The sequence below is a fragment of the Nitrospirota bacterium genome (assembly GCA_026387665.1).
Lineage (GTDB): Bacteria > Nitrospirota > Nitrospiria > Nitrospirales > Nitrospiraceae > Palsa-1315.
The window spans coordinates 1-57,671 of sequence record JAPLLG010000006.1; the positions used below are offsets into that span (position 1 = coordinate 1).

Sequence of the window (57,671 nt, forward strand, 5' to 3'; positions counted from 1 at the left end):
CATGACCGATGTGCCGCCAGGCACCTATAAACTCGTCATCTGGCATCCCTATATCCGTACCACGACCGAGCAAATCGTCACCATCGGCCCGAAGGGGGCCGTGCAGGCCAATATCGCAGTCCCGGCCCCAACCGGACGGCTTTACGCCAACGAGGTGATGGATCATGCGTATACCCGCTATAACGTGACCGAGGAAACGAAAAAAGAAATCGATCCGCTGGTCCACAAGCAGGACCACTGAACAGGGAATGACAAAGGTGCGACGCACCCATCACCATCTGGCTGAGACTGAGATACACAAGTATGGCGACGCTGAAACGAGATGGTGGACAGCCCTATAGCCGGTATGCCATTAACAATGATGTGCAGAACCACATCGTGCTCACCTTGATCCACCGGACGCCCTCATGCACTGTTATTATTGTTGGCGCACCTTCCTGTTCGGCTTGAACGGTGGTAAAACAGGACTCCTGAGCGGCACTGAATATGTGGTGCTGGGCGAGGATCTTTAGGGAGAGAACATGACAAAGTCAGAAACGGTCAGTCGCCGGATCGATGTGCTAGCTATCGGTTTATTTGGTCTCGCCGTTGGAGCCTTAACCGTTGGCATGGCACAAATCGGACAAATTCCAGCGGTGGATAAAGTGGGGGTGCTGGTCATTGCGCTGATATTTGGCGGTCTAGTGCAGGTGCTCGCCGGGGTTGCCGACATTCGATACAACGAACAGCTTGGAGGGACAGCCCTCACCATGTACGGTTTCTTCTGGTTCACCGTGTCGTTAGCCCAGTTGGTCAGTATGAGCACGACCTTCCATTTTGATAGCGCCCTATTTGTCCCGATCAACCTTGTGTACGTTTTCTTCTCCGCAGTCATGGTTTATTTAACCGCATACCGGTCTGTTGCCTTAAGCCTCCTCCATGCCATCATCACCCTGACATTTGTCTCCACCGTCTGCATGAGGCTGAATCTGATATCGGAGACGCTTCCGGGGTTGGCTCATCTAGCAGTCGGAATCCTCGCCTTTTATCACGCAATTGGCAGTCTCTCGCAGGCCTATACCGGCAAAGCGATTGTGCCACTTGGCCCCCCGATGCTCCACCATCGGACACTAAGAAATGCGCAGGTGGAGTTGACAGGGTCGCTAGAAGTCAATTGAACAGGGACGTGACACGTGTCCCAACAACAATTTAGTTACTTGAACTGTAACGCAAAGCAATCGCTGCTGGGCACAGATTTATGGGAATAGGATACATGTCAACCTTATGCTTGTTCTGCTAATTGGTCTGATTTTTTGCTATGGGTCCGGCATCCTGCTTCCGTTCTGTGTCCCCCGAAAGCCACAGATCCAAGGAATGCTGGGCAGTGCCTGCTCCTCTGTGGCCAGCCTCATCGGTATCGCATTGGGGCTCGGCGGGCTGGTCGCGGCTGAACCGCTGACGGCCTCCGTTGCATCGCTCATTCCCCTTCTCTCTTTTGCGGTCCGGCTCGATCCACTCTCCTCCTTCTTCGTCCTGACCATCTCCCTCGCGGGCCTCGCCACCTCCATCTATGCCATGAGTTATCTCAAAGAGTTCCACGGCCGGGTCTCCGTGGCCATGCTGGCAGCCTTGACGAACGGGTTCCTCCTCTCGATGATACTCGTCGTCATCGCCGACAACGGATTCTTCTTCCTCATGGCCTGGGAGCTGATGTCGCTCGTCTCCTACTTCCTCGTCGTCACAGAACATGAGAAAGCGGAGGTCCGCGACGCCGGCTTCTTCTACCTGGTCATGACCCACGTCGGCACCGCCTTTGTGGTCCTGACCTATTTGGTCCTCTTTCAATCGGCCGGATCCTTCTCCTTTGAATCCTTTCGTCATCCGGAGCAGGCCTTGCCAGACGGCATGAAGACCCTGGTTTTTCTCGCGGCCTTGATCGGCTTCGGAACCAAAGCCGGGATTGTGCCCTTGCATGGCTGGTTACCCCTTGCCCATCCGGCCGCACCCTCGCATATCTCCGCCCTCATGTCCGGCGTCATGATCAAGACCGCGATCTATGCCCTCATCCGGGTCTATTTCGATTTTCTCGGCGGACAGTTCCCCTGGTGGTGGGGCTTCACAGTCCTGCTCGTCGGAACCCTCTCCGCCCTGCTCGGTGTGATGTATGCGCTCATGGAGCACGACCTCAAGCGGCTCCTGGCATTTCACAGCGTGGAAAACATCGGCATCATTTTGATGGGGATCGGCGCAGGGATGATCTTTCAAACCTACGGACTCACAGAGTTCGCGGCGTTGGGATTACTGGCCGCGCTCTACCACACCATCAACCATGCCCTGTTCAAAACATTACTCTTTATGGGAGCGGGGTCACTGCTCTACGCCACCCATACGCGCAACATGGAAGAATATGGCGGACTGCTGCGGCGTATGCCCTGGACCGGTCTCTTTTTCCTCATCGGCGCCCTGTCGATCTCAGCCCTCCCTCCGACCAATGGATTCATCAGCGAATGGCTGCTGTTCCAAACGCTCTTTCTCAGCTTTCAGCTTCCGGCTCTCTTCCTCAAGCTGATGCTGCCGATTGCCGCGGCCATCTTGGCTTTGACCGGCGTCTTGGCCCTGGCCTGCTTTGCGAAAGCTTTCGGGATTTCATTTCTCGCCCTCGCAAGAAGTACCCATGCGCGCCAGGCCGAAGAAGTCCCGATCGCCATGCGGATCGCGATGGGCAGCCTCGCTCTGCTATGCGTCGGGCTAGGCTTGGCTCCCATGATTGTGGTGCCGCTCCTCGACCGGATTACCGGTCCTCTGACCGGTCTGTCAATCAGCGACAAGGTGCTGGCGCTCGATGGCTGGGCCCTGGCGCCGGTCAACATGGAATTTTCCAGTGTCTCGACGCCTATGCTGGCAGTCATGCTGCTCCTGTGCGGGCTCCTCGGCCTGGTCCTGGCCTTCCTCTTCGGTGGACAATTGGTGACTCGCTCCTACAAAACCTGGGGCTGCGGAATCACCCTCTCCCCGCGGATGGCCTACACCGCTACGGGATTTACCCAACCGATCAAGCGAGTCTTCAGCACCATCTATCAACCGACGATCAAACTTGAAACTGAATTCCTGGAAGAATCCCGCTACTTCGCCAAGCAACGAAAGTTTGAGTTTCATATCGAGCCGATTTTTGAACAGTATCTCTACGGTCCGGTGGTCCGTGTCTTTCTGGGAATCGCCGACCGGCTGCGCATTCTTCAGGGAGGCAGTCTGCACCTCTACCTGGCCTATATTTTCGTGACGCTCGTCGTTTTGTTATTGTTCGCGGTCTAGGAGAAGCGAGAAGGATGCCGTCTCTTATTCAGTCCCTGCTGCTCGTGATCGCACAGGCCATCGTCCTGCTCTCGGTCTCGCCTTTCCTCGTGGGACTCATCCGCAAGGTGAAGGCGCGGTTCCAATGCCGACAGGGCGCCAGCGTCTTTCAACCCTATGCTGATCTGGCCAAACTCTTCAGAAAGCAGCCGGTAATCTCGTCCACCGCCTCCTGGATCTTCCCTGCCACACCCTATATTCTGTTTGCCTCCACACTTTCCGCTGGCCTGCTGGTCCCCACGTTCCTCTCACAGACCCCCCTGAACTTTGCGGGGAACATCATCGCGCTCGTCTACCTTCTGGCGCTGGGAACGTTTTTCCTAATTCTCGCAGGGCTCGATACCGGATCGGCCTTCGGCGGGATGGGCAGCAGCCGGGAAGCGCTCGTCGCATCGCTGACAGAGCCGGCCATGATCCTCTCCATCTTTGCCATTGCTTTGACCGCCGGCTCCACCAATCTCAGCACCATCGTTCATAAAACGGCGCTGCTGGAAGGAATCGTGACGGACCCCTCGCCGCATCTGATGGCGCTGGCCGCGCTCTTCATTGTAGCGCTCGCGGAAACCGGACGGGTACCGGTCGACAATCCCGCGACCCATCTCGAACTCACCATGATCCATGAAGCGATGGTCCTGGAATATTCCGGCCGCTATCTGGCCCTCATCGAATGGGCGGCCGGCCTGAAATTAGCCGTGTTTCTCTCTCTGGTCGCCAACGTCTTTGCGCCCTGGGGCATTGCGACGACGCTCACGCCAAGCGCCATGGGAATCGGACTCGTGGTCTACCTCGTGAAGATCGCAGGGCTGGCGGTGCTGATCGGAACCATCGAGTGCATGTTTGCAAAACTACGGTTATTCCGTGTGACAGACCTCCTGGGCGTCGCCTTTATCCTGGCGCTGCTCGGACTGCTGTTCTTTTACATTCTTCGGAGCTGAGCCCATGCAGATCTCTCCTCACATCGGATCGCAGCTCGTGGACTTGTGTTCGGCCTTACTCCTGCTCACCTGTTTCGCCATCGTGGCGCAACGGCGGCTCTCCGCCTGCGTCGACTTGTTCGCCCTGCAGTCGGCCTTTCTCGTCCTGACGGCAGCGCTGGTGGCTTTTCTGACCGGGAACCACCATATCTACATCGCGGCAGCGCTGACCGGCGTGATCAAAGTGGTCATCATCCCGCGGGTACTCAAAAAAGTCATCGAACGGCTCAATGTCAAACGGGAACTGGTGATGAACGTCAACGTGCCGGCGGGCCTGCTGATCTGCGGCGCCCTGGTCATGCTGGCCTTCTTCATCACGCAGCCCATCATTCCGCTGGGCTTCCTGCTCACCCGCGATTCCCTGGCCATCGCCCTTGCGATCGTACTCATCGGTTTTTTCACGATGATTGCGAGGCAGAAGGCCGTGTCGCAGCTGATCGGCTTTCTCGTCATGGAAAACGGCTTGTTTCTGGGGGCGACGGCCGCTACCTACGGGATGCCCTTGATCGTCGAACTGGGAGTCTTCTTCGACGTACTCATCGCGGCCTTGATCGCGGGGATCTATACGAATCGTTTGCAAGATGCCTTCGACAGCGTGGATACCAGCCACCTCACAGTCCTGAAAGAGTAGTGAAGGGTTCCTGCCATGATTGAAGTGCTTGTCCTCTTAATCGCCCCGCTCCTCGCGGGAGGGCTGAGCTTGATCGTGCACCGGTCCGCGCTGCTCCACGCGATCAACCTCACGAGTATGAGTCTGCTCGTGGCGGCGGAAATCCTGATCACCAGGACCGTGTTGCGAGATGGCCCCTACACAGAACTGGGACAGTTGGTCTATCTCGACGCCCTGTCGGCCTTCATTCTCTTTATCATCGGGGCAGTCGGGCTGGCCTGCTCGCTCTACATGCGCTCCTACATGGACGATCAAGTGTCGCGAGGCGTAATTGCGCCCAAACGGCTCAACCTCTTCTTTTTCCTCTTTCACATGTTCTTGCTGGCGATGGTGATTGCGACAATCGCCAACAGCGTCGGGGTCCAATGGGTGGCCATCGAGGCGACGACACTGGCCACGACCTTTCTGATCGCCTTCTGGCGGAGGCGTGAATCCTTGGAAGCCGGATGGAAATACCTCATCCTTTGTTCGGTCGGCATCTCCCTCGCGCTCTTCGGCGTGGTACTCACCTATTATTCATCCTTACAAGTGCTGGGCGATGTCAGCGAAGCCTTGAACGTGACCCAGTTGCTGCCCGTGGCCGACCGGCTAAATCCGCATGTCCTGAAGTTGGCCTTCATCTTCATCCTGGTCGGCTATGGCACCAAGGTGGGTCTCGTGCCCATGCATAGCTGGCTACCGGACGCCTATACCGAAGCGCCGGCTCCGGTCGTGGCGATGCTGGCGGGTGTCCTTGAAATTGTGGCGGTCTACGCGATCCTTCGTATGAGGATGATTGTCGACCACGCGGTCTCCCCGACCTTTACCGGCGGACTACTGGCCCTGCTCGGGTTTGCCTCATTTGTGACGGCCGCGTTTTTCATCCTCATCCAACACAACTACAAACGGCTATTCGCCTACTCCAGCATCGAACATATGGGGATCGCCATGATCGGATTCGGTGTCGGGGGACCGATCGGCACATTCGGCGGACTATTTCATCTGCTGAACCATGCCTTCGCCAAGTCGATGGCATTTTTTGCCGCAGGCAACATTCATCGCCGCTTTCACACGGTGGAAATCGCGCAGGTGCAGGGATTGGCCATCGCGCAGCCCTGGACGGCCATGGCCCTGATCGTCGCAGGCCTGGCCTTGTCGGCGCTGCCTCCCTTTGCCTCATTTGTCAGTGAAGTCCAAATCGTGACGGCCCTGGCCGCGCAAGGAATTCCTGGTCAGTGGCTGACCAATAGCACCGGCATGGTGACGGTGGCCTTCTCGAATCAATTCAGCAGCCTGAGCCTCACGGGACTCTTTCTGCTCTGCTCGGTCCTTGCGTTCAGCGGCCTGCTCTACCGCATCACTGGAATGGTCTGGGGCGCCCCGCCTGAGGAAATCGTCAAGGGAGAAACCTGGACGCTCGGCCATCTGCCGATCATTGTGCTCGCTGCCGCGTTAGTGGGATTTGGGTTTTTTCTCCCTCAGCCGCTACGACAGCTCTTAGAACAGGCGACGCAGATTCTCTTGCTTCACTAGGGAACGACAGCCATGGCAGACACGCAGTCCTATGAAAACGAACTGAAAGCGGCGTTCCCCGCCATCGTGCACACTGACACGTCGCAGGAAAACTGCTCTCAGTTTCTCGTCCCCAAGGCTCTCCTCCCTGCCATCACCCATTATCTCCATACTCAACCGGGCCTGCGCGGCAGGCTGACCGCCCTATGGGCGGTCGATCATCGCCCCCTTCGCGACTGCTATAGCTTGCACTACCTCTTCACGCTGGAGCCGTCCCATCGCTGGGCGCTGCTGTCCACAGAACTCGCAGGGGCTGATCGATCATTCCCCTCCATCACGCCGCACATCCATGCAGCCAAATGGTACGAGCGAGAAATTCGCGACCTGTTCGGACTGATTCCGCTGGGGCATCCGGACTTGCGACGCCTGGTCCGCCATGAGCACTGGCCTAAAGGGACACACCCGCTGAACAAAGACTTTGCCTGGGACCAGGTGATGGGACGGCAGCAAGGAGAACATCACTTCCGCCGCATTGAAGGGGAAGGGGTCTTTGAAGTGCCGGTAGGGCCGATCCATGCCGGGATTATCGAGTCAGGCCATTTTCGATTTTCCGTGGCCGGCGAGCCCATCATGCAACTCGAACTGCATCATTTCTGGAAACATCGCGGAATCGAGAAACTGTTCGAACAGCAGGCCTTGACTGCCGCAGTTCCGTTAGCCGAACGGGTATCCGGCGATACGACAGTCGGCCATAGCCTCGCCTACTGCCAGGCGGTCGAATCCCTGCTGCAGCTGGAAGTGCCGCGCCGCGGACGCTATCTCCGGAGCCTGTTTCTTGAACTGGAACGGCTCCACAACCATCTCGGCGACATCGGCGCGATCTGCAACGATACGGCCTACGCCCTACCCCATGCCCATTGCAGCCGTATGAAAGAACAGATCATGCAGCTCAACGACCGCTTGACCGGCTCGCGATTTCTCCGCGGCGTGAACCGGGTGGGTGGAGTTGCCATCGATCTCACGGCGGTGCAACTGACCGAGATTGTCGCCAAACTGGACCGGGTTGAACAGGACTTTTCGGAGCTGGAATCGATCATTGCTCACAACGCCTCCCTGATCGACCGACTGGAGACCACCGGAATCCTAACCGAGCGCACGGCGCGTGATCATGGGGTGGTGGGAGTCGTCGGGCGAGCCTCTGGTCTCGCTCAAGACCTCCGGCGCGATCGACCCTTTGCCGCCTACGACGAACTTCCCGTTAACGTCGTGACCTACCGCTACGGCGATGTCCGAGCGCGAATGCGGGTCCGGATGGATGAGATTCATGAGTCGATACGATTAGTCAGAGAGATTCGCCTGAAGATACCGCAGGGGCCAATCTCGAAAGAAGCCAGCCGCAGCCCCCAAACAGGTGACTGGGCCCTGTCGGCCGTCGAAGGCTGGCGTGGTGAAATTCTTTACATGGTGATGGCGGGAGCAAACGGGACCATTCATCGCTGTAAGGTCCGGGACCCCTCATTCGCAAACTGGCCTGCAATCCAATGGACCGTGCTGGGAAATATCATTCCGGACTTCCCGCTCATCAATAAGAGCTTTAGCCTGTCATATGCGGGAAATGATCTGTAAATACAGGACGCCATCAGCGGTCAACTTTCAGCTGAAGGCAACGGCTGAAGACTGAAGGCCGAGGAGGAACCATGTTTCGCATTTTAAAGAAAAGCCTGAAAACGGGAGTGGTAACAGGTCAGCATCCCGCAGCCGCGCCGTTGGCGGAAACTCCGACATCGGAGGCAAAAGACAAAGCCACACCGTTCCGATCCTCTCTGGCCTTTCGCGCGGTGGATACCGGCTCATGCAATGCCTGCGAAATGGAAATGAATGCGCTCGCGAACCCGGTCTACGACATCGAACGGTTCGGCGTTCACATCGCCGCATCGCCGCGCCATGCAGATGCCTTGGTCGTGACGGGGCCCGTCACCATCAACATGGAACAGGCATTGAAAGACGTCTACCAACAAACACCTGACCCGAAAATTGTCATTGCGCTCGGCGACTGCGCCATCAACTGTGGGGTCTTCAAGGGGAGCTATGCCATCACTGGTCCCGTGGACCGCCACATTCCGGTTGATGTTCGTATTCCAGGCTGCCCGCCACGACCGGCTGAAATTCTCAATGCGCTCCAAGAATTGCGGGGAGGCACAGTCTCAAACAAGAATTGATCCGCCCAAACCTCATTTCCTTCCTCACGACTCACTCCACACCTGACTGCGCCCCTTCACCTCCGTCAGTAGAGCGACTTCGCACCCTGCCCCCTGTGCGGTATCGCTCATCCCATGCTTACTCCTTTCTTCTCATCTCCCTGGCAATCCGTCAGCCTCAAAAACCGCACGGATTATCGAGGGATTTTCGCAATTCCCACTCTGAAGGACTCGCGACAACGAGATGCTCCAGGGGGCATCAGTTGTGCACAGAACTATCAGTACCGTGGCGAAGCCACACAAAATGAGCGGACAATCCTGAACGACAGAATACGGAGATGACCATGCCGCCGTTACTGCGGACAGTCCTGGCAGAGACGACCGATTTGCTAGGCAGGACAATCAAGATGGCGATCATCGTGTCCCTCCTTACGTTCGCGCTGATACTCATCGGCTGGTTCTTCTCATCCAGCCTGCCCTACCAAGCATTATTCATACTCAATGGCCGATAGAAACCGGCCGCCTTGGAGAAACCGCATGCCGCCACAGCCCCCCCTGCCCCTCGCAATAGATAAACCCCAGAACGGAATACGAGGCCTGAAACATTGGCGCTACGACCTACTGGCCGGGCTGCAGGTAGCACTCATTGGGCTTCCCCTCTCGCTGGGTATCGCCGTGGCCTCCGGCGCACCTCCCATCACCGGTGTAATCTCGGCGATCATCGCCGGGTTGATCTTCCCCTTCCTCGGTGGCGCCTATGTGACGATCAGCGGGCCGGCCGCCGGCCTGGCTCCTGCGCTGCTGGCCGGCATGATTGCGCTCGGCCATGGAGACTTAGCTGTAGGGTATCCTCTCTTGCTGGTGGCGATTTGTCTGACCGGCGTCATCCAGGTACTGTTGAGTCTCTTTCGCGCCGGGAGATTCGCCCTCTATTTCCCCATCTCGGTGGTTGAAGGAATGTTGAGCGCCATCGGCATGCTCATCATCATCAAGCAAATTCCCCAACTTCTGGGTGACCAACTTCCACCCATTAAATCTATTCCGGCAGCCCTCATGGCGATCCCCCACGATATCGCCGAGATGAATCCGGAGATTTTTCTCGTCGGAAGTCTTTCGCTGGCCCTCCTCTTTTTTCTCTCCAGCAGAACCGAACGATGGGCCACGCTCATCCCTGCCCCCCTCCTGGTCGTCAGCCTGGGCGGCCTAGCCAGCTGGCTCCTGCAACTCCCGCAAGAATACCTGGTCCATGTGCCCCTCGATATTTTTCAACATGGCATTCACTTCCCTCACTTTGCTGAAGCCTGGCAGAGTCACGACTTGTGGATGGCGTTCCTCGTTACGATCGTCACCCTCACCCTCATCGATGGCACCGAGTCGTTGGCCACGATCGCCGCGGTCGATAAGATCGATCCCTTCCATCGAAAATCTGACCCCAACGTGACCTTGCGGGCCATGGGCATCTCCAACATCCTCTCCAGTCTGGCCGGCGGCTTGACGATTATCCCAGGCGGCGTGAAAAGCACGACCAATATCATGGCCGGGGGACGAACCCTCTGGGCCAACTTTTACTATGCCTGCTGCCTCGCACTCATCTTGTGGTTCGGCACAAAGCTCATCAATCTGATTCCCCTCACAGTCCTGGCGGCGTTGCTCATCTGGGTCGGATGGCAACTCTGCGCGCCCAGGATCTTCTGGAAGATCCTCGAAATCGGCAAGGAACAGCTGTTGATCGCGGTGGTCACCGTCGTGGTCACCTTGTACACCTCGGACCTGCTGGAAGGCATGGCGCTTGGCACGCTCACAAAGATCATTGTGCTCTGCGTTGACCTGATCCAGGCTTCAGCCCAGGAAGCCCCAACCGAAACGTCGTTCTTCACACGATTCACCAGGCGACTGTCGGCTGCGCTCGTCGAGTTATTCAGCAATCCCGTCATCCGAATCGGAGACGGCCGCGGCTCTCGCGTGCGGTACAGTGTGATGACCGTGCCGACCAGCGCGATACGGGGTACGGTCGGAGAGATGAAGAACCCCTATAAAATCTACCTCTCATCGGTCACCTGCATGAATCTGATGAAACTCGATAAGGCCCTCAACGAAACGCTCGTCGTTCCTGCACACTCCAAAGCCAACTTCTTGATCATCTTGGCGGGACAGGTGATCGACCACACGTCGATGGAGTATTTGCACCATTTCCAGGATCAATGCATCGCGGCCGGCCATACCTGCGCCATCGTGGGCATGGATCATTTTCGCTCGTTCTCTGACCATGTGTTGGCCTACCGCGTGAATCCTCCACACAGCCTTATGGCCTTTACCTAACGGCGCACAGCGTTTACGCCAGGGACAAGTAAACATACCTGGCACAGACGCTCACAAAATCTTCGATGCGGTTGCGGCTGATTCACGGAGACCCACGGGCGAAAAATAAAACGAGGTAACTGTATCCAGATGGACCGCAATTCAATAGATCCAGGTCATTAACAGGAGAACTCTCTATGCAAGCCAGTATCTTTGTCACAGATGATGAGCCCTCACTGCGCAACGCGCTGGTAAAGCGACTGTCCAAGCGCCAGCATCGAGTCAGATCCTTCCAATCCGGAGATGAATTATTGGCTGCCGTCGAGCAGGACATTCCCGACCTCATCCTCCTCGACCTCAAGATGCCGGGCATGACAGGAATCGAAACTCTGGAAGCGCTTCGCACGAAAGCGCGGGATGCGGTGGTGATCATCCTGACCGCCTATGGAACCGTCGAAGAAGCGGTCGAGTCCATGAAGCTGGGGGCCTATGATTTCCTCATCAAGACCGTGGACCTCGAAGGAGTGGAGCCAGTCGTGAACCGGGCATTAGAGGGCTTGATGCTGCGCCGCCGCGTGGCCTATGCCGTCGAGCATGAGGCGGATCAATACAAGTTAGACGGGCTCGTCGCGAACAGCGTGTCGAGGAAACAGCTCCTCACGCAGATACGAGAAGCGGCGCAAAACCCCAAGGCGACCGTCTTCCTCATGGGGGAAATTGGGGCAGGCAAAGAATTTCTGGCTCACGTCATTCACCATAATAGTGCGCGGGCAACTGGCCCATTCGTGAAGATTAATTGCACGGCCCTTGCGCCAGACCTGTTTGAGCGCGAGCTGTTCGGATATGAACGTGGGGCCTTCGAGGGAGCAGAACAACGGAAACTCGGCTTGCTCGAACAGGCAGAAACCGGCACGTTATTTATCGACGAGGTTGGCGATCTCGATATGGCCATGCAGGCGAAGCTCCTGCGGGTGCTGCAGGATCGATTCTTCCGTCGTGTCGGAGGCGCTGAAGACCTAAGCGGGGATTTCCGTATCCTTGTCGCGTCACACCGGGACCTCAAGCAGGAGGTGACGGCAGGACGCTTTCGGGATGATCTCTACTTCCGTCTCAATACCATGGCCTGTCTCGTCCCCTCGCTCCGGAACGGCGTTGAAGACATCGTGCCTCTCAGTAAACGGTTCATGGCAAAGTCCGGCCTTGAGCTCGACAAGGAACTAATTGAGATCGATCAAGCCGCCATCGCCATTCTGGAGCGCTACACCTTTCCTGGCAATGTACGAGAACTGCAGAACGTCATTGAACGGGCGATGATGTTGTGCAAAGGCAAAATTCTGACGGCTGGGGACCTACCATGGGAATTACGGGACACAACGGCCCCGGCGCCGGTCGCATAGGACCGCAATCCTCATGACGGTTTGCCCTGAGTTCCTCTTTTGACAATCCCACGTCTCGATCTTAGGATACGCTGACCACCCTGGAGCGATTATGCGGGAGTACCTGATCCGCCTCTTCAACAATCTCCCGATCGAGCGAAAACTGCTGCTGGTCTCCGTCATCCCACTAGCTGCCCTCATTCTGCTCAGCGCCGTCACATACAAGAGCGTCCAAACGGTCGAGCAAGATGAGGAGCAACTCAGCCGTTTATACCTGACGCAGAAGTCAGCCGCCCAGTACATGCGGCTGATCGTCGACCTTGAAACGAGTTTTCGCGGCTATGTCCTAACGCTTCAGAGCCCCTACCTGCGCCCATTCCGCACGGCACAAGAAGGCATTTTCTCTGTGGGAGAGGAACTCACTAGGCTCGTCTCCGATGACGCCCCCCACCGGCCCATTCTCATGGAAGTCCAGTCGCTGGTGAAACAGCTCATCATTGAGAAAGTCGATCTCATCGAAGCGGCAAAGACAGGGCACCGTGAAAAAGCGCTCCACTATATCGAAGATGGCCGCGGTCGGACGATCATGGTCCGAATTCGCACATTAATGGTGACGTTCGACCAGTCCGAACAGCAACGGGTGGTGACGAGGCTGGGGCAACTGAGTCAAGACCGAACCACCACACTCATGGTGATATTAGTCGGGGGGATTCTCACCCTGGGGCTCGTGGCCTCCATGCTCTACCTCATTGCCCGCTCGATCGCCGACCCGTTAGTCAGTTTGGCCAAAGCAGTCGGATCCTCGCCGACATGGGCTCTCTCCAGCATCCCCGCCCTTGAGCGAAAAGACGAGATCGGCTACCTAACGAGGGTGATGCACCAGATGGGGGTGCAAATTCAGAGTCATCTCGAACAGGTCGAGCGTTCGGAAGCGGCGCTCCGCGTACTCAATGATAATCTCTCCGCATCGGAATCGAAGTACCGTGGACTGGTGGACAACGCCCCCTTCGGCATTTTCACGACCAGCGGCACAAAAATCACCTTCAGCAACCGCTATAACCAAACCCTCGCGGGACTTGACCCGGATCACGTCACCGACCCGGATACGTTTCGCCAATGGATTCATCCGGAAGATCGCGAACGGGTCCTGTCCGAGTTTGCTCAAGCGGTGGAGACCGTCCTCCCCTACGAGACGGTCTTTCGCTTTCTTCATGAGAACGGCTCGGTGCGGAAGGTATTGAGTCGCCGGATTCCCATCGAGCGAGGGACGACCCACACGCCCGTTTATATCGGATTCAATATCGACATCACGGCGCTGGATCAGATGCAGACCCGCCTCAGTCGCGCCGAGCGACTAGCCACACTGGGCCAGGTGGCGGCCGGCATTGCCCATGAAATCAGGAACCCGCTGGTGGGGATCGGGGCCAACGCGTTTCTCCTCCTGGATGAATTTGACGTATCGGACCCGCGGCATGCCGATCTGGAAATGATTTTAAAAGAAACCAAACGGCTGGATCGCATCGTCAATCAAATCGTCGATTATGCCCGTCCGCGGGAACTCGCGCCGGAGCTCTGCCCGTTGAGTGATCTGCTCGACGAAGTCATCAAGTTACTCGATTCGACCCTCATCGCCAAACACCTGACAGTCGCGCGCGTGCTCCCGCCCACCCTGGCCAGGCTCCAGGCCGATCGCGACCAAATCAAACAAGTGCTCTTGAACGTCTTTCAGAATGCGATTGACGCCTCCCAGGATGGAACCGCCATTGACGTGACCGCCTTCGACCTCCCACGCGACCAGCAAGCAGGCATCGTGGTTCGGATAACGGATCATGGGGTTGGGATTCCCGGTGAAGCGCTCACGCACGTGTTTGAGCCATTTTTCACCAGAGGGAAGAGGCACGGCACGGGATTGGGACTCGCGATCTGCCGGAACATCATCGAGAGCCATGGGGGAGACATCCAGATCACCAGCGAAGTCGGGAAAGGGACGAGCGTCAGCATCTGGCTCCCGCTCCGCCAAGAATTTCAATTCGTCGAGGGATAACGTATGCAACTGACCATCTTTGTGACCGATGATGAACCAGCTATTCGCAATGCCATCATCAAACGACTGACGAGAAAGCAGCATCGGGTTGTCGGATTCGAGTCGGGCGACGCGCTGCTGGCCGCGCTGCCCCAAGAGATTCCCGATCTGATCCTTCTCGACCTCAAGATGCCGGGGCTCAGTGGCCTGGATACCCTCAGAAAGCTGCGTCCGCTGGCCCCCCACACTCTGGTCATCCTGCTCACGGCCTATGGCACGGTGCAAGACGCGGTCGATACCATGAAACTCGGCGCCTATGATTTCCTCATCAAAACCGTCGATCTGGGCGCTATCGAACCAGTACTCGATCGGGCGATCGATCTCTTAAGCCTCCGCCGCCGTCTTGCCGTAGAGACGGAACACCATGGCAGTCAATATGCGCTATCCAGCCTGGAAGCCCATAGTCCAGCCATGCAACAGATTCTGTCCCAAGTCCGAGATGTCGCCGCGAATCCGAAGTCCTCGGTGCTACTCCTGGGCGAGACAGGCACGGGAAAAGAATATCTTGCTCGTGTCCTGCATCACAATGGGGCGAGGGCGGCAGGCCCCTTTATCGGCGTGAACTGCACCGCCCTCCCGCGAGAGCTGTTCGAAAGCGAACTATTCGGCTTTGAACGAGGGGCGTTCACCGGGGCCGTCCAGCGAAAGATCGGGCTGCTCGAAAAGGCGGAAAGCGGGACTTTATTCCTCGACGAAATCGGCGACTTAGATCTGACCCTGCAAGCCAAGCTACTGCGGGTGATTCAGGAACGCACCATTCGACGGCTAGGGGGAACGAATGATATCGGCGTCGATTTTCGCCTTATCGCCGCCACCAACCGTGATCTCAAAAAATCGGTGGCTAACGGACACTTTCGGGAAGATCTCTATTTCCGTTTAAATGTCGTCTCCTTCGAACTGCCTCCGTTGCGGAAGCGCGTCGAGGATATTGCCCCCTTATGCCGAAGGGCGGTCATCCGATATGGCAGGGAGTTTGGAAAAGATGTCATCGATATCGAACCGGAGGCCATGGCGCTGTTGCGGACGTATGTCTATCCAGGAAACATTCGTGAGCTGCACAATATCATCGAACGGGCCATGATCTTCTGCCATGGCACAATGCTGACCGTAGATAACCTGCCGGCCGAACTGAGGCAGAGACAGCAGCCAGTGGTCGTGAGCGTCGTGGAAGGCGAAGAACGCTTGCTCCGGCTCGAATCGAAATTAGGGAAACAATCCCTGGCCGATATCGAGCAGGCGATCATTCAGGAGGTCCTTCGACTGTCGGACTACAACAAAACGACTGCCGCCAGGTATCTCGGCCTCACGAGATTCGCCCTGGATCGGCGCCTCAAAAAGATCATAGAAGACTAACCGTCGCTCACGAAGGATTCGGTGACACGAACACTAAGACTTTCAGCCGTTGGTCCGTATGGTTCTTCACTCCATGTTCCTCCCCGGCCAGCGCCATCGTCCCCTGCCCTGCACCCAGCACCCGCTTCTCTGCCCCGACCTGAAATGTCCCCTGCCCCTCAAGCACGAGATAGACTTTATCCTGCTCTCCGTGGATATGCCCCTTCTGCTCCTGCCCCGGCTCAAAACAATAGATGTCGCAGAAGAAGCGCGGCGTCTCAAACATATTGTTCTTCTTCATCTTCTCACTACTAAACTGCTGATAGTCCGACAGATTTACGACGTTCATGCGCCAACTCCTTCAGGCAGGTTACGGATGTGTATGGCGACGCTCCAGCGTCGCGACAATGGAATCGACCGAGATCAGATGATGCGCCAGCCCCAAGTCCTTGGCTGAAATCCCCATTGCCAAACCGAGCAACTGCGGCAGATGCAGGATCGGCAAATGAAGCTCCCGGCCAACCGCACGGCCAGCCCGCTCCTGATAAATATCCAGGCTCATGTGACAGAGAGGACAGGGCGTCACCATAAAGTCGGCCCCCTGATCCTTTGCCTCGCTCATGTGCGCCCCCGCCATCGCCACGGCAATGGCCTCCTTTTCAAGGATGATGGGAAAGCCACAGCATTTGGTTCTCCCCTCATAAGGCACCGGCTCGCCACCGACCGCCGCAATGACGCGTTCAAGGGATTGCGGATTCTCCGGATCGTCGAACCCCAGATCCCACGAAGGGCGCAGGATATAGCAGCCGTAAAATGGAGCGATGCGGAAGTCCCGCATCGGCTGGGAGACGAGGGTTCCCAGACGAGCCATCCCGATGTCCCGCACCACAATCCACAAGAGATGTTTGACCTGGATGCGCCCCTGATAGGCCAAGCCTTCCGGAGCCAGCAGCGCGTTGATACGGTCCAACGTCCCTGGCTCGGTCTTCAATCGTCGATTGGCCGAACTCATCACCCCCTGGCAGGTGCCGCAGATCGTCATGACATCCAGCCCCAGCTGTTCGGCTTGCGCAAAGGTCCTGGCGTTGATCGCCAACGCCATATCGGGATGCGCCTCCGTCACGACTCCGGCGCCACAACAGGCAGCAGCCGAAAGTTCGACCACCTCAATCCCTAATCGTCCGATGATCGCCCTGGTCGATTGATAGAGCTCAGGCGTCGCCCCTTGTGCCGCGCAACCAGGATAGAGGGCATATTTCATGGGTCTACCGTGACGGGAAATGAGAGAGGGCCCGATTGAGAGACCCTCGAAGATCGTCCATCGCCGCCGCCGCTCTAGACTTCACCTGCTCCAAAGAAGAAGCCGTGGCAGACTGAAGGGCTTCGAGTTTCTTACTCGCCAGATCTTTCTTCTTCTCTAACTCCCAGATCGACTTCTGGAGATCCACCCTGGCCTCCGCCGAAGCCAGCTCGACCTGTCCTCGCAGCCGCGTGATGTGCTGCTGCACATCATCCAGTTCCGCTTGCGCCTTTCGCTGAAACGCATCCTTGTGCTGAATCGTATAGTCCTGAGTCGCCGTCACTGCCTCCTGCGCTTCCCGCATCACACTGTCACCAGTTACCGGCCCGTTTGAGGCGCCAACCGCAACGGCAGCGGGCATAATGAGCAATCCTAGCCCCAGTATCCCCCACAACGCGCCCATATCATTCTTCATGAAAACCGCCTCCGTCCCACCGATACGCAGGTCCTTTCGAAGTATAACTTCCACCTTGCGGAAAGTCACCGTACCGGACCGCCCTTTGACCATCGCTCCAATTATCGTATACCCTCATCGCATCATGAAACCGATCAAAGGTCGTCCTCCCAGTACCCCTCAAGCCCCTATCAGCCGAACGCCGGATACAGCAGCCGTCCGCGCCTTGCTGAGCGAAGGCACCGCCCTTTTGCAAGGAGGACGACTTCAGGAAGCAGAAGGGGCCTATCGGAAGGCCCTCGACTTGGCCCCGAACCATCCGGACGCGTTGCACCATCTCGGCCTCCTACTCTATCGGTTCAACCGATTCGACGAGGCCATCGCCACGATCTCCCGCGCCATCGAACAGGCCCCTGCGTCACCGCTCTATTGGTTCAACCTCGGCGTCGTGAGCCAGAAGGCCACTCGACCAGAGGAAGCGATCCGCGCCTATCGCCAGGCCGTGGCCTTGAATCCACGGCATCTGGAAGCCTGGATCAACCTGGGCAATGGGCTCAAAGACCGCGGCGCAATCCCCGAATCCATTGAGGCCTACCAGAAAGCCCTGGCACTCAATCCATCGCATGCCGACACCCACAACAACCTGGGCGTCGCCTTGAAGGAACAGGGACAGATGGAGAGAGCCATCGCCTCCTATCGCCAAGCCCTTCAACTCAAACCAACGCATGTCGAAGCCCTCAACAACCTGGGCCTGGCCTTGATGGAAATGGAATCGCTGGATGAGGCCATTGCGTTATTCACACAGGCCCTCACGATCATGCCTGGCTATCTGAAGGCTCTCTACAATCTCGGCATTGCCTGGTCCTGGGCCGGGGAAGACGAGAAATCCGTCGACTGCCTCCAGCGCGCCGCCACAGCCAAACATGACCATGGCAAGCCAGTCACCGATGCCTTCGTCTATCGCTCGCGCATCAAACATGATCTCGAACAAATCCAATATCTCTTCGACCGGCAACTCCTGAACGAGGACCAGCGCTCCTATCTCCACTCGCTCCAACGGCTCCGCGACGAATTGGATCGCCGCCCCGATCCTGGCAATCGAATTTCCATTGCCCCCCAGGAACTCGCGCCGGTCGCTGCCTCGTTCAATCGGCTCCTCTATCGCGCCCAGGCCCCGCACCTTCCGGATGGCGCACTCCATCCTGCCTTGAATGTCGAGGCGGTGGAATCCCGCTATCTGGCCAAGCAGCCGGAAGCCACCTTTATCGACGGGCTCCTGAAAGACGAAGCGCTGGAGGGGTTGCGACGATTCTGCTGGGAATCCACGATCTGGAAGAAGGACTACGAAAATGGCTATAGCGGGGCCTTTCTCGGAGACGGATTCGCCTCGCCCCTGCTCCTCCAGATTGCCGAGGAGTTGCGACTCAAATTCCCCCGCATCTTCAAACAACACCGGCTTACCCAAGCCTGGGCCTTCAAACACGACAGTGCGCGTCGCGGCCTCAACATCCATGCCGACGCCGCGGCGGTCAATGTGAATTTCTGGATTACGCCTGACGAGGCCAACCTGAACCGGGAAACGGGCGGGCTGGTCGTCTACGACAAGGAAGCGCCACGAGCATGGAACTTTCAGGACTATAACAGCGACCAGAACAAACCGAAGATTCTGGCCTGGCTCAAGGAGGTGGGCGCGCAGACGATGAAGATCCCCTATCGAACCAATCGCGCCATCGTCTTCAACTCCGATCTCTTCCACGAAACCGACGAGATCACCTTCAAAGACGACTACCTCAGCCGCCGCATCAATATCACCCTGCTCTATGGCCACCGCCTCCGGCCATAGATCCTGCTACTTCTCTCAGCCCTGAATAGATGCGAATTAACCGGTCTTGCGCAGACGGACTGGCGGGAGTAACGAGGCGAAGGCCTCAGCCTGCATCGGCGATCCAAATAGATAGCCTTGCGCTTGATCGCAACCATGGGTAAGCAATAGCTTTCGCTGGGTCTCCTGCTCAACCCCTTCGGCCAGCACGTAGAGATTGAGGCTGTGCGCCATGGCGATGATCCCCCGCACAATAGGAGCGGGACTCGGCAGCGTGAGAATCTCCTGAATAAAGGACTGATCGATCTTCACCAGATTGATCGGGAGACGCTGCAGATAGCTAAGCGACGAATACCCGGTGCCAAAGTCGTCAATGGACAATTGCACCCCCATCGCCTTCAAGCCGGATAATATCGCAATCGACGCCTCTATGTTGCGCATCGCGACCGATTCCGTCAATTCCAAATCCAGGCAGGCCGGCGTCAATCCCGTCTGGCGAAGCGCCTCTTCCACCACGGACAACAAGGAACTGCCATGGAACAGTGAGTGGGAGACATTGACGGCCATCCGCACCGGCATCAAGCCACGCTCCTGCCAGGCCTGATTTTGACGGCAGGCGGTCCGCAGGACCCACTCATCGATCATCCTCATCAGCCCCGCGTCCATCGCAGCCGGCAGAAATTCAGCGGGAAGCAAGAGCCCTCGCTGGGGGTGCTGCCACCGCACCAACGCCTCCGCCCCGATGATCGCGCCCGTCCGCAGATCGATCTGCGGCTGGTAATGCACCACGAACTCTTCCTGCTCAATGGCATGGCGGAGCGCGCCCTCCAAGATCACCCGTTCATTGGCGGCGACATTCAGGCTGTTGGAATAGAACTGAAAATTATTCCGGCCTTTTCCCTTGGCGTGATACATCGCGCTGTCCGCACTCTTCAGCAAGGCATCGACCGTATCTCCATCGACCGGAAAGATCGCGATCCCCACACTGGCGGTGACGAAGATTTCATGCTCTTCGATCACAAACGGTTGCTCCAGCCCTGCCATTATACGGTGGGCGACTTTCTCGGCATCGTGCACATTGCACAGATTCGTGAGGAGCACGGTAAATTCATCGCCGCCCAATCGCGCAAGCGAATGGCCCTCTTCCCTGTCCACCACCCGGCTGACGGAGTCGCTGTGCCGTACACATTCAGCCAGACGGTCGGCCGCGCTTTTCAAGAGCAAGTCGCCGACATTGTGACCCAACGTATCGTTAATCGCCTTAAAGCGATCCAAGTCCAAGAAAAACAACGCCATCGTGGTGTGATACCGGCGGGCATGCGAAAGAGCCTGCGCAATGCGATCTTTGAACAAGACACGATTCGGCAGTCCCGTCAAACTGTCAAAGTAGGCCAATCGATGGATCTCCTCCTCGGACTGTTTCCGATCGGTGATGTCTTGCGCCGTCCCGACGATCGAGAAGGTCTTCTTCTGGTCATCGAACACCGCCTCGGCCTGGAGGTTCACCGTCAGATCCATGCCACTCGGCAAGACCAGACGATGGTCGATCTTGCACGGGGCTCGCCTGGTTACAATACCCTTCAGTGCCTCCTCGACACGCTCTCGGTCTTCCTCATGGACGAGATGGAGAAACGCGTCGAACGTGCCGGCAAAATCCTGAAGCCGAATGCCCATCAAGCGGCAAAGCTCAGCGGACGCCGTAAACTGATTCGTGTCCGGACGCCATTCCCAGTTGCCGATCTTGGCAATCCGCTGCGCGAGCCCCAGCCTCGCGTCGCTTCTGAGCAGCGCATCCACGGTCTGGCTCCCCCGCAACATATACCGCACACGGTGACTCAGGACCATCGGATTGAGCGGTTTGGCGATGAAATCCGTCGCGCCCTGTTCATAGGCACGGGAGATCGACTCCACATCGTCGAGCCCCGTCATGATCAAAATGGGCACGCGGCTGCCCCCCGCAGATCCGCGCAACTTCGCACAGGTGGCAAACCCGTCAAGACCAGGCATCATGACGTCTAACACCACAATATCCGGACTGGAGGCGGCAAACAGCTCCAGCGCCTGCTCCCCGCTTACCGCCTCGCAGACCTCAAGCCCGGTCAGTTCGAGCGCCTCGCGCACAACCATCCGGACGAAGCCGTCGTCATCGACAACGAGGGCCAACGGTATTGTCCGTTCTCCTTGCGGCTCCATTCAGTATCCTGTACCCATTTCTACTTCAAGGGCTCTACGGGCGATCGGCAGACAGGAACGCGCATGTGCCAGGCGACGACACCTGAAATGATTGCCGTCCAGGCGCCATACTGCACCAGCTGAAACAGGAGCAACGCTTGCAATGGGGGCTACAATCAGTCGGCGACGTTCTTCTTCGCGGCATCGAGCGGGTGCATAGCGCGTACGCCCCCTTGACAAAGAAGCAAGCCCCGCCTGCCGGATCAGGACCGCTCCGGCACAAAGCAGGACCAAGAAACAGTTCACAAGATTCTGCTGATCACTTACCGCCATGCAGACTTCGTCCAGATGTAATGCATGGACTGCTCCTCTCCGGCCACGAGGAACCGTCCTCTCCTTGCCTTACACAGCTGCCCCTCGCACCGCATCCAGCCACAGATTCGATCGTTTATTCGGCATTCCGCCCTATTTCTCTATACTCAAGGGTCAGCATACCTTGTACCAGGCCTGCCGCGATGGCAAGTAATAGTACATATGCTGCAGGGCCGGGGACCTGATGGCGCAGGGGGTAGGGGGGGACATGACTGGCCTGACGGAACGACAATGTGGAGGGAGGGCGAAGCAGAATTGCTCCACCGATTACGAACCGGCTTGCGCTTTCTGTGCGTCTTGCGCCTCTCGCTGGTAGGGCTCCATTTCGATCCGCTTGACGACTTCCTGGAGGCGAACCCATTCCTCCGGCGCCAGCGTCACAAATTCCAGTCCAAACTGAGGGGGCCGACTCCAGCGGACAACCGCCTGCCGAGCCTGGATCGGAAGCTCGTCACCATCCACCTGAATGCGAACGTCCAGCGTCGTGCCGGGCGCTACCTCCATGCCGCTCTCGATGCGGCAGCCACGAATCGACAGGTCAAGAACCGCCCCCTCACCGCTCACCAGATTGGCCGAAGAAAATGTGCTCTTAAATCGAACGGGGAAACGGGGACATTGTCGTTGATCCATCGAGGCTCCTTGAAACAGCGGTGAGTGCTAGCCCTTAATATTGCCAATCGGTCGTAACTGCGCCACCTTTTTTGTAATTCCCGCACGATCGACCGACTGCACCACTTCAGATATGTCTTTGTAGGCTACGCCTGCCTCCTCCGCGAGGCCCGACATCGACACGGCCTTGACCAGAATGCCGCGCTGCTTCATCTGTTGCTGCAGCTGCGCGCCGCGCACCGTTCGCTTCGCTTGCGCGCGGGACATCGTGCGCCCGGCCCCGTGCATCGTCGATCCGAATGTGTCGCGCACCGCTTGATCCGTCCCCACCAGCAAGTAGGAGCCGGTCTCCATCGAGCCGCCGCAGATGACCGGCTGGCCGGTCGTGCGAAACACTTCCGGCAGTTCAGGGCTCCCCGGCCCAAAAGCTCTGGTGGCTCCCTTGCGATGCACCACCAATTCCCCTTCCGGATACCGTTCGACCTTGGCGATGTTATGCGCCACGTCATACACCAATTCCATCCCCAAGGATTCGGCAGACCGGCCGAAGACCGTCGCAAAGACTTCGCGAATCTGATGGGTGATGACTTGGCGATTGGCAAAGGCCGTGTTCGCGGCGCAGTTCATGGCGGAAAAATACTCCTGTCCCTCGGGAGAGCGAAACGGCGCGCAGGCCAGCTGCTGGTCCTTCACCGTGATGCCGTAACGGCCCATGCACTTTTCAAAGACCTTGAGATAGTCGCTCGCCACCTGATGGCCGAACCCCCGCGAGCCGCAATGCACCATCACGACGATCTGCTCATGGCCGGTGATGCCAAGCGCCGCCGCCGTGACCGGATCGAAGATCCCCTCGTTCGACACCACCTGAACTTCGAGATAATGGTTGCCGGACCCCAGGGTCCCCAGCTGATTGATCCCTCGCTTGATCGCATGGTCGGTCACAAGCGACGGATCCGCCCCCTCAATACAGCCGCCTTCTTCCATGCGCACGAGATCCCGATGCCACCCGTATCCCCGCTCCACGCACCACTTGGCCCCATGGGTCATCACGCGACTGAATTCCTCCCCCGAGAGCCTGACGAACCCGCTCGCTCCGACGCCGGCCGGCACCGCCCGGAAAAGTTCCGTCATAAGCCGTTCCAGGTGAGGCTGCACATCCGCCAGCGTCAAATCCGTCCGAATCAGTCTCATGCCGCAATTGATATCGTAGCCCACGCCGCCTGGGGAAATGATGCCGTCCCGCGCATCGAAAGCCGCGACCCCTCCGATCGGAAATCCATAGCCCCAATGCCCGTCCGGCATACAGAGCGCATAGCGGCGGATACCGGGCAGGCAAGCGACATTGGTCACCTGCTCGAAGACCCCGGAATCCATCGATTGCAAAATCCCCCTGGTCGCATAGATCCTGGCCGGCACCAACATGCCGGGCTTTTCAGACGCGGGAATTTCCCAGATCTCGTCCGTAATCCGATTGACTGTCATCTTTGTATTTAGCTTCATACGTCTAGCACCACCAGCGCCTTCCAACGACCGCCCTCTAGGCCCACGCGATACAAATGCTTCGTGATCCCTTTCACATCGGCATGGAGCTCTTGCGTCTGCTGATCCACCGGCGCGCCGATCAGTTTCGCTCGCAACAACCAGAGATCTCCCTCATGCGTCAGCGTCAACGGCGCCTCCCGGAACACCACCCCCGCCGCATCTTTCCAATAAACAATCTCCGACAACCAGTCGAACAAAAGTTCCGACGGGTCCTCATCGCACCGCTCGATGGCGCGCTCCCATCCTTCACCCACCGTCGCAGGGTTCGCCATGCTCTCGATGAGAGCCTGGGTTGCGGCGCGAAAGACTTCCTCGACCGACTCCCCTTCCGCTTCGAAGGCGACATCGGCCATGGCAATCTCTTCAAGAAAACGAAAGGTCCAAGCCATAGAGTCAGACCGGCGGCAGCGCACGTTTCGCTCGTCGAATCAGGTCCTTGAGGTGGCCGAGGCCAGGGAATGCATGACCGAGAGGATTCGGCATTTTCCCCTTGAGGAACATCTTGATGCCCAGAGGCAGGATATGGAGCAAGCCCCTCGGCGCGAGCCCCACCACTTTCAGCGGCATGAGCGCTTCGTTCAAACGCCCCTGCTGCTCGACCAATGAGGCAAAGCCGAGGATATGGCGCGCGCCGCCGGTCGTGGTCATCCCTCGTTCGAGCGAGGCCCGCCGCAAACGAATGATCGCCTCCATCGGCTGCACGTCTTTCGGACAGACTTCGACGCAAAAATTACAGCGCGTGCAGTCCCAGATCCCATGCTCGCCTTGGAGCGCCGACAACCGGGCCTTCGTCGAAGCGCGAGCCTCTCGTGGATCGGAAAGAAACCGATCGGCCTTCGCCAAGGCGGCAGGACCGGCAAACCCCTTCGAGACTTCATGCACGGTGCAAGCGGCCACACAGGCGCCGCACATAATGCAAGCATCCACATTGTGAAACTGCGGATGGGAATGGACCCCGCCCTCCCTGCGTAAGGAACTGCCTGGCGAGAGCCAGGGCTGCACATCGCGGATCTTCCGCCAGAAGGGCGCCATATCCACGACTAGATCCTTGATCACGGGAAAGTTACGCAAGGGCGCGACCGTGATCTGCCCATGCCGTTCAAGTTCTTTGCGGAGGGAGGTGCGGCAGGCCAGTTTCTCGCTGCCATTGATCGTCATCGCACAGGAACCGCAAATCGCGGATCGGCAGGAATAGCGGAGGGCCAGGCTCCCATCGCACTCCTGTTTGATACGGATGAGGGCATCGAGGACGGTCATCCCGCGCCCAACGTCGAGACGGATCTCTTGGGGATGGGACGTGGGATCGACTTCGGGGTTGAATCGTTGGATGGTGAAGGTCAGGCGCATAGGCTAGTGCTGGGTCATAAGTGCTGAGGACTGAGTCTCACTGAACGGATTGCTAAGAACTCAGCACTCAGATCTCAGCACTTCGGTCAGCCCAGTTCGAAGACCTTGGGGAAGTTCGTCAGATTGCGGCAGCCGTCTTTCGTCACGAGCACCATGTCCTCGATGCGGACGGCCCCTAGACCTGGATAGTAGAGGCCAGGCTCGACGGTCACGACATGACCTTCTTGAAGGAGTGATCCGGTGCGGCTGATACGAGGCGCTTCGTGAATATCGAGGCCGACCCCGTGGCCGGTGCCGTGGAAATAGCCCTGCATCCGTCCATCGACAAGGCCGGTCTTGTACCCGGCTTTTTCAAACCTGGTGCAAATCCCTTGATGAATGCGTTTCCCGTCAGCCCCGTCTTTGATTTTCGTAATGGCCTCTTCCTGCGCATCCAGGACCGTCTGATAGAGCCGCTTCAGTTCGGGACTCGGAGTCCCTCGCACCACGGTTCTGGACATGTCGGCGAAATACCGGTTAGAAGCCGAACGGGGGAACACATCGAAAATCACGCTACGGTGAGCAGGTAAGGGCCCGCTCCCTTCGTTGTGCGGATCGCAGGCCTGCTCTCCACCGGCGACGATGGTATGCTGGGCCACACAGTCGCTCTCCATCAAAGCCACATTAATGAACTTCTTCACTCGCTCCGCTGTCAGCGGCGCCCCCTCGAACCAGAGCTGCTCCTTGTTGATCGAAGCCTGGCGCAGCAGATCGTGCGCCGCCGCGACCGCTTGCTCGGTCGCGCGCTGGGCCGCTTCGATATGGCGCACTTCTTCGGCGGTCTTCACCACCCGCTGCTCATAGAAGGGATCTCGCTTGGGATGGAGCTGATACCCCAAGGACTGAAACTTGACGGCATGCCCGAAGGGAAAGTTGGCCGGGACCAGAATCTGCGTGATGCCGGCTTCCCGCAAGAGAATATGGACCACCTCCACCGTGCCAGGCTCGGCGATGCCCTGCGTCTTCGCGCGGCTTTCGACCTCCGAGTAGGACAGCACCCGATCGACGGACGATTGGCTCTTCGCCCGGTCCATTTCGAGATCGCTCATCACCAGAATCCGCTCCCCTTTGATCTCCAGATAGATAAAGGGGTCTGGCGCGATAAACTTCGTCGCGTAATAGAGATTGGCGTCGCTCTCGCTGGCAGCGATAAAGACCGTGGCGCGTTGGGACTGAGAATTAGATGAGGTCATAATAGGTGTGCTCGGAATCTAGCACGGGGGTGGAGGTCGGTCAAGGCGCGGCTGGCGCCGGTTCCGGCGCAGGAATCACGTCTTTACTGGCGCCCTTGCCCTCGCCCGGCGTAATGAGATCGATCGGCAACATCACGGTGTTCTTCAAGACGTCAAACGCGAGTTGCGCCAGCCCCGTCACGCCGCTCGCAAACGACTGCATCGGCAGGTACGTCACCTCCGGGTCCTCGATGGACCCTTTGACGGAGAACAGGGCCGTGGCCAGGCCCTTGCGCTCGCCGGCAAAAATCCGTCCGAAGAGCGGAATCGTGTTGATGAACTCCGAATAGGACCCGAACGGACTGACGGCCCAGACCATGTCGATTTGATCCGTCGACACATCGTAACTGCCTGCGGCGGTCATCTTGACGATCGGACTATCGATGATCAGGTTCTCCGTCTCGAACAGGCCATTCCTCGCCACCATCGTCGCCGTGATCTTGTTGTAGGGCAGCCCGTCTTTCTCCAAATCCACCTTCCCCTGCAACACCGCAGGCAGATTCAAAATGCTGATAATTTTCCAGAGCGCCCGCTTCTGCGATTTCAACATGCGCCCGTTCTCCAGCAGGGCTTCCACTTTACCGTTCAGCGTGGGAGCGAGCCCGTGCGGATTCCGTCCATGCCCGCTGATCGTCCCCGTCACTCGCACGTCCCCTGTCGCCAGACTCCCCTCTTTCTCGCCCAACAACTTCAGCAGATCTTCCACCCGCAAGCCCGTCGCCTGCACCGAGACCTCGGCGTCCGCCGGCTGCTTGCGCGGCAAGTGCACCACAAAGTGGCCGGCTACTTCCCCGCTGGTTGACCGGCCGGACAGACGATCCACATCCAGCACACCGTTTTGAATCGTGACCCGGGCGGAGAGATTCCCGAACTTGAGATGATGGTAATGGCCGCGCGCCATCGACACCGTGGCCTGGACCGTGCTGGTGGCTGCAAGGGTTTCGAGAAAATCTCGAATCGGCGACCGGTCGCCTTTGGGAATGAGGAGATCGATGTCCATCTGATTGGATTCGATCTTGGCCGTAATCGCCGGTTTCGCCGCCCAATTCCGGACCGTCCCTTCCATCGTAAGGTCGCTGCCAAGCAGGCGGAAGGACAACCGCTTGATCTCCGCGCCGTTCCGCACGAAGTGGACCCGCAGATACAGATCCTGGATCGGACCCTCGGCCCCCGCAGCATTCATCAAGCCATTGGTCATGGCGAGCCACCCGGTGGTCCGCCACCCATTCCAATTGAGCCCCTTCCCCTTCAAGTCCAACGACAACTCGATATTGCCCGCCTCAAAGCCGCCCTTCGCAATCCATTCCGGCACACGGGACAAAGACAGAGTCCCGGTCGACAACGAAGCATCGATGGCAAACCGTTTACCCAATTGAATCTTGCCTTTGACCGGCAGCCGGAGCGGCGGCACGACCAGCTCGATCCTGTCGAGTAAAACTCCGGCCTGCGGAACCATCCCCTCGAATTCTACGGTTGCCTGGGCGCCGACAGGCTTTTCGACCAGCCCGGCCAGCGTCACTTTCGACTCGGTCAGGACGACCTCGCCCCGCACATGCGGCGACAGGGTCGGGCCGGTCAAGACCACGGCGCCGCTCACCAACCCGTCGATCGTTTTCGCCGGAATGCTGTTCGCGGGCAGCAACCGGATCAGATGACCCGCATCACCTTTGATCCGGATCAGAAAATCCTGAAACAGGCTGGCGCTGCCACCCGTGATACCCCCGCTGACCTGCAAGGCCAGATCGCCAAAATGTCCCGTTACCTGATCGAACTTGGTCCCGCCATCCGACAGCACAAACCGCCCCTGCAAGCCGGTTAACCGCTCCGGCAACAACGCATTCGTCAGGCTGACGCCCTGCACGGCAATCTCTCCCCCGGCGAAAGTGATGCCGCCAGGCTGATTAAGCGGGCCGACCAAACGAAACGTGGGGCTGGCCATGCCTTCGACGTTGCGCGAGGAGGCTAGCGCGCGCGACAGCTGTTCCGACGTAACGGTCTTCGCGAGAAACTGCATCAAGTCTGCGGCGGCCATCGTCCCGACAATATCCATTTCCAGCCAGGGCCCCGCCTCCAGAAAGGACACAAGCGCCTTGCTCTCATTCATATGGATCGCGCCATAGAGTCCGCTCAAACTCGACACTCTGATACGGCCTGCTTCGACCGACACGACTGCGGACAAATCTTTGGCAGGGACACGACTGTCCCCGATCAACGCCTGCGCCAGACTCACACGAAACTCCCCCGTCAACGAGAGCGGAGGCCCTGCCGCCGATGACCCGGTGACCGTCGCCGACACGATCTCCACCGTCCCATCGATCTCCCGCTCCTGAATGATCGCTGGCAACTGTGGATGGACCCACTGAGCCGGCAACTGCGTAAGCAACTGGCGCAACTGGATCGGGGATGCCGCAAAGGTTACGGCAAACGTGGGCTGTGGCGTCAACAGACCGGAGAGACTCGCTTGGCCTGTGAGGGCCAGCTGTTCGAGATTCACGGAGAGATCGGACAAGAGGACATCATAGCCGGCCACGCCTGGCACGGCGCGCACGAGACTGCGCACATTCACGGCACCCTGCAACTGCTCAGGAACCGGACGAGGCCCGAAGAAGTCCGCCGCATCCCGAAGATTCACATTTGCGACGTCCAGGTTGCCGTCGAACTGGAACCGGACCTGCGAGGCGGCAGGATCGTCGGGCGCCAGGAGCTGACGCGGCGCCGTGGTAACCGTCCCGGCCAGAGATATGGCAGACGGACCCTTGTCGCTGGCATGAGCGGCAGAGATATGCAGATCCGCCTGGCCTCGCTCCGCCCTGACGACCAGTGACGCCTCCACCGACTCCAAGGCGATCGATCGAGTCCCGTCCGGACGGGCGTCATCAATAATGATCAGCTTCCCCTTGACCAGGGTGGCTTCGCGAATGCGGAAGACCCGGCTGATCGTCTGCACGGCGCCCTCATCGGCCGCGCCTCCCTGCGCCACCCCATCCAGGAAATTCCAGTGACCACTCTGATCGCGCCGGAGCGTCAAGATCGGCTCCTCGATCAGCAGCCGCTTTCCCACCACCTGTTTGCGCAGCAGAGGGAGCAAACGCAGAACCAAATCCAGCTTTTTGGCGGACAACAAGATGTCATCGGAGTTCCGATCGTGAATCGCGACCTGTGTGAGTTCCAAGCGAAGGCGGGGGAAGAGCACCAGCTTGGCGCGATGGACGTCGATCTTCCGTCCGATCCCCTCCTCCAGCTGCTGCAGAAAGAAATCTTTGAGATACTCGCCGCCGGTAAGAGAGGGCAAGACCATCAGCACGAGGATGCCGACCAGCACAATGGCACTGAGAATGATGATACGGCGAGTTCGAACCAACTCCTGCTCCCTAAGATCGGCCATGCGGGGGGAATAAACCGCATCGAGTCTGCGGGTAAGGCATCTTACCGAATCACCTGTATGAAATCTACTAAGCCTGCGTCATGACAGGGAAATCCCCGCGTCGCCCCTTTCACTTTCAATAGATGAGGAAACCGCCTGAACCAGCTATAATCCGGCACCGACATGCCCATGCTCCTACACAGACCGCACAACCCAATTCTGTGAACCACCCGACAACTCGCCCATCCCGAATACGCTGGCTCATCCTCTCGCTGCTCTTTTTCGTCAGCGTCGTCACCTATATCGACCGAGTCAACATTTCCGTCACCGCGCGGCAGATGATGCCGGCCTACGGAATTACCGACCAGCAGATGGGTTGGATCTTCTCGGCCTTCGTCATCGGCTATGCCCTCTTCCAGATTCCCGGTGGCTGGCTGGCGGATCGCTGGGGCGCGAGAGTCGTGCTCACCGGCGCGCTCCTCTGGTGGTCGATCTGTACCGCCTTCACCGCCATGGTCGCCGCCTCCTGGCTCACGGGCCTCGTCGGAACGGTCGGCGCCCTGATGCTCGTGCGGTTCTGCCTGGGGCTTGGAGAAGCCGTGGCCCTGCCGACCTTCAATCGCGCCGTCACCAATTGGTTCCCGGCTCACGCGCGCGGCTTCGGCATCGGCGTCGCAATCGGCGGCATCGGATTAGGCTCTGCCATGACCCCGCCTATTGCCGCCTGGGTCATGGTGAACTGGGGCTGGCAAACCGTCTTCTATCTGGCCAGTCTGCTCGGACTCGGGATGGGGCTCCTCTGGTGGCTCCTCTCGCGCAACCATCCCCACGAACATCCCTGGGTGAATGAAGGAGAACAGGCTCTTCTTCAACGTGAGCCATCCACCATCATCGCTGTGCCCTGGCGGACATTCAGACAGACCCCCACCGTCTGGTGGCTGGTGCTCAGCTACAGTTGCCTCGGCTATGTCGCCTACGTCTATCTGTCCTGGTTCTACTTGTATCTGGTGAATGTTCGAGGATTCGATGTGCTCCGTGGCGGAATCTATGCCTCCGCCCCCTTTCTGGCCATGTTGGTCATGTGTCCCCTGGGGGGCTGGGTGACCGATCGACTCGCAGCCAACTATGGACTCACCACAGGACGAGCCGTGGCCGGCATGACCGGCATGGTCCTGGCTGGGGTCTCGATTGCCCTGGGGGCCCTCATCGAATCTCCCTTCCTGGCGATCACCTGTCTGTCATTCGGCGCAGGCTGGCTCTACTTTGCCATCGGCGCCTACTGGGCCTCGACGACCGATCTGTCCAAGGCCCATGCCGGCACCCTGTCAGGGCTCATGAACACCGGCGCCAATATCGGCGGGACGATTTCCCCGACCCTGACTCCCTGGCTGGCCCATCACTGGGGTTGGCCTGTTTCGTTAGGGGTTGCTGCAGCCATCGCCATCCTGGGCGGCCTTCTCTGGCTCAAGATCGATCCTGGCAAAGGGCTGGCACAAGAAAAGTGCTGAGTTCTGAGTACTGAGCGCGGATTGATGGGAATCAACGGAAAACATGTTACTCACTCAGCACTCATTTCTCAGCACTCAGCACTTCCTCGGAGGCCTTGCCTCCGAAGGAAAGCCCCTGCTACATTCATCTCCCATGACTATGCAATTCCAGAAAATCGATCCTCGCGTCACCATTACGACGCCTTTCGGTGAGATCAAGATTCGCTTCTATCCGGATGACGCGCCGCGCCATGTCGAGAACTTCATCAAGCTCGTCAAAATGGGGTTCTATAATGGCACCACCTTCCATCGCGTCGTCCCAGGATTCATCATTCAGGGCGGCGATCCGCTGAGCAAGAGCCCGGACCGCTCCCTGCACGGATCCGGCAGTCCCGGCTACTGGCTGAATCCGGAGACCAGCGATCGGCCTCATAAGCGGGGCGCCCTCGCGATGGCCAAGGTGCCACGGGAGAGCAACAGTACGAGGGATTTCAACGACAGCGGATCCCAATTTTATATCAGTGTTGCGGATAATAGCGGGCTGGACCGCACTTACACGGTGTTCGGCGAGGTCTTTCGGGGCATGGATGTCGTGGACAAGATCGTCGCCGCAGTCCGGGACGACTGCGACAATCCCCTGGAGCCGATTCCTATGACCATGACGGTTAAAGAGTAGCGACGGGCAGCCTGGTCGTCCTCCTGCTCGCGGAACGCGCACACTCGGAAGGTGCTCGTTCGACGCGCGCAATCGAGGATCGACCAGGCTGCCCTTAAAAATGAAGTGGGAAATTGAGATGCGGCGTGCAGTGGGGACTACTCAGCCACTCTGCCCCGAGGAAGCGAAGCGTACACCATTTAGAAGGGTACTGTCGGCGCACTGCCTGCAGCAAAGGTGCGTGAGCGCTAGCAAGCGCTATTTTTTGATAACTTCCACGAAGCTTTCTTCCTTGTTAAGATATTTGTCGACCAACGCGACAAAGTTGCTGAATCTGTCCTGACTTGGAGCATCGAATATGAGGGCAATCACATTCCGTTGATGTTGAAGATGCCTAGCAAGCTGACCAAACAGCCGATCATATTCACTTAATTGTGGATCTTTTTTCGTTTCGATCGAGTGTTTCCCATTCACAAGCAAATCAACATTACTCTCCCCGAACTCTTCATCTACCCGATACCCGAGAGACTTTAAATGCGCCCTTAGTTCTATCTTGTATTCCCCTTCGCTATTTCTCCGCCGTCCTGGGGACCACAAACGAATATCGCGCAAGACTCTCTCAAACTCAGCATCTTTTCTTTCAGTTTTCGTCTTCGCCTTCAACTCAGCAGACGATTCGTTGATGTACCGCAATACCTCGTCATAACTAGTAACATTGTCTTCCTTGACCCATTCCTGAAATTTCGATGGGAGATCAGACCATTTCATGTAGTGAGGCTGTTTGTTCAGCCCTGTTATTGAAGGTGTCAGCCTTCGATGTATCCAGTCTGAGGAGTTAGGCAGCTCTTTCAGATCCAATGCTAAGTCGCCATATTGCCGCATTATCTTTTCTCTTGGAGTTCTTTCGCGACTCCATTTATTGGCTTGATCTCCACAGTCTTTTTGCAATTCAGTATATGCATCCCTGCCATACAAAATACCTAGTTGGCCTTTCGGAATCTTGGCAAATCTCAAGAAATCGTCTCTTAATGGGATACCTTGGTGGCTATCCTTGTACTCCATATATTTCTGCTTGCAATATTCCTTGGTTATCATCTTAGCCACCAATTCGAGATTCGAACGACATACCCAGCATGTATTTCACACAGAACGTTCTGTTCTGCTTTCGATTGCGATTGTCCTCGCAGGCTGCCGACTTGTCAACCTGCCTCCCTGCACATAATCGATTTACATATGACTCAATGCAGGCTGCTCAAACAGACTATCCAGCAAGGCCGCAGCCGAAGAACAGGCCGCAGGCGTACCCTCTGGGGTACGTTGAGGACCTGTTCGAGGCGAGAACGCAGCTGGGAGTCTGTTTCAGCAGCCGAAGCTAGAAGAACGCCATGCTGGCGTACGTGACAGTCGAGTTATATTGGTCGGTGATCCCGCGGTCATAGCGTAGGACTTGCCCGCTCTCCGCATCGATCAACCGCAACAGGGAATAGATGGGTGAGAAGCCGGAGATCCGGCGCTGGTCCTGCTCTTTTCTGATGTAGTTGGCGAACTCTTCCGGCTGTCGCTCCTCCACCGGCTTCAGCATCTCCAGGTCGAACTGCATGCAGCGGTGAAAGGAGAAGTCCGTCGGGGGCGCCTTGTCTCCGTATCTCATACCTAAATGGGCCAGCTCTCCCGCTGCGATCACGCAATAGGCCCTGCCGGATTGCGCAAGCACCTCTCGCAGACCGGTCAAGAACTGGTCGACCGATTGGCGCACGGTCGGATCCCCCAGGCTCGCAGCGGAGAAGGCACTCAAGATCGGCACGATGGTAAAGGGCTTCTTGCGCCCCACGATGTCCTGAAGAAACGGAAGTTGAAACTCCACCGCCTGCTCCGCCTGGTGGCAGAGATCCTCTTCGAAGAAGACCGGGAGCTTGGCCTTGAGCTGACTCAGGATCGGCTGGTCGGCGGACACAACCCCGAACGGCGTCTCGAAATCTTTATCCGTCACGGCAAAGACATGGTCCAGTCCGGCAGACGCAGTCCCGATGATGACGAAGAGATCCGGCTGCTCCGCTTCTTGGAGTTCTTTATAGGCCCAGGCATAGATCGGCCCTGCTTGCTTCAAATCATAGGTCGGGGCAACGAGACCCTTGATCTTTTTTCCCGCATTCTCCGACGGTTTGAAGTCCGGCCCTTCTTCTGACGTAAAGAATCCGTCGATCTGCTTCTTCAGCTTGGCACTGTCTGCTTCATAGCCCCGCCCTGCATGGGCCGCGCGACGCAGCGGGCTCTGCCGATAGGCCTCCCGAGCCAGCCGCCCTGCCTCCTCGGCACGCTGACCCTCCAGGAATAGTTTCTCATTCAAATCGACGACCAGCTGATCCATCTTGCTGGGCACGAGAAATTCACCGAATCGTTTGAGGTAGAGCGCCCCGATCTCCGCCAGCGAATGTTCGCCGTCGAAATGCTGAATGATGAAAAAGTAGTTGAGCGGCAGCACGAGCTTTTCTTTGCTCAAACCCGTCGGGTCCCACAGGACCATGAACTGCTCCTCGCCTTCTCTGATTGGCGAGAATTGCAGATTGCGAAGAGCGGGATACTGTTTGGGGTCTTTTGCGGTGCTGGTAGTAGTCATAGGGCTCCTTGATTGGAGCGCCATTGTATCGAAGGGATTACGCTCGCTGCAACCGGTGATCCGGTCTATCTGGTTGGTCTCGTTAGACCAGAAAGACCAAACAGACCGGATAGACCAAAGAGACCTACTCTTCTTCCGGCTTGTGGATACCGGAACGGCGAGCCATCACCACCAGGGTGAGGATGGTCAAACCCAGGAGCCAGAGGCTCGGCCTGCCATAGGAAGAATCGGTGAACTCGATGAGGTCGGTTAATCGCCCGATCAGGAGCGACATACGGGCCATCACGGTATAGCCAAAGGCCGCGCCGAACGCGATCATCAGAAAGAGGATGCCAGTCCTGGCCACGACCTTGCCTGGCCCCGTATGTTCGACGGAGAAGAAAAAGTAAAACAGCACGGAGCTGACCCCGATCAGGATGATGATGGCATTGAGACTGCTGGCAGGGTTGAGGAGGTTCCAGGTAAACGAGAGCCCCTCGCCCGGCACCATTATCAGGAGGGGACGCACCGTATCTTCGATCTGCTTCAGGATGTAGGAGGAAATTACCCGAGGGATGGCCAGGCCGGACCCGACGCCCACAATAAAAGCGAACGCATAGCGCGAGAGCCAGGCGGCTTTCGGCACATAGCGCGTGAGCATGAGCATCCCGATGGCGACGGGGATCAAGAGGGCCCATTCCCCGTTCTTGACGATCGGATTCCAGATGAGATGCACGATCACCGTGTCGTAGGTCTTGACGATCGTATAGCCGACCGACACGCCGACATAGAGATTCTCCGCCAGCTTGAACAGCGGATTATCCTTATAGAGGAACGAAAAGATAAAGAGGGTCAACCCCGTCGCTACCCAGGCCCCGATGATGATTTCAATCGGCATAGATCCTCACAGTCCCGAGTGGCCCTGTTGCTTAGACTGCCTACGCAGCGAAAAGTAAAACAGATTGCAAAGGATCACCAACACGATGATGGCGAGATGGGTAGCAGATTGGGCATCCATGCCGGCAATGGCCTTCCCCTTCTGGCCGATCAGGGTTTCGTATTCCGCTGCGCCGCGCAGACCGCCAATGAGTCCGTTGATCTGACCGCTCCGTAGCAGAGGATACAGGCCTGGTGCCATCACGCCGGTGCAGCCTCCGCCGAGCTCGAACTTGTACTTGTCCTTGCCGAACACATACCAGGCCTCCACGCCGGGATTGCCTGCGCCCAGACTGACGGCATAGTTCACATCGCGCAGGTTGGCGACACCCTGGAGCACTGGCAAACCCTTCGTCGGTTTGCCGTTGTAGTCTGCCGGAAAGGCCCCATAGAGGTCCTGCCCCATGTTCATGATGACGGCGGTTCCGCCTGGACTCCAGCCGAGGAACACATAATCCTTCCCATTCTCTTTGCCCATCTCGCGGGCGACCTGCGTCACGACCTGGTCCGCCATCCCGGTGCCGGAGACCCAGAGAGTCATCGCGATCACGCGGAGGTTTTTTCGAAAAGCATGACGCAGCAGGGAGATCGATTGGGGATGGAGTTCCGGCTTCGAGGCAGGATCGAAATCCAGCGAGAGCAGAAACACCGACCCCTCTGGGAGCGACTCGATATAGTCGTAGACCCCGCGCACTTCCGGCGAAATCTTGATCGGCAGCCCGACCGGATAGAGCAAGGGCAAGAGCGTGCAGAGGCCGATCACCAGAAAGATGATCCGCCGGTCGATCTTCAACATGCGCTCTGCGAAGGTCACGGGGCGACCTCGCAATGAGAAATGCAAAATGTAAAATGCAAAATAGGGTGAAACATACTGGATTCGATCAATTTTTCATTTTGCATTTTTAACTTTGCCTTACTCTTTCCCACCACCCAGATACGACCGCTCCATGCCGAAGATAATCTTGATGGAAAGGGCGACCGTGCCGAGGCTCACACCGATCAGGATCGCGCGCCGCACCGACGCATTCAGCACGTTCAAAATCCATTGGGACAGGTCGCCGCTGAGCGGGATGAGATATTCTCCAAGCGGCACGCGGCCCATCATCACGATCACCGCCGCAATGAGCAGCACCGCTGCCTCGCGGCTCCGCGCGCGGAACGACCGGTAGGCGGCCGAGGCGATGAAGAAGGCGAGGATGGCAAACATCGTCCCCTGCAAGGGAACCATCATGAAGTTATAGATCCAGCCAAAGGAGGTCATGGCACCATCGACAGCTTCCTTACCGTTCGACCAGAGGCCCACCGCAATGGTGCCCAACATGCTCACATACAGCACGAAACTGTAGCCCCAGCCTGCTTCCTTGCGCCGGATCTTGATCGCATGGACATGGAACAGGCTGCTGACGCCCAACACCAACGCGAATCCGCCGATGATCTGGAGCCACTTGGTGACGGAAGTCAGCATCTGCTCCGAAGCCGGATGCGGTACATAATACTGTGCCGCAAACACCAGGCCTGTGATGAGCGTGATCAGGAGCGGAACCTGTCGGCGAAGAAAAATCATTTCACGTCCTTAAACACATCCAGAAACAATTGCGGCCACTGCGTATCGAGCAGCACGCCCAAAGTGGCCAGAACCGTCCCAGCTACGAGGATGCAGAGGATGAGCCCCTTGCCGATATCCTGCCCGAGCAACGTCCCGACCTGCACCGGTTCCCTGGAGAGATAGGCGCTGGCCGCGTAGAGCTCCTCCCCGATCAAGGTATAGTCGCAGGTGGTGACGAAGAACGGGAGCTGGTGATCCGAGTCCGTCCCGGCGATTTGAATCGCGCCGGTGCTTGCGCCGGTTTCCGTCAACAAGAGCGCTTCGGCAAAGTAGGCTCCCATGAAGAAATTCGCCGCAGGCTTTTTACGCAGCATGATCCCGTCCACTGCCGCGGTATAGCTGAATTGATCCGACGTAATGAAGAAATTCGAATCGTCCTTATAGAGATCAGGCTTGCCCGCTTCCAGATAGGCCTGTTTCGTAATCTCCTGGCAGACGGCCATGGTCATCGGGTCGCGATGCGGCACGAGCAGCTCCGTCTCATAGGCTGCCGTGCGTTTGGCCACCCGCCCAAGAATAACTGCCGCTGCGATCGTCGAGGGATCGCTCATGTCGTGGGCTCCGGTGAGGTACAGGATCGGCTTACCTAACTCGGTCGCACGACCAATGGCCTCATCCACGGCATCCAAGCCGGGAATACGGCGCAAAAAGATCTCTCTCGTTCTGGCCCTGCTGATCGCGTAGAACACGATGCCGCCGAACAGAAGCGCCAGCACAAGATTATTGATCTGATTCCAGTTCATCCAGTTCGGTTGCGGCGTCACCAGCACAGGCTGACCGATACCACGATCATCGCTCAAGACCGCAGCCACAGCGATACTATAGGTCGTCCCGTTCTTGAGTTCGACTCCCCGCCCGTTCCTCAGCGTGAACTGGTGCTGATCTCCCGTCGCAGGCCTCGTCCACCAGGGCCACTTGGATTCACGAACATAATGTTGATTGGCAGGAAATTCCGCCACGACCTTCATCGCAGCAGGATCAGCCGCCGTGCCCTCGCTCAGGAGGATCTGATACTTGGTCGCAGCGCTATCGTAGGGAGCGGGTGCCCAAATCACGGTCACACTGCCGCCACCATCGCTGGGAGTATCGAAGGCGCGGACATCTTGCGGAGGAGAAAGGGTCTTCTTCGTCTGGTCCTCGTACTGCGCAAACACCGGCATCCATGGCTGACTCAGCATGGCCACGAGCAGGAGCACCCAAATCTTCCATGAGACAGGATGCTCAAAACGGCTGTCCAGCAAGGCCGCAGGCGAGTCAAAACCGGAGGCGTACCCTCCAGGGTACGTTGAGGATTTCGACGAGTCGAGAACGAAGCTGGCAGACGTTTTCAGCATCCTGCTAGGCCCCTTCAATCAGCTCGATATTCGTCCGCGGAATCATAACTCTACTGCCATCGGCAAAACGGACTTCCAGCACCCGCACTTCACTTTCGGTCGGAATCTTCTGGAGATCGGAGGGCAGACTGGCGACTTCGCCGATCTTGCCGAACAGAGGATCTCGGATGATCCGCACCTGGTCGCCGATCCGGATGCCTTCCCGCTGGGGCACGGCAGCAGTGCCGTGAGAGCCCGTGATGTGTTTGGGGATGATGATCTCCGGACGAATGACCCCGGCGCGAATTTGCGTCGCGCCTGAAATGGAGGCCTGTTGGCCCGCATGGGCGGAGAGGAGCGTGAATGTTTTATCGGCCATGGGGATGGTGCCGAACCCTTCGGTGAGAATCAGGGTAAAGCCGACCTGTTCCGTGCCAGTGATGGCCACGCCAAGGTCATAGCCCAGGAGTGCGCGCAAATCCTTATCATGAATGCCGCCAATAACCAACCCCGCCACCCCCACCTCTTTCGCGCGGGCCAACCCGTCCGACGAGATGAAGGAACCTCCCACAACCACCTTGCCCTTCATGGCGTCGGTGAAGTGACGAGGCGAGAGCACTTCGTCCGGCGAGGTCACCGCGATCACGATCTCGCCCCAGGTTTCCCCGCCGATACCGAAGATCCCTTGCACCAGGCTGCAATCGGTTTCGACGACGACCCCTTGCTGAGGGATCACCTCGACGATGAGCCCGTCTACATAGCCCAGCAACTCCAGCACCCGTGGCGGCTCCCGCAACAGGACCTGCCCTGTGATGGTCGAGACGGATTCCACGACGCCGGTGATAGGCGAGAGGACTTCCGTCTTGAACCATTTGATGAGGGGTTTATTCTCCGCCAGGATCTCGTCCTTCTGCACCGAATCGCCCGCCTTCTTGATCAAATACTCGTTGATCTCATCCGGCGCCACGCCCAACTGGTTGGCCAGGTTCAGGGGATAGACCTTCCCGGGCAATTCCGCACGAGCCACCGCCTGATTCGCGCGCACAGTTTCCCCGGTCGCAACCAGCACGGTGCCTGGCAAAGACAACATCCGTCGACGACGGACCGTGGTCTGTTCTGTGACGGTTAAGCCTGGGGTGTAAGAATGGGCCATGTTAACAACAGTGCTGAGTGCTGGGTGCTGAGACATGAGAACAGAAAAAGATTCGGAGGCTTATCTCAGCACTCATTTCTCAGCACTCAGCACTGGGTAAAGATCCACCGCATTGAACCATTTCATCAGCATGGCCACTCTGGCATTGTGCTCGGTCGGCAACTGCAAGGGACGCCCTCGTCCATCGAGCAAGATTCCCACCACGCCTCCCTGCACCTCTCGCGTGATCGACACGCCTGCCCCGGCCCCGAGATTGACCTGTTTCGCCGGCTGAATCGTAATTGAAGCCTTCTCATCGCTGCCTAATGGGATCAACCGAAGATCACCGAACGACAGTTGCCCCTTGTCCACTCGCCCATCCGGAAAGGTGATGGCATAGTCCGCGCACCGTTCCCCCTCCTTTCCCTGCCCGATCGGCGCAACACAGGTTCCCAAATAGACCATGCAATCACGGACGAAGACATCGGTGGCCGCCTGCTCATTGATCGTCGAGAGCACGCCCAGATGCGGCATCATGAAGATACTGTCCACCGAGAGCCTCGTCACCCCGAGCGGTTCATAGGCATCCACCATCAGCAGCATCGATTGCACGCGGCGCGGCGCATGGGACAGGATACCGCCACTCCCCACGATCAAATCGAGCTTGAGCATGTTGATCAGGGTCTTGCCGGACTGCTGCTGCTCGAACACGTCCGAGATCGTACGTTCCTGCTGGATGCCTTTAAGCGCCGTCGCGAGGGACTTGTGATGGATCAAGGCGAGCCGAAGCGCCTCGCGGGCAATCGCATGTTCGATCTGCAACTCGTCCAGCGTCTGAGGAATCGTCGTCGGCCGGACCATCTTGTTCTTGATCCGATTGCGGAGCGTCTGTTCGTCGAGCGTAAAGGGCACCCACCGCATGATGTTGGCAAGTCCTGCTTCCGCCAGCACGTTGGAAATACTGTAGGACATCCCGAGGTTCGCGCTGACGGTCCGATTGAACAATCCTTCGAAGACCGAGAAGACGTCCGTGGTCGCGCCGCCGATATCCACCCCGATCAAATTCAGATGTTCCCGCTTGGCGATCGTTTCCATGATCACCCCGACCGCCGCCGGCGTCGGCATGATCGGCGCCCCCGCCATCTCGATCAGCTTCTTATAGCCAGGCGCCTGCTGCATGACATGTTCGAGAAAGAGGTCGTGAATCTTGTCTCGCGCCGGCGTGAGATTCTCCCGCTCCAGCACGGGACGAATGTTGTCAGTCAGCACGAGCGCGGTTTTCTCGCCCAGGATCTTCTTCACTTGCGGCTGCGCGTCTTTATTGCCCGCATAAATCAACGGAAGCTTGTACGTGGCCCCGAACCGGGGTCGGGGCTCTGCGGCGGAAATGTATTCGGCCATTTCGACCACATGGGTGACCGCCCCGCCATCCGTCCCACCGGACATCAAGATCATGTCCGGCCTCATGGTGCGGATCCTCTCGATCTTTTCATGGGGCAGGCGGCCATCGTTCGACGCCAAGACATCGATGACAATTGCGCCGGCCCCCAGCGCGGCCCGTTGCGCGCTTTCACCCGTCATATTCTGCACCACGCCCGTCACCATCATCTGCAACCCGCCGCCCGCGCTGCTGGTGGAGATGTAAATATCGACACCGGTCTTCGCATCGCGGCAGGGCGTAATGATCTTGTCGCCGTCGAGGATTTTGCGGCCGGAGAGTTCTTCAATTTCCGCAATCGCGTTCAGCACCCCGCGCGTCACATCTTCAAAGGGCGCTTCCACCGTCGTGGGGGCTTCCCCACGATAGGTCTGCCGATACTCGTTGCCAATCTTCTCAATCAGGATGGCTTTGGTCGTGGTGCTGCCGCAGTCGGTCGCCACGATGACGTTGAGGGGCTGGGTACTCACTGGCTTGGGTGTTGCGCTCGGCTCAGTCATCTCGCGGAGGCTCCTTGGGGAGCCTGGGGGGCAGACTTCGTTTCAATGAGTGTAAGGAGGCGGGAGATCGTATCGCGCCGTTCGAGCAGGCAGGCCACCTGCTCGACTTCCTTCACGTTGAACGCCCATTCGATGATCGGAGTCAGAAAGTAGAGGGCCTGGCTGCCGAGAAAGTTCATGGGCCCGAGCGATTCGAGAAAGACCGTGGCGGGAGCTGCCATCCCCCGCGTCACCACCGCATCAGCGACCCGTTCGAGCAACGCGAGATCTTCAATGGTGAACACCTCGGCCTTGGATCCGGTCGAAAAGGCATGGGAGAGCTCCGCACGGACCTTACCCCATGTTTCCGCCAGAGATGTCTTGGAGAAAGAAGTCATAACTGTCTGGAAATGCAGTCAAAATCGACTATCGAGCGGCATTATATGAAGGGGCCTGAGGAGAGTCAATGAATGGCGGGAATAGCCTCTTTCGAATATTACATTTTCTTAGGGCCATTGCTGTTAGGATAGTTTAAATATGTGATTCATCCGTGACCTCGATAGAAAGGGAGCTTGCCTTGAACCAAACGAAACTTATTGCCTCATTCATCGTGATTGCCCTGATCGGAACTCCTGCCATCTCCTTCGCAAGGGCAAGGGGTGGATCTGGCGGAGGCTATTCCAGCGGCTCACGAAGCGGAAGCGCCTCTGGCAGCATCGGCAGCCGTGGATCCCGCACCTATGACCAGAGCAGCGCGAAGCCGATTCAACAGTCGGCCACACCAAAGCCTGCCACGACCGCGCCACAGCAAGCGCCCACGGCCCAGCCGGCTCCTGCCAGGCAACCTTCGTTCCTGCAGCGCAATCCCCTCTTGGCCGGAATCGCAGGAGGTCTCGCCGGATCATGGATCGGGCATATGCTCTTCGGGGCGACGGACAGCAGCGCAAAGACCACCGAAGCCGGTGAACAGGCCGGCGCAACCGAGCAGGCAGCAGGATCCTCCAGCTCCACCGGGATACTCCTCATCCTCATGCTCCTGGGAGCAGGAGCGCTGTTGTATTTCATGAAAGTCCGGCGGCCCATCCCTGACTTTTCCGGGATCACGAGGAGCAGCGCCGTCAGCGGCAGTCTCCTGGCAGAGCCGTCCGCCACAGCCATCCAGACCACGGTGGTGGTCAGCGACGTCACCCCCGCGGACAAGACGGCCTTCCAGCAACTGCTGACCGATATTCAAACAGCCTGGAGCAAGCAGGACCTGGCAGGGTTGCGACGGTTCGTCACGCCAGAGATGCTCACCTATTTCGGCACAGCCCTGGCAGAACAGACCAGCCTGGACGTCCAGAACCATGTGGAAGATGTGGCCCTCCTCCAGGCAGAAGTCAGAGAATCCTGGATCGAAGACGCCACGCATTACGCGACGGTGGGACTCCGCTGGAGCGCCCGTGACTATACGGTGTCCCTGACAAAGCAACGAGGAGAAACAGGCTATCTCGTCGAAGGCAGCGACGTGACGCCGAGCGAGTCGAGCGAAGTCTGGACCTTCATGCGATTCCAAGACGGGAAGTGGCTGCTCTCGGCGATCCAACAAACCGCCTAGACTCGCTGCAATCCAGCAGACTGAAATGATTCGGGGCCAACGCCTATTGTGATCATCACAGCAGGAGTTGGCCCCGTTTCTTTGTGGTCGCTTAAGAAAAGTCTGGCACGGAAGGGAACGATCGACATGGCAGCGAGAAAAACTTCCGACTCTCTGTGATCTTCCTCAAGTCCTCCCTCACTTCTGCCGAAAAATCTTGAAGAGAAAATTTTACTCGCCGCTCAAACTCTGATATACATCACATACAGTGTTCAACATTCTCACACCGAAAGGGGGTGGAGTTCACATGGCAACGAAGAAAGCAGCAAAGAAGAAGACCGCAAAAAAAGCGGCAAAGAAGAAGAAGTAGCACCATGAGGGGGCGGCGGCCACGTCGCCCCCTCACTTCCCTTCTCCTCGATCTCCCTCAAACCAACATCTCATCTCACAGTCAGCAGACCCAGCAGAAGAGTCCCCCGCAGCACTTCCTGTCCGTTCAACCATCAGAGATCTCAGACCCCACGAAATAGAAACTCGATGCCACAACCAGACCCCCATCGGTTTGGTCAGGACGAATAGGTCGCAGACCTTCCCTCCGACCACGACCTCGTCGTGACCGTCGGTCGCATTTCGTCTGGTGCATTCTTGAACAAATGACGACGACGAACCAGGTAGTGCCATCGAAGCGACGGCCCTGAGTTCACGATCCGGATGAAGAGTCAGGTGCTGAGGAGAAGAGAGAGGCGGCTGAAGTCCCGAACCCAAGAAATCCAAGAGACAAAAAAATGGGGAGGTGATGGCCACATCACCCCCCCGTCTTTCTCACGCCAGGGGAGAGCCCATGACGACCAAGAAAGCAGCGCCCAAATCATATCATGAACTTCCACGCGAAATAAGAAATAATATTTCAATATAATCAACGTCTTGGATGGCAAACACCAGAAAAGCCCGTTCAAATTGGCCTGGCTGGCCCCTCTGGTTTATTTGGTTTTTCTGGTCTGTTTAGTCGGTTCGGCAGGCTTCCAATCAGGCCAATGCTGCTATTGATGATCGCGCTTTGTGAATTTCGAACCTTCCAGCGTAACCCCGGCCATCAGTCCTCGCTGGCCGAAGATAAAGGCCAAGATAGATTCGCCCGCATTGGTAGTGTCCAACGAGGCATTGGCCCCAACCACAACGCCGGTGGCGTTGGCATCAATGCCCAATTCAAAGCCCTGACTCGCCTGGAATTTATCCAGGACCGGCTCTTTCATGAACATCAGGAGCAGCGACGTCTTCTGGACCCCGATCTGGGGGCCAAACGAAAGCCCCGCAAAATTGTCATAGCCCACCGTTTTCCCGGCGATTCGTAACACCCCGTCCCCATACTCAGCCCCGCCGATCAAGCCGGCCCGATACACAGCCGGGAAAACCAACATGCCCCTCGCTGAGGTCAAAACGCCTTCGACCCCGCAACGTTCTCCGTGAGTTCTTTCTACACCCGATCCACATCGGCATCCATCGACTTCGCGTCCTGGTCTGAGTAGGTCCACGTATTTGATGAGGCGCAGCCGGGCCCGTCTCTCTGGTCTGGCTGGTCTCTCTGGTTCATCTGGTAGAGTTTCCGGTCCGGCCAACAGGACAACCCACATAGGCCAACCCGGACGTCTTCGCCCCGCCTCGCGTCAAAGAGACGAAGCCCTCGATGTAGGCAGCCTGGGCCACTCCCCTAACGACTACCGATCCATAATGGCGTTCCGGCTTTCCTCGTTCATCTCCTTTTCCTCATCATGTTTAATGACTTTCTTGGTGGAGTCTTTCTTGCCCGTCTCCTGCTTTGTGGCCGGAGGAGGGGTGGAGGCAACGCAGCCGGTGAGGGTAAGCAAGAGTAGGGAGAGGGCTAACGCAGTCACCATGGACATAGGACCTCCTTGATTATAAGTGCGCGTGGCGTACCAAACTCGTCTCGCCCGAAAATTTCAGAACAGGTCGCGCATGGGGTACGCGTCTGCACCAATGAAGCCCTACTGACCTCCAACCAAATGAACCAGAGGAACCAACTCACCCCACCGCGCCATTCGCGCTCTTCTCGCCCTCAGTCTCCAGCGCCGTCGCTCGTCGTTCGCAACCGGCGCTTCGCGTCTGCTCACACCTGCGACAGCAGGCGGACTTCCTGTTGCGGGAACGGAATCTCAATCTGGGCTGCGCGGAACCGTTCGATGATGGCCTGGTTCAATTCCCCTTGCACCTTCACGAAATTGCCGACCGAGGTCCAGGGGGCAATAGAGATCGTAATGGCCGAGTCGCCCAGTTGGGAGATCCCAACCACGGGGGCCGGGTCCGTGAAGACGGAGGGATTCTGATCCAGGATCTCGCGCACCAGCGCCAGCGCCTCGGTCAGGTTCGTGCGATAGGCCACGCCGACTTGCAGATGGAGTTGGCGGATCGTGCCGAAGTTGTGCAGGATCTCCCCCACCACTTTGCGGTTGGGCAGCACGATGCGCGAGCGATCAGGATGCAGGAGCGTCGTCGAAAAAATCCCGATGGCCACGACATCACCCTGCACACCCAGGATCGAGATATGCTCCCCCACCCGGTAGGGTTTGGTGAAAATAATCGAAAACCCCGCCACGAGGTTACTCAACACCCCTTGCAGCGCCAACCCGACGCCGAGTCCGGCCACCCCGATCCCAGCGAGCAGCGGCGCAATATGCACGCCCAACTGGCCCAATGCCGCCATCGTCGCAAAAAGCAGGATCACGATCTGCACGGCCTTCGACAACAGCATCCGGACCGGCGGCTCCATATCCTGGCGATCCAACCACCGCTGCGTCAGCCTGCCGGCCCAGCGGGCCGCCAGCACACCGGCCACAAACACGATCGCCGCGCCCATCACCTGAAACCCGTAGTGGATGACGTATTGCTTCAGGGAATCCATTCCCGGCATCGCGCACCTCCTCTAGCAGAACAGTGAAAAACTATTGATGACTTAGTGAATCGCAGAATGTACGTGATCGAAGACGGTCCCGGCAGAGCCAACAGGTTGTCACACTCGACACAACGGCAGGAGTATAGCGGTCTTCAGCGAAAAAGGCTCCCGGTCCATGTTCTCCCTGCGCCTATTTCATCTTAGAGGGCAGCGTGATCGTCCTGCCGGCCACCATGAAAGTGCCCTTCCCGCGATGGTGGATCGTCCGGGGATTTTTCTTGGAGGGATCGATCCAGGCTTTGATAACCTCAAGAATGAAGATGTTGTATTGGCCCGCCAGCCTCATATCCACGACCTGGCACTCGAGATTGGCATAGCACTCGTCGATGAGCGGCGCCTTCACGCGGGACGCAGGCACCGGCGTCAGGCCAAACTTCTTGAACTTGTCAGTCCTGCGCCCCGACGTGTTGCCGCAGCCCACCACCTGCGCCGCCAACTCCACCGTCGGGATGTTGATCACGCATTCCTTCGCCGCCGTCAGCAGGTTGAACGAATGGTTCCGGTTGCTGATCACGCAGCCCACCAGCGGCGGCTCGAACTCGATCATCATGTGCCACGACTGGGCCATGATGTTGGCCTTCCCTTTGCCAGCGGTCGTGACCAGCACGACCGGCCCAGGCTCAAGCAAGCGATAGACCTTCGACAAGGGAAGGGACTTTTTCACCATTGCTGTCTTGCTGTCACGTTTCATTGGCTAAACCCAGATGATCTTATCCCTCTGTCTCTCAGATCAATGTCCTCTATCAAGGAGGATAGCGACAAGCATGTCGCTCATGACATTTACGCCGGAGCGGGCTCGCGCGATGATCCAATCCACGGTCATGATGAGGGGGATGGCGGCGACGATGACGGGGGCCGGCAGGCCCGCGGCGGAGAGGACGAGCGGCAGCACGATCAGCCCTGCTTCGGGGATGCCGGCCACGCCAGCCCCTGCGATGATCGAGGCTGCGACGATCAGTAGCTGATTCGCCATCGGCAGGTCGAAGCCCAGCGCCTGGGCGAGAAAGAGCGCAGCCATCGCTTCGTAGAGGGTGATGCCGTCGTTGTTGAGGTTCGTGCCGATGCAGGCGGCGAGGCGCGCCGATTGCGGCGAGACCTGCATGCGGTCGAGACACCGGAGTGTGACCGGCACGGTGGCAAGGCTGCTGTTGCAGGACATGGCGGTCATGATCGCGTCGGCCCCCTGCCCCAGATAGACCTTGGGCGACTTCTTCCCCACCAGCCAGGCGACGAGCGGATAGTAGAGGAGCCCATGGACGGCAAGCCCCGCGAGCATGGCAGCGAGGAAGATCCAGAGAACGGAGAACACGCCGATGCCAGATTTGCCGACGACCTGCGCAACGACGCCGAAGACGGCGAGCGGCACGGCAAGGATGATCCACCCGAGGATCTGCACCAACCAGCCATAGACTCGCTCGATCGTCCGCGCGAGGGCCTGGACCACCCCGCTCTCGTGGGCTGCATGGCTCAGCAGACGGCGCAGCATGATGCCCAGGACCAGCGCAAGGAGGACGACGCCGATGATGTTGTTGCTGGAAAAGGGCGCCATGATGGTGCGGGGAATATAGAAGGCGAGGTATTCGAGCGGGCTCTGCGCGCCGGCCTGCACCGTCGCGAGCTGGCCCGCCGATGGCTTGGCACCCGGCACGTAATGCAGCAACTCGTCGACGTGGCCGACCCAGGCCAGGCCCGGCTGCCAGGTGTTCATGATCACGAGGCCGATCGCCATGGCAACGGAGACGTTGACGAGACAGATGATAAGCAGCTTGCCCCCCTGGCGAAGCGGGAGGCTGGCGCGAATGAGCGCATCGAGGATCGCGAAGAAGATGAGCGGAATGGCGAGGGTCTTGAGCAGGGTGACGACGAACAGGCCGAGCTTGCCCAGCTGCTCGTTGCGCAGGCCGCCCCAATAGGGCTCCTGCCCGAAGATCGTTCCCAGCAGCGCGCCGCAGGCCACGGCGATGAGCACTTGCGTATAGAGCGGCAGAAGAATCCAGCGTTGTGTTGTCTGCATGGTGGTCTCGTGTGGCCGCGGCAGAATACCCCTTTCCTCAGGGGAAAGCATCTTGGGGGACGTGAAAGGTGAGACGTGAGAGGTGAACCGTAGAGGAAATGTTACGACGGCCAGCGATGTTGGCTCTACTGCGCCCGTCGAGCAAGGGCCTTCTCAGGCCGCGCGCTCCGGGAGCAAAGGACCAATACCGCTGTCAGTTCTTCCGTTCCCCTATTTTGCTCTCCGTCCCCTTCCAGAGCCTCTCGATGTTCCCCCGGTGCTTCATCACGATGAGACTGCTGACGATGACGGAGAAGAACACGAACTCCACGGTTGGATGGACCAAAACCGCGATGAGGGGAAAGAGTGCGAAGGCTGTGAGTGCCCCGCCGGAGGAATAGCGCCAGAGGGCGACGGCGCCAAGCCAGGTACATAACAAGATGAAGCCGATGAGTGGGGCCACGCCGAGGACTGAGCCAAGGGCTGTCGCCACTCCCTTGCCGCCGGTGAATCCGAGAAAGGGCGAACAGAGGTGCCCGAGGATCGGCGCGAGCGCCACGAGCAGAATGGTCCATTCGTCTTGCAGCACCTGATTCGCCGCGCAACCCATCGCCCAGCCCTTGCCCATGTCCCCGATCAAGGTCAGGATGCCGGCCTTTTTTCCGGACACGCGCAGGACATTGGTGAAGCCGACGTTCTTACTCCCGACCGTGCGAGGATCCGGCAGGCCCATCGCCTTCGACACCACCACGCCGAATGGCACAGCCCCCAGCAGATAGCCGACAATCACGAGCAATACGAAGAGTTCTTGATGGTCCATGTACATTGAGCGCGCTTACAGAATGTTCAAACTGGCAGGATGCTCAAAAAGTCCATCCAGCAAGGCCGCAGCGAGTGAAGGGCCGAGGCGTACCCTTTAGGGTACGTTGAGGGTCTGAACGATGCGAGAACGAAGCTGGTGGGCTTTTTCAGCATCCGGTCAAAGTCCCTTGGCTACGACCTGCTTCCAGAAACTCCACACATACTGCCCACCGGAAATATAGCCCAGCACCAGCGACAGATAGAGCGTGGCGATGCCGGCCAGGTGCAGATTGCCGAAGTCGGACAAGAAGGTGCCTTCGAGGATCAAGAGCACGATCGCCACGACTTGCAGCGCCATCTTGTACTTGCCCGTCGTCTCAGCCGAAATCACCATCCCTTCGCTGGCGGCAATGGCGCGGATGCCTGTGACCGCCACCTCGCGCGCAATGATCAAAATCGCGGCCAAGGCGCTCACGCGGTCGACATTGACCAGGAGAATCAGGGCGGAGAGGACCAACAGCTTATCGGCGATAGGATCGAGCAGCTTCCCGAGTATGGTGACTTGGCCGTTCCGGCGGGCCAGATACCCATCCAAGAGATCGGTGACCGCTGCGATGACGAAGATGAGGGCCGCACTGAGGGATCGGTCCGGAGTCGGCGTGGCAAAGAGCACCACGAAGACAGGGATCAAGAGGATGCGGGTGAGCGTAATGAAGTTCGGGAGGTTGAACGACTCTTGTCCGACCAATTTCCATGCTGCCGGCATGCGACTCATCTGCGACACGCTCCATTTGCTGACCCCAACAGACTATTGAGGCCCCAGAGAAGACCGCCCATCAGGGTGCTCAAACAGTTCGTCCAGCAAGGCCGCAGGCGAGTCGAAACCAGAGGCGTACCCTCTGGGTACGTTGAGGATTTCGATGAGCCAAGAACGAAGCTGGCGGACTGTTTCAGCACCCTACTATACAATGCCGTGCTTGAGCAGATCATGTAGATGCACGACCCCGACGATGCGTTTGGCATTTTCTGCGACGACGAGCGTGGTAATGGAGTAGCGCTCCATCATTTCGACCGCCTTGGCTGCCAGTTCATCCGGCCCGATCAGTTTGGGATGGCGCGAGGCCAGCGACCCGGCTGTGCCCTTGGAAAAATTACCGCCCTGCTGGATGAACCGACGCAGGTCTCCGTCTGTAATGATGCCCACCAGTGCGCCGGCTCGATTGACGACCGTCGTCATGCCGAGTTTCTTGGCCGACATTTCCAGCAAAGCTGCCGACGTTGAGGCCGTCTCGTTCACTTGCGGCAACTCCCCCCCGACATGCATCACGTCCCGCACCTTCACCAGTAACCGGCGTCCCAACGTGCCGCCTGGATGGAACTGCGCAAAGTCATGCTCCTTGAAGCCGCGCTTTTCAAGCAAGGCCACGGCCAAGGCGTCGCCCATCGCCAGGGTCGCGGTCGTGCTCGCCGTTGGCGCCAACCCCATGGGGCAGGCCTCTTCGGCGACGGACACGTCCAGCGCCACATCGCTCGTCTTGGCCAGGGTCGACCCCATGCGGCCGACGATCGCCACGACAGGGATGCTCATCCGCTCCATAAAGGGCAGGAGCTGCAGAATTTCCTGGGTCTCTCCGCTGTTCGAAATCGCAATGAGCACATCGCCTCGCGCCAACATGCCCAGATCCCCGTGGAGTCCTTCAGCCGGATGGAGAAAGAAGGAGGGCGTCCCGGTGCTGGCCATCGTGGCAGCGATCTTCTGCCCGATCAAACCGGACTTGCCCATGCCAGAGACCACGACCTTGCCCTTGCACTGATAGAGCAGGTCTACGGCAGTTGAGAACGCGCCATCGAGACGCGGCACCATAGCCTGAACCGCGCGAGCCTCGATCTCCAATACGCGCCGGCCAACCTCAAGGCTAGTCCTGCCTTTTACGGTCACAGACTTGACGCCATTCGGCTTGGTTATTTTCTGGGTTGTGACGCGTCGCATATCCGTAGGACCCGTTCTAGCAAAGTTTTGAGTTGATGGAGCGGCACCATATTGGGTCCGTCCGAAAGGGCCTCGTCCGGATTGGGATGGACTTCCATGAAGAAGCCATCGACGCCCGCACCGGCTGCCGCGCAGGCCAGGGGCTCGACGAATTCGCGCTGGCCGCTTGATTTGGTACCCCCGCCGCCCGGCAACTGCACACTATGGGTCGCATCAAAAACCACCGGATAGCCGAAGCTCCGTAGAACCGGGAACGAGCGCATGTCCACGACGAGATTGTTGTAGCCGAACGACGAGCCTCGTTCGGTCAGGATGATCCGCGTGTTTCCCGACTCCTCCACTTTCTTCACCGCATTGCCCATCTCCAGAGGCGAGAGGAACTGGCCCTTCTTCACGTTCACAACCTTGCCGGTCTTGGCCGCCGCGATGAGCAAGTCAGTCTGCCGGCAGAGGAAGGCGGGAATCTGGAGCACGTCCACGATCTTCCCTGCCTCAGTCGCCTGCTCTTCCGTATGGACGTCCGTCAGGATCGGAAGGCCCAGCTGATCCTTGACCTTCTTCAGCACTGCCAGGCCCTTTTCAAGGCCGGGTCCGCGGTAGGAATTGATGGAGGTCCGGTTGGCTTTATCGAAGGAGGACTTGAAGATGTAAGGCATGTCCAGAGACTTGGCAATTTCCGCGATGCGCGCCGCCGTCTCCAGCACCAGCGATTCGCTCTCGATGACACAGGGCCCGGCAATCAAAAACGGCCGATGCCCAGCCCCGACTGTGAAGTTTCCTATCTCGACTTCGTGTGCCATAGTTTTTATGTTCTTCCAACTTCCCGTGAGATGCTCAAACCAGTCTTGTAGCGAGGCTGCAGGCGAGTCGAAACCGGAGGCGTACCCTCACGGGTACGTTGAGGATTTCGACGACCCGAGAACGAAGCTGAAAGCTGGTTTCAGCATCTCGCCTCAGTGGCCGCATTTGCGGCGAAGAGCCGCCCCCACAAACCCGCTAAACAACGGATGCGGACGGTGAGGCCGTGAATTGTATTCCGGATGGAACTGCGTCGCCAGGAACCAGGGATGATCTTTCAATTCAACGATCTCGACCAGCCGGCCGTCCGGCGACAGCCCGCTCAACACGAGGCCCTTGGCGGTCAATTGCTCACGGTAGGCATTGTTGAATTCATACCGGTGCCGATGGCGCTCGCGCACTTCGTTCACCCCGTACATCTTTTGAGCCAGAGTCCCCTCCCCAAGTTTGCAGAGATAGGAGCCGAGCCGCATCGTCCCGCCCTTGTCGCTAACGGACTGCTGATCCGACATCAAATGAATGACGGGATAGGGAGTGGCCTCATCGAATTCCGCGCTGTTGGCGCCGGCCAGGCCTGCCACGTTCCGCGCAAACTCGATCGTCGCGCACTGCATGCCCAGACAGAGGCCGAAAAATGGAATCTGATGTTCTCTGGCGTAGCGAATCGACGCGATTTTTCCTTCGATCCCGCGCGAACCGAACCCGCCAGGCACCAGAATGCCGTCAACCTCGCGCAGGATACGCTCGGTCCCCTGCCGTTCGATCTCTTCCGATTCGATCCACAGAATATTGACCTTCGTTTCATGGTCGATGCCGCCATGCACGAGCGATTCCGCGAGGCTCTTGTAACATTCCTTCAAGCCCGCATACTTGCCGACCAGGGCGACGGAGACTTCATGCTTGGGATGCTTGATCTTCTGGACCATTGCATCCCATTCGCGCAGGTTCGGCGGACCGGTCTCCAGATGGAGCAGGCGCACGATCAGATCGTCCAGCCCTTCCTTCCGGAACACGATCGGCACTTCGTAAATCGAATCCACGTCCTTGGCCGTGATGACCGCGTCTTTTTCGACGTTGCAGAACATCGCGATCTTGTCCTTGAGTTCTGGCGGCAGATAGCGGTCGGTTCGGCAGAGGAGGATATGGGGCTGGATACCGATTTCCCGCAGCTTGTTAACGGAGTGCTGCGTCGGTTTGGTCTTCAGCTCGCCCGCTGCGCCGATATAGGGCACCAGCGTGAGGTGGACATAGAGCACGTTCTCGCGGCCCACATCGTAGGGCATCTGGCGAATCGCTTCGAGGAAGGGCAGGCTCTCGATATCACCGACGGTACCGCCGATCTCCACGATCGTGACGTCCATCCCCTTCGAGATGCGCATGATGCTCTGCTTGATCTCGTCGGTGACATGGGGCACCACCTGCACGGTCCCGCCCAGGTAGTCGCCGCGCCGCTCTTTGGTAATGACCGAATGATAAATCCGGCCGGTTGTGTAGTTGTTTTCTTTGGTGAGGGTCAGGGACGTGTACCGCTCATAGTGGCCGAGGTCCAGGTCCGTTTCCGCTCCGTCGTCCGTCACGTAGACTTCCCCATGCTGATAGGGATTCATCGTGCCGGGATCGACGTTGATGTAGGGGTCGAGCTTCAGGAAGGTGATCTTCAACCCGCGGCTCTCCAGCAAGTTGCCGATCGAAGCTGACGCGAGCCCTTTCCCCAGGGAGGAGACGACGCCGCCGGTGACGAAAATGAATTTACTCATGGCTGCCCCCATCTTGTCCGATCGTATAATTCCGACACCCCTGCCACCGGGGCCTACTTCCCGTGGGTGGCTCTGATCGCAGCCAACTCCCGTTTCACGGCCTCAAAGTGGCGGAGCTTCTCCGTCACCGGCTCGACATCCTCCGGCGTATCCACTCGCAAGGAGGCACGTTTGGTTTCCCAGACTCTGATCGCAATCCCATGCTCCAGCGCGCGCAACTGCTCCAGCTTTTCCGCCTCCTCCAACCGTCCGGAGGGCAGCGCCTCGATCTTCAACAAGATATCGCGCCGGTAAATGTACAGACCGAGATGCATGTAATGCAGCCCTGCGACGGCCGCATGGCTGGCGTCGTCCCGCACCACCGGAATTGGTGCGCGCGAAAAATACAGAGCATTGCCAAGATGGTCTGTCACCACTTTCACCACCGAGGGATTATGGAGATCCTCTAGCGAGTCCATCGCACGCTTCAGCGTCCCCATCTCTGCGCCGCTCGTGAGGAACGGCTCAATGAGGTCCGCCAGCAACTCAGGCTGCAGCGGGATCTCATCGCCTTGGAGGTTCACGAAGAGGTCCCCGCGGACCTTGCGCGCAATCTCGGCGACCCGATCAGTGCCGGTCCGATAGGCTCCGCCGGTCATTACGGCCTGCCCGCCGAATCCTTCCACGGTCTCCTTGATGCGTTTATGATCGGTGGCCACCAACACATCCGAAACCAGGCGGCAGGCCACCGCTTGCTCATAGACGTGCTGGATCATGGGCTTCGGCCCGAGCATGGCGAGGGGCTTCCCGGGAAAACGCGTCGACCCGTACCGGGCCGGAATGACGACGGTCACGAAGGGCGTGGTCTTAGTCATGGCCCAAAGCCTCCGAAAGCTGCTGTGCCGACAGGGTCGCGGTGCCCACCATGCCGACCACAACACCAGCCGCGTAATTCGCCAGTACCGCCGCATCTCGCATCGAGGCGCCGGTCGACAGCGCCAGCGCCAAGGTCCCGATCACCGTATCGCCCGCGCCGGTGACGTCGTAGACCTGACGGGCCTGTGTCGGAATATGCCAGGAGACCCCGTCTCCCTCATACAGACTCATCCCTTTTTCGCCACGCGTAATAAGCACCGCCTGGCAGCCCAACCGTTGGCGGATGATCGCACCGGCATCATTGTTGGCCTGATCGTCGTCGCCATGCACCCCGGCGGCTTGCGTCGCCTCCAGATGGTTCGGCGTGATGACCGTCGCCCCTTTGTAGTAGCTGAAATGCTCGACTTTCGGATCGACGACAAGGGGGATGCCGCGCAACGAGGCGAGGCGCGTCAGGTCCGCCATCAAACTGGCGCTCACGACTCCCTTGGCATAGTCCGATACCACGAGACAGGACAATTCTCTTAGCCGTGATTCGACGTAGCGGAGGATCTTCCGTTGCATCGCAGGCTTGAGCTCTCCACGGCGCTCCACGTCGTACCGCACGATCTGCTGATTATGGGCGATCACACGGGACTTCCTGGTGGTCGGGCGGTCCGGATCGATCACGACCCCGCCACGCCCTGAACGGCTCGTACTCAATTCTTTCAGGAGCATCCGGCCCGACTCGTCCGACCCGATGACGCCGCAGAGGTCGGCTTTTCCTCCCAGGGCCAGCACATTATTGAAGACGTTGGCGGCGCCGCCGAGCCTGAAGGATTCAGAGTCGACATGGACCACCGGCACCGGGGCTTCCGGCGAGATACGACTCACACGGCCCCAGATATAATGATCGAGAATGAGGTCGCCGATGACCAGCACGGAAGCTTGCGGAAACCGCGCGATATATTGCCGGAGGACTTTCGGCGACGCAGGCCCCCCGCGTCCCGGTCCGCCTGAGCCTGCCGCAGCCTGCCTCGTCGTTTTATTTACTGAATGGCTTTGCCGAATCGATCCCATCTGACCCACTCCGTCCATTGTCCCTGCCCGCTCCACGACCAGTAGATGCGGAACGCCTTCCCGCGGATCTTCTCCTCGCGCACATATCCCCAAAACCGGCTGTCCAGACTTTGATCGCGATTGTCGCCCATCACGAAATAGGCGCCCTCCGGCACGGTCACCGGCCCGAAATTGTCGCGCGGATTGATCGCGCCGTCAATGATCCCCGGATCGATCCGTTGCGTGAAGAGTTTATCGTCGAGCACCGCCCCGTTCACCAGGATGGCTTTGTTGAGCACCTGCACGGTATCGCCAGGCCCCCCCACGATCCGTTTGATGAAATCCTTTTCCTCATCTTCGGGGAACCGGAACACGATGACGTCGCCCCGTTGCGGCTTGCCGAACTCGATAAGCGCCTGCGAGGCGTAGCAATTGACGGGAGGCAAGGCCACTTGGAACTTGCACTGGCTGGGCCATTGAATGCCGTAAGACAGCTTGCTGACCAAAATATGATCCCCGATCAACAAGGTGGGGATCATCGAGCCGGAAGGAATCTTAAAGGCCTGCACGATGAACACCCGGATCGCAAAGGCCAGGAGCATCGCCACGACAATGGCTTCCGCATATTCACGAAAGATCGATTTCCTGCCAGGCTGCGAGGTCGACGGCTCATCGAGGACGACCGTCGCCCCCGCGGCATCCGTGCACCCCTCGCGGGTCGCAGACGCAAGACCGTCCGACGGGGGAAGATTTGTGTCCCCGCTCACTCGTCACCAACTTTCAAGATGGCAAGGAAAGCCTCTTGCGGCACTTCCACGTTCCCCACGGATTTCATGCGCTTCTTGCCTTCCTTCTGTTTATCGAGGAGCTTGCGCTTTCGCGAAATATCGCCGCCATAGCATTTCGCCAAGACGTTCTTCTTCATGGCGCCGATCGTCTCGCGCGCGATGACCTTGCTCCCGATCGCCGCCTGAATGGCGATCTCGTACATCTGCCGGGGAATGAGTTCCTTCATTTTCTCGGCCAGCTGACGTCCGCGCTGAATGGACCGATCTTTATGGGTAATGAAGGACAAGGCGTCGACCGATTCGCCATTCAAGAGGATGTCGAGCCGCACGAGATCGGACGGGCGATAGCCGAGCAATTCATAGTCCAGCGAGGCATAGCCCTGCGTGCGCGACTTAAGCTTGTCGTAAAAATCGAGAATGACTTCGTTGAGCGGCATTTCGTAACTGATCGTCACCCGCGTCGGGTCGAGGAATTGAATGCCCCGCTGAATGCCACGGCGCTCCTGACAGAGCTGGATGATGGCCCCCATGTACCGTTCCGGCGTAATGACCGAGGCCAGAATGAACGGCTCCTCGAACGATTCGATGCTGCTGGGGGGCGGGAGCTGCGAGGGATTATTGACCTCCATCACCTCGCCATTGGTCAGCAACACGCGATAGACGACGGTCGGCGCGGTGGTGAGCAATGTCAGGTTGTATTCGCGTTCGAGGCGCTCCTGGATGATTTCCATGTGGAGGAGACCCAGGAAGCCGCAACGGAACCCGAACCCCAAAGCCAGCGACGTTTCCGGCTCATAGACGAACGAGGAGTCGTTCAACCGCAGCTTGACCAGCGCATCCCGCAAATCTTCGTACCGGGCCGTGTCGGTGGGATAGAGCCCGCAGAACACCAGCGGCTTCACTTCTTTATAGCCGGGGAACGGCGTACTCGTGGGCGTCACCGCATCCGTGAGGGTATCGCCGATCTTCACGTCCGCGACTTCCCGCATATTGGCGCAGAGATAGCCCGCTTCGCCGGTCAAGAGCTCGGTCTTCTTCGTTCGCTTCGGGCTGAATTGTCCGACTTCCATCACTTCGAACACCCGCTCGTTCGACATGACTTTGATCTTCATGCCGGGCCGCACGGAGCCATCGACGATCCGGGCCAACACGATCACGCCCTGATAATTGTCGAACCAGGAATCGAAGATGAGCGCCTTCAGCGGCGCAGTAGGATCTCCGGAAGGCGGCGGAATCCGCTCGATGACGGCCTCCAGCACCTCCGGCACGCCCTTGCCCTCTTTTGCGCTGATCAAGAGGGCATCGGTCGCATCCAGCATCAGCACGTCGGAAATCGATTGTTTGGTGCCCTCGACGTCGGCGCTGGCCAGATCGATCTTATTGATAACCGGAATGATCGTAAGATTGTTCGCCATGGCCAAATTCACATTGGCAATAGTTTGCGCCTGCACACCCTGTGTAGCATCGACGAGCAAGAGCGCTCCTTCGCATGCAGCAAGACTGCGTGAGACCTCATAGGT

The 57,671-nt window shown here is 58.3% G+C and carries 50 protein-coding genes (1 of these 50 running past the window's edge); 17 read left to right on the forward strand and 33 right to left on the reverse strand.

Going from position 1 to position 57,671, the window contains the following annotated elements:
* From NT179_03900 to NT179_03960, 13 genes are all read left to right on the forward strand, one after another.
* Window positions 1-241, forward strand: a 241-nt coding sequence (locus NT179_03900; GenBank protein ID MCX5721160.1) for a carboxypeptidase regulatory-like domain-containing protein, incomplete at its 5' end; no start/stop codon positions are given.
* A gap of 280 nt (window positions 242-521) precedes the next feature.
* Entirely contained in the window at window positions 522-1,157 is a 636-nt protein-coding gene (locus tag NT179_03905; GenBank protein ID MCX5721161.1) for an acetate uptake transporter, read from the forward strand.
* 106 nt (window positions 1,158-1,263) lie between these two features.
* Entirely contained in the window at window positions 1,264-3,291 is a 2,028-nt protein-coding gene (hyfB, locus tag NT179_03910) for a hydrogenase 4 subunit B (protein MCX5721162.1), read from the forward strand.
* Between the two features lie 14 nt (window positions 3,292-3,305).
* The gene (locus NT179_03915) at window positions 3,306-4,265 is read left to right on the forward strand and encodes an NADH-quinone oxidoreductase subunit H (GenBank protein ID MCX5721163.1); all 960 of its coding nucleotides are present in this window, start codon (window positions 3,306-3,308) and stop codon (window positions 4,263-4,265) included.
* 4 nt (window positions 4,266-4,269) lie between these two features.
* Window positions 4,270-4,935, forward strand: a complete 666-nt coding sequence (locus tag NT179_03920) for a hydrogenase (GenBank protein MCX5721164.1) — start codon at window positions 4,270-4,272, stop codon at window positions 4,933-4,935.
* Between the two features lie 15 nt (window positions 4,936-4,950).
* Window positions 4,951-6,486, forward strand: coding sequence for a hydrogenase 4 subunit F (locus NT179_03925; protein ID MCX5721165.1), 1,536 nt, complete (start codon window positions 4,951-4,953; stop codon window positions 6,484-6,486).
* A gap of 12 nt (window positions 6,487-6,498) precedes the next feature.
* Window positions 6,499-8,091, forward strand: a complete 1,593-nt coding sequence (locus tag NT179_03930) for an NADH-quinone oxidoreductase subunit C (GenBank protein ID MCX5721166.1) — start codon at window positions 6,499-6,501, stop codon at window positions 8,089-8,091.
* A 71-nt stretch (window positions 8,092-8,162) separates the two neighbouring features.
* Window positions 8,163-8,684: an NADH-quinone oxidoreductase subunit B family protein gene (locus tag NT179_03935; GenBank protein MCX5721167.1), complete on the forward strand. Its 522-nt coding sequence runs from the start codon at window positions 8,163-8,165 to the stop codon at window positions 8,682-8,684.
* A 323-nt stretch (window positions 8,685-9,007) separates the two neighbouring features.
* On the forward strand, window positions 9,008-9,175 hold the full coding sequence (locus tag NT179_03940) for a hypothetical protein (protein MCX5721168.1): 168 nt from the start codon (window positions 9,008-9,010) through the stop codon (window positions 9,173-9,175).
* Between the two features lie 25 nt (window positions 9,176-9,200).
* Window positions 9,201-10,982 carry a SulP family inorganic anion transporter gene (locus tag NT179_03945; protein ID MCX5721169.1) on the forward strand — a complete coding sequence of 594 codons (1,782 nt, stop codon included), beginning with the start codon at window positions 9,201-9,203 and terminating at the stop codon, window positions 10,980-10,982.
* A gap of 176 nt (window positions 10,983-11,158) precedes the next feature.
* Window positions 11,159-12,358, forward strand: coding sequence for a sigma-54 dependent transcriptional regulator (locus NT179_03950; GenBank protein MCX5721170.1), 1,200 nt, complete (start codon window positions 11,159-11,161; stop codon window positions 12,356-12,358).
* A 91-nt stretch (window positions 12,359-12,449) separates the two neighbouring features.
* Window positions 12,450-14,381 carry an ATP-binding protein gene (locus tag NT179_03955; protein MCX5721171.1) on the forward strand — a complete coding sequence of 644 codons (1,932 nt, stop codon included), beginning with the start codon at window positions 12,450-12,452 and terminating at the stop codon, window positions 14,379-14,381.
* Window positions 14,382-14,384: 3 nt separating this feature from the next.
* On the forward strand, window positions 14,385-15,773 hold the full coding sequence (locus NT179_03960) for a sigma-54 dependent transcriptional regulator (GenBank protein ID MCX5721172.1): 1,389 nt from the start codon (window positions 14,385-14,387) through the stop codon (window positions 15,771-15,773).
* 7 nt (window positions 15,774-15,780) lie between these two features.
* Here the strand turns inward: NT179_03960 and NT179_03965 are convergent, their stop codons facing one another.
* The 3 genes from NT179_03965 to NT179_03975 are packed head-to-tail and all read right to left on the reverse strand — an operon-like array spanning window position 15,781 to window position 17,467.
* Window positions 15,781-16,101 (reverse strand): cupin domain-containing protein, encoded by a 321-nt coding sequence (locus NT179_03965; protein MCX5721173.1) that lies wholly within the window; start codon window positions 16,099-16,101, stop codon window positions 15,781-15,783.
* Between the two features lie 21 nt (window positions 16,102-16,122).
* Window positions 16,123-17,013 (reverse strand): CoB--CoM heterodisulfide reductase iron-sulfur subunit B family protein, encoded by an 891-nt coding sequence (locus tag NT179_03970; GenBank protein MCX5721174.1) that lies wholly within the window; start codon window positions 17,011-17,013, stop codon window positions 16,123-16,125.
* 4 nt (window positions 17,014-17,017) lie between these two features.
* Window positions 17,018-17,467 carry a hypothetical protein gene (locus tag NT179_03975; GenBank protein MCX5721175.1) on the reverse strand — a complete coding sequence of 150 codons (450 nt, stop codon included), beginning with the start codon at window positions 17,465-17,467 and terminating at the stop codon, window positions 17,018-17,020.
* Between the two features lie 124 nt (window positions 17,468-17,591).
* On the opposite strand from NT179_03975, the gene NT179_03980 reads away from it, so the two are divergent.
* A complete protein-coding gene (locus NT179_03980) occupies window positions 17,592-19,289 on the forward strand; it encodes a tetratricopeptide repeat protein (protein MCX5721176.1) in 1,698 nt (565 codons plus the stop codon).
* Between the two features lie 36 nt (window positions 19,290-19,325).
* On the opposite strand, the gene NT179_03985 is transcribed toward NT179_03980, so the two are convergent.
* From NT179_03985 to NT179_04015, 7 genes are all read right to left on the reverse strand, one after another.
* Window positions 19,326-21,461, reverse strand: coding sequence for an EAL domain-containing protein (locus NT179_03985; GenBank protein ID MCX5721177.1), 2,136 nt, complete (start codon window positions 21,459-21,461; stop codon window positions 19,326-19,328).
* A gap of 618 nt (window positions 21,462-22,079) precedes the next feature.
* Window positions 22,080-22,442, reverse strand: a complete 363-nt coding sequence (locus NT179_03990) for a PilZ domain-containing protein (protein ID MCX5721178.1) — start codon at window positions 22,440-22,442, stop codon at window positions 22,080-22,082.
* Between the two features lie 27 nt (window positions 22,443-22,469).
* Window positions 22,470-23,921 carry an RtcB family protein gene (locus NT179_03995; GenBank protein ID MCX5721179.1) on the reverse strand — a complete coding sequence of 484 codons (1,452 nt, stop codon included), beginning with the start codon at window positions 23,919-23,921 and terminating at the stop codon, window positions 22,470-22,472.
* Complete coding sequence (locus NT179_04000; protein ID MCX5721180.1) at window positions 23,918-24,352, reverse strand: archease; 435 nt, start codon at window positions 24,350-24,352, stop codon at window positions 23,918-23,920. The genes NT179_03995 and NT179_04000 overlap by 4 nt, the downstream gene beginning before the upstream one ends.
* Before the next feature lie 4 nt (window positions 24,353-24,356).
* Window positions 24,357-25,310 carry a succinate dehydrogenase/fumarate reductase iron-sulfur subunit gene (locus NT179_04005; protein MCX5721181.1) on the reverse strand — a complete coding sequence of 318 codons (954 nt, stop codon included), beginning with the start codon at window positions 25,308-25,310 and terminating at the stop codon, window positions 24,357-24,359.
* Between the two features lie 86 nt (window positions 25,311-25,396).
* The gene (locus tag NT179_04010) at window positions 25,397-26,542 is read right to left on the reverse strand and encodes a Xaa-Pro peptidase family protein (GenBank protein MCX5721182.1); all 1,146 of its coding nucleotides are present in this window, start codon (window positions 26,540-26,542) and stop codon (window positions 25,397-25,399) included.
* Between the two features lie 40 nt (window positions 26,543-26,582).
* The gene (locus NT179_04015) at window positions 26,583-29,966 is read right to left on the reverse strand and encodes an AsmA-like C-terminal domain-containing protein (GenBank protein MCX5721183.1); all 3,384 of its coding nucleotides are present in this window, start codon (window positions 29,964-29,966) and stop codon (window positions 26,583-26,585) included.
* A 200-nt stretch (window positions 29,967-30,166) separates the two neighbouring features.
* On the opposite strand from NT179_04015, the gene NT179_04020 reads away from it, so the two are divergent.
* Together NT179_04020 and NT179_04025 are read left to right on the forward strand one after the other, a co-directional pair.
* Entirely contained in the window at window positions 30,167-31,453 is a 1,287-nt protein-coding gene (locus NT179_04020) for an MFS transporter (protein ID MCX5721184.1), read from the forward strand.
* 133 nt (window positions 31,454-31,586) lie between these two features.
* Complete coding sequence (locus tag NT179_04025) at window positions 31,587-32,108, forward strand: peptidylprolyl isomerase (GenBank protein MCX5721185.1); 522 nt, start codon at window positions 31,587-31,589, stop codon at window positions 32,106-32,108.
* A 237-nt stretch (window positions 32,109-32,345) separates the two neighbouring features.
* On the opposite strand, the gene NT179_04030 is transcribed toward NT179_04025, so the two are convergent.
* The 9 genes from NT179_04030 to NT179_04070 all read right to left on the reverse strand — a co-directional run bounded on the left by NT179_04030 (window position 32,346) and on the right by NT179_04070 (window position 41,985).
* Window positions 32,346-33,149 carry a hypothetical protein gene (locus tag NT179_04030; protein ID MCX5721186.1) on the reverse strand — a complete coding sequence of 268 codons (804 nt, stop codon included), beginning with the start codon at window positions 33,147-33,149 and terminating at the stop codon, window positions 32,346-32,348.
* Window positions 33,150-33,459: 310 nt separating this feature from the next.
* Window positions 33,460-34,704, reverse strand: a complete 1,245-nt coding sequence (gene amrB / locus NT179_04035; protein MCX5721187.1) for an AmmeMemoRadiSam system protein B — start codon at window positions 34,702-34,704, stop codon at window positions 33,460-33,462.
* Window positions 34,705-34,828: 124 nt separating this feature from the next.
* Window positions 34,829-35,581: a hypothetical protein gene (locus tag NT179_04040; protein ID MCX5721188.1), complete on the reverse strand. Its 753-nt coding sequence runs from the start codon at window positions 35,579-35,581 to the stop codon at window positions 34,829-34,831.
* A gap of 6 nt (window positions 35,582-35,587) precedes the next feature.
* Entirely contained in the window at window positions 35,588-36,415 is an 828-nt protein-coding gene (locus NT179_04045; GenBank protein ID MCX5721189.1) for a hypothetical protein, read from the reverse strand.
* 117 nt (window positions 36,416-36,532) lie between these two features.
* Window positions 36,533-37,183: a hypothetical protein gene (locus NT179_04050; protein ID MCX5721190.1), complete on the reverse strand. Its 651-nt coding sequence runs from the start codon at window positions 37,181-37,183 to the stop codon at window positions 36,533-36,535.
* Window positions 37,180-38,559, reverse strand: coding sequence for a fibronectin type III domain-containing protein (locus tag NT179_04055; protein MCX5721191.1), 1,380 nt, complete (start codon window positions 38,557-38,559; stop codon window positions 37,180-37,182). The genes NT179_04050 and NT179_04055 overlap by 4 nt, the downstream gene beginning before the upstream one ends.
* A gap of 4 nt (window positions 38,560-38,563) precedes the next feature.
* Window positions 38,564-39,691, reverse strand: a complete 1,128-nt coding sequence (locus NT179_04060) for a hypothetical protein (protein ID MCX5721192.1) — start codon at window positions 39,689-39,691, stop codon at window positions 38,564-38,566.
* 72 nt (window positions 39,692-39,763) lie between these two features.
* A complete protein-coding gene (locus NT179_04065) occupies window positions 39,764-41,608 on the reverse strand; it encodes a glutamate mutase L (protein MCX5721193.1) in 1,845 nt (614 codons plus the stop codon).
* The gene (locus NT179_04070; protein ID MCX5721194.1) at window positions 41,605-41,985 is read right to left on the reverse strand and encodes a hypothetical protein; all 381 of its coding nucleotides are present in this window, start codon (window positions 41,983-41,985) and stop codon (window positions 41,605-41,607) included. Before NT179_04070 ends, NT179_04065 begins: the two co-directional genes overlap by 4 nt.
* A 179-nt stretch (window positions 41,986-42,164) precedes the next feature.
* Here NT179_04070 and NT179_04075 point away from each other — a divergent pair, with 179 nt between their 5' ends.
* The gene (locus NT179_04075; protein ID MCX5721195.1) at window positions 42,165-43,184 is read left to right on the forward strand and encodes a TIM44-like domain-containing protein; all 1,020 of its coding nucleotides are present in this window, start codon (window positions 42,165-42,167) and stop codon (window positions 43,182-43,184) included.
* Window positions 43,185-44,203: 1,019 nt separating this feature from the next.
* On the opposite strand, the gene NT179_04080 is transcribed toward NT179_04075, so the two are convergent.
* The 14 genes from NT179_04080 to lepA all read right to left on the reverse strand — a co-directional run.
* Complete coding sequence (locus NT179_04080) at window positions 44,204-44,581, reverse strand: YSC84-related protein (protein MCX5721196.1); 378 nt, start codon at window positions 44,579-44,581, stop codon at window positions 44,204-44,206.
* Between the two features lie 297 nt (window positions 44,582-44,878).
* Entirely contained in the window at window positions 44,879-45,064 is a 186-nt protein-coding gene (locus NT179_04085) for a hypothetical protein (GenBank protein ID MCX5721197.1), read from the reverse strand.
* A gap of 224 nt (window positions 45,065-45,288) precedes the next feature.
* Window positions 45,289-46,089, reverse strand: coding sequence for a mechanosensitive ion channel family protein (locus NT179_04090; protein MCX5721198.1), 801 nt, complete (start codon window positions 46,087-46,089; stop codon window positions 45,289-45,291).
* Between the two features lie 172 nt (window positions 46,090-46,261).
* Window positions 46,262-46,798, reverse strand: coding sequence for a flavin reductase family protein (locus NT179_04095; GenBank protein ID MCX5721199.1), 537 nt, complete (start codon window positions 46,796-46,798; stop codon window positions 46,262-46,264).
* Between the two features lie 63 nt (window positions 46,799-46,861).
* A complete protein-coding gene (locus NT179_04100; GenBank protein MCX5721200.1) occupies window positions 46,862-48,145 on the reverse strand; it encodes a dicarboxylate/amino acid:cation symporter in 1,284 nt (427 codons plus the stop codon).
* 193 nt (window positions 48,146-48,338) lie between these two features.
* Window positions 48,339-48,944 carry a glycerol-3-phosphate 1-O-acyltransferase PlsY gene (plsY, locus tag NT179_04105; GenBank protein ID MCX5721201.1) on the reverse strand — a complete coding sequence of 202 codons (606 nt, stop codon included), beginning with the start codon at window positions 48,942-48,944 and terminating at the stop codon, window positions 48,339-48,341.
* Window positions 48,945-49,103: 159 nt separating this feature from the next.
* A complete protein-coding gene (pgsA, locus tag NT179_04110; GenBank protein ID MCX5721202.1) occupies window positions 49,104-49,700 on the reverse strand; it encodes a CDP-diacylglycerol--glycerol-3-phosphate 3-phosphatidyltransferase in 597 nt (198 codons plus the stop codon).
* Window positions 49,701-49,886: 186 nt separating this feature from the next.
* Complete coding sequence (locus NT179_04115; GenBank protein MCX5721203.1) at window positions 49,887-50,789, reverse strand: KpsF/GutQ family sugar-phosphate isomerase; 903 nt, start codon at window positions 50,787-50,789, stop codon at window positions 49,887-49,889.
* A gap of 98 nt (window positions 50,790-50,887) precedes the next feature.
* Window positions 50,888-51,715 carry a 3-deoxy-8-phosphooctulonate synthase gene (kdsA, locus tag NT179_04120; protein ID MCX5721204.1) on the reverse strand — a complete coding sequence of 276 codons (828 nt, stop codon included), beginning with the start codon at window positions 51,713-51,715 and terminating at the stop codon, window positions 50,888-50,890.
* Between the two features lie 153 nt (window positions 51,716-51,868).
* Window positions 51,869-53,470, reverse strand: a complete 1,602-nt coding sequence (locus tag NT179_04125; GenBank protein ID MCX5721205.1) for a CTP synthase — start codon at window positions 53,468-53,470, stop codon at window positions 51,869-51,871.
* A gap of 53 nt (window positions 53,471-53,523) precedes the next feature.
* A complete protein-coding gene (gene kdsB / locus NT179_04130) occupies window positions 53,524-54,324 on the reverse strand; it encodes a 3-deoxy-manno-octulosonate cytidylyltransferase (protein ID MCX5721206.1) in 801 nt (266 codons plus the stop codon).
* Window positions 54,317-55,384, reverse strand: a complete 1,068-nt coding sequence (gene rfaE1, locus NT179_04135; GenBank protein MCX5721207.1) for a D-glycero-beta-D-manno-heptose-7-phosphate kinase — start codon at window positions 55,382-55,384, stop codon at window positions 54,317-54,319. The genes kdsB and rfaE1 overlap by 8 nt, the downstream gene beginning before the upstream one ends.
* Window positions 55,354-56,001 carry a signal peptidase I gene (gene lepB / locus NT179_04140; protein MCX5721208.1) on the reverse strand — a complete coding sequence of 216 codons (648 nt, stop codon included), beginning with the start codon at window positions 55,999-56,001 and terminating at the stop codon, window positions 55,354-55,356. The genes rfaE1 and lepB overlap by 31 nt, the downstream gene beginning before the upstream one ends.
* A 125-nt stretch (window positions 56,002-56,126) precedes the next feature.
* Window positions 56,127-57,671, reverse strand: the 3' portion of a protein-coding gene (lepA, locus tag NT179_04145) for a translation elongation factor 4 (protein MCX5721209.1). 255 nt of this gene lie beyond the right edge of the window; only the last 1,545 of its 1,800 coding nucleotides appear in the window; its start codon lies off the right edge, out of view — the gene reads right to left on this strand; its stop codon occupies window positions 56,127-56,129.

Coding starts and splice junctions, on each gene's coding strand:
- NT179_04015 (MCX5721183.1), bottom strand. CDS start 29,966: ATGGCCGATCTTAGGGAGCAGGAGTTGGTTCGAACTCGCCGTATCATC.
- NT179_03915 (MCX5721163.1), top strand. CDS start 3,306: ATGCCGTCTCTTATTCAGTCCCTGCTGCTCGTGATCGCACAGGCCATC.
- NT179_03970 (MCX5721174.1), bottom strand. CDS start 17,013: ATGAAATATGCCCTCTATCCTGGTTGCGCGGCACAAGGGGCGACGCCT.
- NT179_03920 (MCX5721164.1), top strand. CDS start 4,270: ATGCAGATCTCTCCTCACATCGGATCGCAGCTCGTGGACTTGTGTTCG.
- NT179_04055 (MCX5721191.1), bottom strand. CDS start 38,559: ATGCTGAAAACGTCTGCCAGCTTCGTTCTCGACTCGTCGAAATCCTCA.
- NT179_04000 (MCX5721180.1), bottom strand. CDS start 24,352: ATGGCTTGGACCTTTCGTTTTCTTGAAGAGATTGCCATGGCCGATGTC.
- NT179_04090 (MCX5721198.1), bottom strand. CDS start 46,089: ATGCCGGGAATGGATTCCCTGAAGCAATACGTCATCCACTACGGGTTT.
- NT179_03990 (MCX5721178.1), bottom strand. CDS start 22,442: ATGGATCAACGACAATGTCCCCGTTTCCCCGTTCGATTTAAGAGCACA.
- NT179_04070 (MCX5721194.1), bottom strand. CDS start 41,985: ATGACTTCTTTCTCCAAGACATCTCTGGCGGAAACATGGGGTAAGGTC.
- NT179_03985 (MCX5721177.1), bottom strand. CDS start 21,461: ATGGAGCCGCAAGGAGAACGGACAATACCGTTGGCCCTCGTTGTCGAT.
- NT179_03905 (MCX5721161.1), top strand. CDS start 522: ATGACAAAGTCAGAAACGGTCAGTCGCCGGATCGATGTGCTAGCTATC.
- NT179_03930 (MCX5721166.1), top strand. CDS start 6,499: ATGGCAGACACGCAGTCCTATGAAAACGAACTGAAAGCGGCGTTCCCC.
- NT179_04080 (MCX5721196.1), bottom strand. CDS start 44,581: ATGTTGGTTTTCCCGGCTGTGTATCGGGCCGGCTTGATCGGCGGGGCT.
- hyfB (MCX5721162.1), top strand. CDS start 1,264: ATGCTTGTTCTGCTAATTGGTCTGATTTTTTGCTATGGGTCCGGCATC.
- NT179_04095 (MCX5721199.1), bottom strand. CDS start 46,798: ATGGTGAAAAAGTCCCTTCCCTTGTCGAAGGTCTATCGCTTGCTTGAG.
- NT179_04125 (MCX5721205.1), bottom strand. CDS start 53,470: ATGAGTAAATTCATTTTCGTCACCGGCGGCGTCGTCTCCTCCCTGGGG.
- NT179_03995 (MCX5721179.1), bottom strand. CDS start 23,921: ATGAAGCTAAATACAAAGATGACAGTCAATCGGATTACGGACGAGATC.
- NT179_04030 (MCX5721186.1), bottom strand. CDS start 33,149: ATGGAGTACAAGGATAGCCACCAAGGTATCCCATTAAGAGACGATTTC.
- NT179_03980 (MCX5721176.1), top strand. CDS start 17,592: ATGAAACCGATCAAAGGTCGTCCTCCCAGTACCCCTCAAGCCCCTATC.
- kdsA (MCX5721204.1), bottom strand. CDS start 51,715: ATGGCACACGAAGTCGAGATAGGAAACTTCACAGTCGGGGCTGGGCAT.
- NT179_03945 (MCX5721169.1), top strand. CDS start 9,201: ATGCCGCCACAGCCCCCCCTGCCCCTCGCAATAGATAAACCCCAGAAC.
- amrB (MCX5721187.1), bottom strand. CDS start 34,704: ATGACTACTACCAGCACCGCAAAAGACCCCAAACAGTATCCCGCTCTT.
- NT179_03975 (MCX5721175.1), bottom strand. CDS start 17,467: ATGAAGAATGATATGGGCGCGTTGTGGGGGATACTGGGGCTAGGATTG.
- NT179_04025 (MCX5721185.1), top strand. CDS start 31,587: ATGACTATGCAATTCCAGAAAATCGATCCTCGCGTCACCATTACGACG.
- NT179_04045 (MCX5721189.1), bottom strand. CDS start 36,415: ATGTTGAAGATCGACCGGCGGATCATCTTTCTGGTGATCGGCCTCTGC.
- NT179_03960 (MCX5721172.1), top strand. CDS start 14,385: ATGCAACTGACCATCTTTGTGACCGATGATGAACCAGCTATTCGCAAT.
- NT179_04010 (MCX5721182.1), bottom strand. CDS start 26,542: ATGACCTCATCTAATTCTCAGTCCCAACGCGCCACGGTCTTTATCGCT.
- plsY (MCX5721201.1), bottom strand. CDS start 48,944: ATGGACCATCAAGAACTCTTCGTATTGCTCGTGATTGTCGGCTATCTG.
- NT179_03955 (MCX5721171.1), top strand. CDS start 12,450: ATGCGGGAGTACCTGATCCGCCTCTTCAACAATCTCCCGATCGAGCGA.
- pgsA (MCX5721202.1), bottom strand. CDS start 49,700: ATGAGTCGCATGCCGGCAGCATGGAAATTGGTCGGACAAGAGTCGTTC.
- NT179_04115 (MCX5721203.1), bottom strand. CDS start 50,789: ATGGTGCCGCGTCTCGATGGCGCGTTCTCAACTGCCGTAGACCTGCTC.
- NT179_04085 (MCX5721197.1), bottom strand. CDS start 45,064: ATGTCCATGGTGACTGCGTTAGCCCTCTCCCTACTCTTGCTTACCCTC.
- NT179_04005 (MCX5721181.1), bottom strand. CDS start 25,310: ATGCGCCTGACCTTCACCATCCAACGATTCAACCCCGAAGTCGATCCC.
- NT179_03950 (MCX5721170.1), top strand. CDS start 11,159: ATGCAAGCCAGTATCTTTGTCACAGATGATGAGCCCTCACTGCGCAAC.
- NT179_03965 (MCX5721173.1), bottom strand. CDS start 16,101: ATGAACGTCGTAAATCTGTCGGACTATCAGCAGTTTAGTAGTGAGAAG.
- NT179_04050 (MCX5721190.1), bottom strand. CDS start 37,183: ATGATTTTTCTTCGCCGACAGGTTCCGCTCCTGATCACGCTCATCACA.
- NT179_04100 (MCX5721200.1), bottom strand. CDS start 48,145: ATGCAGACAACACAACGCTGGATTCTTCTGCCGCTCTATACGCAAGTG.
- NT179_04040 (MCX5721188.1), bottom strand. CDS start 35,581: ATGCCGATTGAAATCATCATCGGGGCCTGGGTAGCGACGGGGTTGACC.
- NT179_04065 (MCX5721193.1), bottom strand. CDS start 41,608: ATGACTGAGCCGAGCGCAACACCCAAGCCAGTGAGTACCCAGCCCCTC.
- NT179_03940 (MCX5721168.1), top strand. CDS start 9,008: ATGCCGCCGTTACTGCGGACAGTCCTGGCAGAGACGACCGATTTGCTA.
- rfaE1 (MCX5721207.1), bottom strand. CDS start 55,384: ATGGGATCGATTCGGCAAAGCCATTCAGTAAATAAAACGACGAGGCAG.
- NT179_03925 (MCX5721165.1), top strand. CDS start 4,951: ATGATTGAAGTGCTTGTCCTCTTAATCGCCCCGCTCCTCGCGGGAGGG.
- NT179_03935 (MCX5721167.1), top strand. CDS start 8,163: ATGTTTCGCATTTTAAAGAAAAGCCTGAAAACGGGAGTGGTAACAGGT.
- kdsB (MCX5721206.1), bottom strand. CDS start 54,324: ATGACTAAGACCACGCCCTTCGTGACCGTCGTCATTCCGGCCCGGTAC.
- NT179_04060 (MCX5721192.1), bottom strand. CDS start 39,691: ATGGCCCATTCTTACACCCCAGGCTTAACCGTCACAGAACAGACCACG.